This window comes from Burkholderia sp. Tr-20355 (genome assembly GCF_017104685.1).
In the GTDB taxonomy this organism is placed as follows: Bacteria; Pseudomonadota; Gammaproteobacteria; order Burkholderiales; family Burkholderiaceae; genus Burkholderia; species Burkholderia seminalis.
Genome location: NZ_JAAGPK010000062.1, coordinates 1 through 44,006, shown reverse-complemented (window position 1 = coordinate 44,006; position 44,006 = coordinate 1). Strand labels below are relative to the sequence as shown.

Genomic DNA, 44,006 nt, shown 5'->3' with positions numbered 1-44,006 from the left:
AGGTTGCGCGGGCTGTACCGGCGGTGGCGGGACGGGCGTCGACGGCGGCGCGGTTGCCGCACCGGCCGGCACCGTTTGCGCGACGTTTCCGGCGGTCGCCGCACCAGCCTTCGCGCCGGCCAGCTGGGCGCGCAGCGAGTCGAGTTCGCGCGTGAGCGTGTCGACGGTCGCCTCGAGGCGCGCGACGCGATCGGCGAGCGGCAAGGGCGCGGAGGGCGATGTCGCGGACAGCGCGAACGCATCCCGAGCGGCGGGCGTGTTCCTGGGATGGCGTTGCTGAAGTGCGCGACCGATGGCGAACCCGGCGGCGGCTCCGAGCAGCGCACCGCTCGCGGCCGAGAAATCCCCGATCAAGGCGGCGATGCCGCCCACGACGAAACCGATTACGGCGAATGCCCAGTTCAACGCCTTGCTCCCTCTCGCTATCGTTATCGTCCTTCGCTCGCGGATCGCACCGGATCGAGGCGGTTTCAGCACGGCCGGCAGGCGAACCGGCAGGCGCGTGCCGCGTGCGTGGCCTCTCGTGCGAAAGGCCCGCGGCGACGTCGCGCTCAACGTGCTTGCGGGGAATGTAACACAGCGGACCGTCGCGGATTTCCGGGGTGGGGGCGGTATCGCGGCGTGCGCCGTCCGGTGTCGTCGCGCGGCTTTTTGCACGGTCATGCTTTTTACCGGTGAATGCGATGGATGTTTTCGTCTGAACAGAGCGCCGCCGGATCGGACGCGGATTTGTCGCAAAGCGACGCGCGGCCGAGGCGCGTTGGCGCAAAAACTCATGCGATGCGTGCCGCGCTGCTGCGCACAAGTCCGGCGGGGGATGCCCGTCGTTGCTGGGTGTGCGCGTATTGCACCGCCGCAATCGGGTGCCGCCGCGCGGCGCGGCCCGCCAGGCGGGGCTGGAGGGTGTGTCGTATTTGCGCAAGCGTTTGTCGTAATTCGTCGGCAGGTCGGGGTTTTTTCTGGCAACTATGTAGGCACGCTATGACAAGCGCGAGTCCCCGCTACACGAGGAGAAGGTTTCGATGGATGCCCCCAAGGTCGTGGTCGAAGGTCTGTGCAAGGTGTTTGGAAGCAACCCGCAGCAGGCGCTCGACATGCTCGCCGCCGGCGCGACGAAAGACGATGTGCTCAAGCGCACCGGTCAGGTCGTCGGCGTGCACAACGTCTCCTTCGATGTGCAGGAAGGCGAAATTTTTGTGCTGATGGGCCTGTCCGGCTCCGGCAAGTCCACGTTGATCCGCCTCGTGAACCGGCTGGTCGATCCAAGCGCCGGCAAGGTGATGATCGACGGGCTCGACGTCGCATCGGCGCGCCGCTCGGCGCTGACCGCGCTGCGCCGCAAGGACATGAGCATGGTGTTCCAGTCGTTCGCGCTGATGCCGCATCGCACCGTGGTGTCGAATGCCGCATTCGGCCTGGAGGTCGCCGGCGTCGGCAAGAAGGAGCGTGAGCGCCGGGCGATGGAAGTGCTCGAGCAGGTCGGCCTCGCGCCGTTCTCGCACAAGCTGCCGTCCGAGCTGTCGGGCGGGATGCAGCAGCGCGTCGGCCTGGCCCGCGCGCTGGCCGTGAACCCGTCGCTGATGATCATGGACGAGGCGTTCTCCGCGCTCGATCCGCTCAAGCGCCGCGAAATGCAGGACGTGTTGCTGCAACTGCAGAAGGAACAGCGCCGCACGATCATGTTCGTGTCGCACGATCTGGAGGAAGCGCTGCGCATCGGCAACCGCATCGCGATCATGGAAGGCGGCCGGCTCGTGCAGGTCGGCACGCCGCAGGACATCATCGCGAACCCGGCCGACGATTACGTCCGCGCGTTCTTCGACGGCATCGACACGAGCCGCTACCTGACGGCCGGCGACCTGATGCAGACGGGCGCCGTGCCGATCGTGTCGAAGTGCGATGCCGCGAACGTCGCGGCGACGCTGAACGGCAGTGCCGACTATGCGTTCGTGCTCGACGCCCAGCGCAAGATCCGCGGCTTCGTCACGCGCGAAGCGATCGGCCAGGACACGCCGTCGGTGCGGCCGATCGAAAGCATCCGGCACGACGCGTCGCTCGAACATGTCGTCGCACGTGTGGTCGCGAGCCCGAATGCGCTGCCCGTCGTGGACGACGACGGCTGCTACTGCGGCTCGGTCGATCGTGCGCTCATCCTGAAAGCCATCACGCGTTCGCGAGGTTCCCATGTCTGAAATGATTCCGCTCGGTACCTGGGTCGACCAGTCCGTTCACTACCTGCTCGACCATGACGCGAAGACGTTCGACGCGATCGGTCAAGCGATCGAGGGGCTCGCCGCATTCGTCGAGCATGGCCTGCAGGCGATCCCGATGTGGCTGATGATGGCGATCTTCATCGGCGTCGGACTGTGGCGGGTGGGCTGGCGCTTCGCGCTGTTCACCACCGCGTCGCTGCTGCTGATCTTTGCCACCGGCTTCTGGGATCAGACCATCATCACGCTCGGCCTCACGCTGTCGTCGACGATCATCAGCCTCGTGCTCGGCATTCCGCTCGGCATCTGGGCCGCGAAGAGCAAGTGGGTCGCCGCGATCGTGCGCCCGATCCTCGACCTGATGCAGACGATGCCGGCCTTCGTCTACCTGATTCCGGCCGCGATGCTGTTCGGTCTCGGCCGCGTGCCGGGGATCCTGTCGACGGTGATCTTCGCGATGCCGCCGGCGGTGCGCCTGACGAGCCTCGGTATCCGCCACGTGAACCGCGAGATCGTCGAAGCCGGCCAGGCCTTCGGTTGCACGCCCTGGCAGCTGCTGTACAAGGTGCAGTTCCCGAACGCGCTGCCGTCGATCATGCAGGGCGTGAACCAGACGATCATGATGGCGCTGTCGATGGTGATCATTGCGTCGATGGTCGGCGCGGGCGGCCTCGGCAACGACGTGCTCGCGAGTATTCAGCGCCTCGACATCGGCCTCGGTTTCGAAAGCGGTCTGTCGGTCGTGCTGCTCGCGATCATTCTCGACCGCATCACCGAAAGCTTCGGCCGTGCGCCGGGCACGGTGAAGGCGCCGCTGTTCGCCGGTCTCAAGCAGCTCTTTCGCGTGAAGACCGCGCCCGCACAGGCCTGATCCCCGGCGGCCGGTACACCCGCCGGCCGCTTACCCTGAACAGATAACGGCTTCCGCGGCCCGAGCCGCGGGGCTGGCCCCCTGCAACCTCCTCGCCAGGAGACCGATGTGACGTCTGCCGTCGCTGTGGCGCCCGCCGCCTGCGTTTCACCGGTTTCGTCCCTCGCCCATTTCGGCTTCCTGACGCTGCCGAACTTCTCGATGATCGCGTTCTCGAGCGCGGTCGAGGTGCTTCGGATGGCGAACTACGTCGGGCGTGCCGACCATTACCAGTGGTCGATCTACTCGCTCGACGGCGCGCCCGCGCATGCCAGCAACGGCATCGCGGTGCGGCCCACGCAGGCGCTCGACTACGAGAACCTGCCCGACGTGATGATCGTGTGCGGCGGCATCCGTATTCGCGACGTGGTCGACGAGGGCGCGCGCGATACGCTCGCGGCGCTTGCCGAGCGCGGGCTGCCGCTCGGCGGCATCTGCACGGGCGCGTACGCGCTGATGTCGAGCGGGCTGCTCGACGGCTATCGCTGCACCGTGCACTGGGAGAACCTGTCCGCGCTGCATTCGGAGTTTCCGCAGGTCGGTTTCGCCGACGAGCTGTTCGTCGTCGACCGCGACCGGCTGACCTGCACGGGCGGCACCGCGCCGCTCGACCTGATGCTGAACCTCGTCGGCATGCGCTTCGGCCAGCAACTGGCCGCGCAGGTGTCCGAGCAGTTCATCCTGGAGCGCATCCGCAGTTCGACCGACACGCAGCCGATTCCGGTCGATGCGCGCGTCGGCTTCTCGCGCGCGGAGCTGATCGAGGTCGTGCGGCTGATGGAGGCGAACATCGAGGAGCCGCTGTCGCTCGAGGAACTCGCGCGGCTCGTGCGGCTGTCGCAGCGGCACCTGCAGCGGATGTTCAAGGTGTACCTGAACGTGTCGCCGACCCACTATTACCTGACGCTGCGCCTGAAGCGCGCGCGCGACCTGCTGCGCACGACCGACGCGTCGATCGCGCGCGTGACGACGGTCTGCGGCTTTCATTCGCCGTGTCATTTCAGCAAGGCCTACCGTGCGCAGTTCGGCCATGCGCCGAGCTACGAGCGACGGTTGCCGGGGCGCTGAACGGCGCCGCCACGCAACATTCGGTCCGCGACGTCGCCGGGATCGCGGCGCGCGGCTTCAATAAACGATCCCGCATTCAAGCAAACGACATCACTTTGAGGAGAAGCAAGATGAAGCGCCTATTGATCGCAGCGGTGTGCGGAATCGGGGTAACCGCGCCGATGTCGGCCGTTTATGCGGCCGATCCGCCCGTATGCAAGAACGTGCGCTTCGCGGATGTCGGCTGGTCCGACATCGCGGCGACCACGGGCCTCGCGTCGACGATGCTGCAGGGCCTCGGCTACAACCCGACGAAGACGATCGCCTCGGTGCCGATCACGTTCGCCGGGATCAAGAGCAAGCAGATCGACGTGTTCCTCGGCTACTGGTCGCCGACGATGGACCCGATCATCCAGCCGTTCACGAAGGCCGGCACGATCAAGGTGCTGTCGACGCCGAACCTGACCGGCGCGAAATACACGCTCGCGGTGCCCGACTACGTGTACCAGGGCGGCCTGAAGTCGTTCGCGGACATCCAGAAGTACGCGGACAAGCTCAACGGCAAGATCTACGGGATCGAGCCGGGCAACGACGGCAACCTGCTGATCAAGAAGATGATCGACGGTAACAAGTTCGGCCTCGGCAAGTTCAAGATGGTCGAGTCGAGCGAGGCCGGGATGCTGGTCGAGGTGAATCGTGCGATCCGCGACAAGCAGTGGATCGTGTTCCTCGGCTGGGAACCGCATCCGATGAACGTGCAGATGAAGATCGACTACCTGAGCGGCGGCGACGACGTGTTCGGCCCGAACTACGGCGAAGCGAAGGTGCTGACGGCCACGCCGCCCGACTATGCGCAGCGCTGCCCGAACGTCGCGAAGTTCGTGTCGAACCTCCAGTTCACGACGACGATCGAGAACCACGTGATGTTGCCGATCATGAACAAGGAAGACCCGAACAAGGCGGCCGCCGAGTACCTGAAGGCGAACCCGCAGGCGCTCGACAAGTGGCTCGCCGGCGTGACGACGCTCGACGGCAAGCCGGGTCTGCCGGCGGTGAAGGCGTATCTCGGCGTGCATTGAAGGTGGTTTGCAGGTTCGGGCTGCAAGCGCCCGCCTCCGGGAAACCGGGGCGGGCGTTTTTTCGCATGCGCGGCACCGTGACGATCCGGTCCCGCGGCGCCGCTTCCCGCGTCCAGTGACGTTTTGCGAAGCGTCCGGTTTACCGTTACCCGCGTCAAAAAATAAAACACGGCAATCCGCCGATCGACGCGTGTTCCGCCCGCGCACTTTGTCGCGATATTTCTGACTTGTCCGATTGGCTTCGACGTAGCCGGGCACGAGAATAACGCCTAGTTCAGAAGGCGGACGGCAACATGACTCGGTCGATGCTTGCGGGCGCCTTGTGCAACCGGCCATGTTCCTGTCGAGGATCGGGTAGCGATTTCGTTTGCAGTCGACCGACGAAGATCGGACGGGCCGCATCTTGTCGTGCGTCGGAAAAGACGCGAAACGACATCTCACGCTGGGCTGCGGCGAACGACATACATGGTCCCTGAATATCTTGGCGAGGCTGACGTGGCAGTGGCGTCGGCGGCTCGCGGAGTCGATCATGCATCGAAGGGGAATTGCAGTGAACGACGAAAGTCGTGGCAACACGCTGAAGCGTATGTCATTTGTCCCGGCGGCGTGCCGCTGCCTGCCCGGCTTCTGCGCCGGCGTGGCGCTGCTGGTGTTTGCATGCCTGCCGTCGCGAGCGATGGCCGCCTGCGAGCTCGGCACGGGCGGCGTCTATCGCGTATCGCTGTCGCTGCCGGCGAGCGTCACGGTGCCGCGCGATGCGCCAGCGGGTACCGTCATCACGAGCGCGCGATACACCTATTCGTTCAATCAGTCGAAGCCGGTCGGCGTCTACTGTACGACGGGGACAACCGTCGAAAACCAGAGCGGATCGGGGGTGCAATCGTCCAACGGCATCATTCCGACAGGTACCCGGGGCATCGGCTACCGGTTGCGCCTCGAAGCGGACGGCTATGCGCCGGACACCGGTTCTTACACCATACCGGTGTCGGTCTTCAATACCGCGTCGCGGTGCGGCTATCCGGCGAGCGGCAAGTGCTACGTCTATCTGGGCACGCCGGTCGTGCTGGAACTCGTCAAGACGGGCGACGTGCCGCCCAACGCGGTGATTGCCGGCGGGCTGCTCTTCACGCAGCGCATCGGCGGTCTGGCCGCGTCGACGGTCACGCTGTCGACGCCGCAAGTGAGCGTCGCATCTCAGAGCTGCACCGTGACGTCGAGCAAAGTGAACGTACGCTTCGGCCGGATCGGCGCGCACATGTTCGGCGGGGTCGGCAGTGCGGCGTCTGCGGTTCCGCTCGGTATCTCGATCGATTGCCGGGGCGTGTCGTCGAGGATTGCGGTGACCTTCACCGACGTCTCGTCGCCGAACAACCGTTCGAATGTGTTGTCGCTGACGAGCGATTCGACCGCGCGCGGCTTCGGCATCCAGATATTGTCCGACGCACGGCCGATCTCGTTCGGCCCCGATTCGTCCGTCGCCGGTAATCCGAACCAGGTCGTAATCGGCACGGTCAGCAACACGATTTACGAAGTGCCGTTCTCGGCGCGCTACATCCGCACGGCGTCGGACATCAAGGCCGGCACGGCCAACGGTCTCGCGACGTTCACGATGTCGTACCAGTGATGTGCAGCGCCCCGTGGCCGCGGCATGGTTGGCCAAATCGTTTTCAACCCAAGGAGCAGGGAAGATGAAAAAAATCGATCGCACGACGCTCGCGCAATCGCAACTGGCGGGAGGTTGCTGCAAGCGGCGGAGCACGCCGACAAAGAACACACGCTCGGCGCCGCAGCCTACCGCCACGCCGCCCACCACGACGCCGCCCACCGGCGGTGGCGGCGTGACGATTCGGCCGTAGCGCTGATTCCCGGCTGTCGCGAACCGGTCGACGGTTCGCGCAGTTCCGCTGCCACTCCGTCGCCGGCATCACGCCGGCGCGTTCATGCACGGCACGTATGCCGCGTGATGCGTCGCACCGGGTTCCGCCCTGCATGCGGCCTGTCGCCGCGAGTCGGTCGGCAGGCTGCCGGGCCGCGCGGGCGGCCCGACATCCGGAACATCGAAATTGGATTGGGAAGCTGGAAAACTGCCGCGCTTCGCGGATGTGTCGTGGCGCTGGATCGCATACTGCGCGTCGGCCATCGTCGGCGCGGGCATTGTCTTTGCATGTGTCCAGGAAATCGAACTCAAGCGGGACGTGCCGTGCGAAATCGTGTCGCCGTTCGATGTCAGGATTACAGGTCATGAGGGGCTCGTGACGGCTGTGTACGTGGCGTCGGCCACCCCGGTGCAAAAAGGGCAGCCGCTGTTCCGGCTGGCACGCGACCTGACGTTGTCCGCCGACGGCCGCCCAAGGCCGGTCTTCGACGAAGCGTCGCGCGACAGGCAGACGGCCGCGACGAACGCGCAATTCGACGATCGCATCGCCGCGCTGCAGGCTCGCATGCAGGCGGCCGGACGCACGGAGGCGGCGCGCATGCGCGAACTCGACGCACTCGGCGATCGGCAGCACCGCTTGCGGCAGATGGCCGACGACGCGCGGCGCAGGCTTGCCCGTGTCGAAGGCGCCGCCGACTACGTCATTGCCGATCGCATCGAGCAGGCACGCATCGAGGTCCGTCAGAACGAAGCGGAGATTGCCCAGGGAGATGCCCGGCATCAGGCGCTGCTTGCCGATCTCGAAACCTTGCGCGGTAGCCGCCGCGAACTCGACGCGCAGGTCCGGGAACTGCATGCGCAGCGCGATCGTGAAGTGCAGGACATTCTGGTGCGCTACGAGGCGGCGCGGCGGGACATCACCGTATCGGCGCCGAACGACGGCATCGTGACGTTTTCGGGCCTCGTGCCGGGGAATGCGCTCGCGTCCGACGACGTCGCGCTCGTGATCTCGACCAGCCCGAAACCGTCGCTGTCCGCCGCACTGCGCATTCCGTCGCGGCAACGCGGGTTTGTGCGAGAAGGGCAGACGGTCCGCATCAAGCTCGACGCGTTCCCCTATGCCCGCTTCGGCAGTGTCGCCGCGCGCATCGACTCGATTTCCGGCACGACGATGACCGCGGCCACGGCTTCGTCGCCGTCGTCGGCGCCCACCGGCGCGCGACCGACCGATTACATGGCGTGGGCGACGGTGCGCAGCGCGACGTTCGGCTCGCCCCGCGAGCCGCTGCGGATCCTTCCGGGCATGCATGGCACCGCGAGCGTCGTCGTCGAGCGCCGTTCGATCGCCGAGTGGGTATTCGAACCGCTGTTCCAGATGATCCGGAGTTGACGCGTGCGCGTGATTTACCAGAATGAAGTCGCGGACTGCGGATATGCATGCCTGGCGATGGTGCTGAGCCATCTCGGGCGTGCGACCGAAGTACGCGAGATTGCCGCGTATCGTCCGGTGTCGTCGCACGGGCTGACGCTGATGGACCTTTACGACGTCGCGACCGATTTCGGGCTGGCGGTGCAGGCGTATCGGTTCGACGCCGGCGATCTGGCCGACATCCGGCCCGGCTCGATCATCCATTTCGGCGGCGCGCATTTCGTCGTCTTCGAGCGCGTTCGCCGCGGCCATGTGCAGGTGATCGATCCGGCAGTCGGGCGACGCCGCGTCGCGCTCGACATGTTCCTGTCGAGCGTGTCCGGCTACTTGCTCGAATGTGCGCCGACGCCGGGCTTGCCGCGCATTCGCGCACGTTCGCGCGTGCCGGCCGCGCTCGAGCGCGTGAGGGCGCTGAACCCGCAGTTGCGCGGGCAAATCGGCAAACTGCTGTTCGTTGCGCTTGGAAGCCAGTGCGCGATCCTGGCCATGCCGTATTTCGGCAACCTGGTGCTCGACCAGATCGTGACCAGCGACAACCGGAATCTGCTGCGGATTCTCACGCTGACATTCGCGAGCATTTTCGCGATCGGGACGTTCAGCCGCTTCGTGGAGTCGTATCTGACCGCGCTGGTTCATACGCTCGTCAACGTGAACATGACCGAAGGGCTGATCGGGCAATTGCTGCGCCACCCGATTCCGTATTTCGAGAAGCGCAACGTCGGCGACCTGTTCGCGCGCGTCAAGTCACAGGATGAAATCAACGAATTCGCAGTGCGCACCGCGATCTCGCTGCGGATCGATCTCGCGGTCGGCGGCATCGCGGTGCTGCTGATGCTCGCGCAGAGCCCGCTGCTGGCCGGCGTCGCGCTTGGCATATTCGCAACGTATGTCGGCGCGGCATTCGCGCTGTATCGGCCGATGCGTGATGCGCACATGCTGGTGCTCGAACGGACGGCCGAATGCGAGGACTTGCTGTTCGAGACGATCCGGGGAGCTCCGGTGATCAAGCTCGCGTCGGGCGAAGTGCGGCGCACGGCGATTTACATGGCGAAATTCAAGGCGTGCGCGGCGACGATGCTGCAGAGCGCGAAGCTCACGGCCTGGCGCGACGCAGTGTTGAAATTCGTCGACTACGCGGACGTCGTCGCGATTACCTGGCTGTCGGCCGGACTGATGCTCGACGGCAAGATTTCGGTCGGCGTGTTCTATTCGTTCATGATCTACAAGTCGCTCGCGTCGGAGCGGCTCGCGCAGGCGATCAACGCGCTGTTCGCGCGCCTGATGCTGACGGTGCCGGTCGCCCGGGTCGCCGATATCGTCGACGGCGAGCCGGAGCGCTATACGCCGCTGGAGCAGATCGGCCGCGCGGCCGAGACGCAATGCTTCGAATCGATCGAGATGAGGGATGTGTCGTTTGCGTATGGGGCGTCGGACCGTCGCGTGTTGACTGGCGTGAGTCTCGATATCCGGCGCGGCGACCGCATCGCGATCGTGGGGCCGTCCGGATGCGGGAAGTCGACGGTCTTCAAGCTGCTGTGCGCGGCCGAACACGCGCAGCATGGGGACGTACGGCTGAACGGCGTGCGCTATGCGAATCTCGCGGTCGACGAAATCCGCCGGCACATGACGCAGATGCGGCAGGGCGACTTGATCCTGCGCGGATCGATCGCCGACAACGTGTCGCTGTTCAGCGCAAATGCCGACCCTGCGCGCATCAACCGTCTGCTCGACGAGGTCGGCCTGCTGGACGACGTGATGCGCTTGCCGATGCGCACGCGCACGATCATCAGCGATTCGATCGCGAACATCTCGGCGGGGCAGCGGCAGCGCCTGCTGCTCGCGCGCGCACTGTATCAGCCGGCCGAGCTGATGCTGCTCGACGAGCCGACGTCGAACCTCGACGCGGTGTCCGTTCAGCGTATCGCGGCGTTGTTGCAGCGTATCGATCGAACGGTCGTCGTGATCACCCACGATCGCTCGCTCGCCGCCACGTTCGAGCGCTGCTATGAACTCGTGGATGGTGTGCTAGTGCCGGGCGTGGCCAATCGCGCGGGGGCGGCATGACGATCGGACGGATCCTGCTCGCGGCGGCGCTCGCTTGCGTGTCGCAGCACGCGCTTGCGGATGACCTGATGTCGGTCGTGACCAGCGCGCTCGATTACGACGCGGAACTCGCCGGCGTGCGCTCGGATGTCGAAGTCGGCCGTCTCGGTGTGCCGCGCGCGCGCGCCGCGCTGTTGCCGCGGATCGATGCGGGCTGGGGACGCACGTACAACCGGATCGCGACGCGGGACGTTCCGTCGATGCATTACTGGCAGAACGGCTGGACGGTATCGTTGACGCAGCCGCTGTTCGACTGGGAACGCTGGATCGCCTATCGGCAGGCGGGAACGGCGGCCGCCAAGGCGGAACTGACCTATGCGCGTGCGCAGCAGGCGCTGATGCTGCGCGCCGGGCGTGCGTATTTCGACGTTCTGGCGGCGACCGACGAATTGATGCGCGCGACGGAGTATGTGGCGGCGGTTGCCGAACAGCACGAGATCACCGTGCACCGACGGGCGGCCGGAGAGGCGACGCTGATCGACGTACGCGAGGCGCAGGCGCAGCTCGATGCGGCGCGGCTGCAGCAGATCGACGCGCGGCAGGCCGTCGATTCGCGCCGCCGGATTGTCGAAACGCTGATTGGCCGGCCACTCGGCCCGTTCGCGCGCGTGCCGGACGAAACGCCAGCGCTGCGGCTCGATCCGGATGACGCCGGGTATTGGGTTGCCCAAGCGGAGCAGAAGGGCTATCCGGTCCAGATCGGCGAACTCGCCGTGCGCGACGCGCGGGATGAGGCTCGCCGAGTACGCGCGCAACGGTATCCCGTCGTGAATCTGACGGGCAGCCACACGCCGGCGGGTGCGGCATCGGGTTTCGCGCAGCCGACGACCACGACGACCGCGATGGTGACGATATCGATCCCGCTGCTGACGGGCGGTGACATCCAGGCGCGCCTCGGGCAAGCGTTGGCGGGTGAGGACAAGGCGCGCAGCGCGCTGCAGGCAGCCACCCGGCAGGCGGGGGCCGACACGCTCGACGCCTTCCAGCGGCTGCACTGGGCACGCGAGCGCGGCGAACTCCTTGGCCGCCTCGTGCGGGCCAACGAGCGAACGCTCGACGCGACGCGGATCGGCTACCGGGTCGGCAGTCGTTCCAACCTCGATGTGCTGCGAGCGAGCGAGGCACTTTTTGCGAGCCGCAAGGCGCGGCTGGGTGCGCACTACGACATGCTTGCCGCGTACCTCGCGTTGAAATCCGGTGTCGCGTCGCTGGATTTCGACGACGTCGCGCGGATCAACGGATGGTTGACCGGCGATGGCCGATAAGCGGCAGCGACGCCTCGGCTGGCGCGATCGATGGCTGCTGCGCCTGTCGGGCCGCGGGCTCGAGCGGTTGGCGCTGGCTGTGTGGGTCTTGCGGAGTCTCGGCAGCCCACGCACCCGCTGGGCGGGCCGGTTGCGCTACGAGTGGGGGCGCGACCACGTCGCGCTCACCCGTGCGCACATCTGGCGGACGATGGCGGCAGGAGAATTCGAGCGCCTGATGGATCGGCGCCTGCATGCCGAACGCGCTGCCGGCCGCGATGTCGAATGGCCGGGCCTCGAAGCGGCCACGCAAGCGCTGGCTCGAGCGATCGCCCGGATTCGCGACGAATCGGGCGGCCGTCCCGTGATCGTGTCGCCGTTTCATTACGTGTCGCAGTTTGCGAACGTGATCGTGATCGATGCGTTGCGCGACGCGCTGCAATTGTCCGAGATCGCAGTCGTATCGGGCATCGCGCGGGAAACGTATGGCGGTTTCGAGTCGACGCTGATGCCGAACGTGCGCGTGTTGCACACCTACGACGAAGTCAATCGCAATGCGCTCGGGCTGCGCGTCTTGCACGCGCTGCGACGAAACGGCGTTGCCGTGGTGTTCGCCGATGCGCCGCCGTACCTGATGCAGCGCTTTCCGATGGAGACGATCGAGGTCGCGATGTTTGGGCGGCCGGCGCGGATTCACCGTGGCGTGTTCAGGATCGGCGCGCGCGCCGGTGCGGTGCTGGTGCCGTTCCATCTCGAATTTGCGGCTGGCCGGTTCGACCACCGGATCTTCCCCCCGATTGATCTCGTGCAGGCCGACGCGCCGCAACGCGTGTCGGATTGCATCGAGCGCGCGTGTATCGATGCGTATCCGGACTGGATTCTGGCCGGGCATCCGTCGCAATACGGGTTCGCGCCGCTCAGGTAGGGCGTCGTCGCCGTCTACTCGAGCAAGGCCGCCGCCGCATGGCTGAAGGCGAACCCGCAAGCGCTCGGCAAGTGGCTCGCGGGCGTGACGGCGCTCGACGGCAAGCCGGGTCTGCCTGCCGAAGGCGTAGCTCGGCGTGCCTTGAGCATGACGCGTCGGGCTTTTTGCTGCCCGCGCCGCGAGCCGCCAGACGGTTGCCCGACGATGCGCTAGACTGCTCGATCCCCGATCGAGGAGACGGCAATGATCCGTACTGCGCCTGATGCATCCGGATGGCAATACGCGGCCGGCACGTGGCCGAACGGCGCGGCCGCTTCGGGCGACACACGCTGCAACCGGACGATGCAGCGCTTCGGCCATTCATTCGCATGAAGCGCATCGAGCACATCGTGCTCGCCGCCGACCTCGCGGGCACGGCGGTGTTTGCGATCGAGGGCGCCAATGCGGCGATCGGCGCGGGACTCGACCTGTTCGGCGTGATGGTGCTGTCGCTCGTCGTCGCGCTCGGCGGCGGCGTGATCCGCGACCTGCTGATCGGCGCACGGCCGCCCAGCGCCGTCAGCGACTGGCGTTATCCGGCCCTCGCGTTCGCGTCCGGGCTGGTCGCGTTCGTCTTTCATGCGCGGGTCGCCGCGTTCTCGCCGTCGCTGCTCACGACGCTCGATGCGGCCGGCCTGGCGTTGTTCGCGGTCGCGGGGGCGGTGAAGGCGCTCGAATTCCGCGTCCATCCGTTCATCGCGACGCTGATGGGCGCCGTGACCGGATGCGGGGGCGGTGTCGTACGCGATGTGCTGCTCGCGCGGATACCGGTCGTACTGGTTACGGATATCTATGCGAGCGCGGCGCTGCTCGGCGCGGTCGTCGTCGTGTCGTGCAGGCGACTCGGGTGTCCGCCCGTCGTGGCGGCCGTGCTCGGCGGCCTTGGCTGTTTCGCGCTGCGGATGGCGGCGGTGCGCTTCGGCTGGCAACTGCCGAAAATCGCGGCCGGTGCGTAAGCGTCCGGCTCACGACGCCTTCGTCGCCGCCGGCACGTCGAACACGCGATCGAACGCCCACTGGAACACGAACGCGTAGCAGAAGAAGAACGCGAACAACCCGATATCGACGACGAACGCGTCGAACCACGAGATGTCGAGCCACCACGACACGACCGGCACGAGCATGAAGATGAGCCCGCCTTCGAATCCGGTCGCATGCAGGAGCCGCCGCCCGAGCGTACGCGACGGCTGTCGGCGCGACGCTTCCCAGCGCTCGAACAGCGCATTGAAGATCATGTTCCACAGCAGCGCGATCGCCGACATCGTCGCCGACAGCGCGCCGGAATAGACGAGGTCCTGCCTGAAGATCGCCGCGATCGCGGGCGAGATGCAGGAGATGGCGATCGCTTCGTAGAGCACCGCCTGCGTGATTCTGCGCGGTAGGCCTTGCACGGTGTTTCTCCGGTTGGACGGTAATCGTCGGGGCGGTGTGCCGCGACGTCCCGCAAGGCTAGCCGCGTTGCACACCCGCTTCAATTCACCTAATCTCACCCGGATTGAATCGAATTCAACCCGGCCGTATCCGGCCCGCGAGGCCCCGTGTTCTCGAAAATCCCCCTGACCGCATTGCGTGTATTCGAGTCGTCGGCGCGGCTCGGCACGTTCAAGGCCGCCGCGGACGAACTGTCCGTGACGCCGGCCGCCGTGTCGCATCAGATCAAGTCGCTCGAAAGCCGGCTCGGCGTGCTGCTGTTCGAGCGCGGCGCGAGCGGCGTACGGCTGACGGAGGAAGGCGCGCAACTGTTTCGCGCGAGCCACGATGCGTTGCTCGCGCTCAGCCGCGGGCTGGATGCGTTGCGGCCCGATACCGCCGGCGAGCGCCCGCTCGTGCTGACCACCACGCCCGCCTTCGCGGCGATGTGGCTGATCCCGCGTCTCGGCGCGTTTCGCCGCATCGATCCGCACCTGCACATCAAGGTCGAGACCGGCAACACGCTCGTCGATCTCGAACGCGAGGCGCGGATCGATCTGGCGATTCGCGCGACGTCGCGCACGTTTCCCGCGCTGCACGAGATCGCGTTGATCGACGAGTATTTCGGCGCGTTTGCGGCCACCGGCTTCGATGCGCATCGCACCGACGAGCCGCTCGACTTGATCGAGACCGTGTGGGATACCCCGCTGCCCGTGTCGGTCGACTGGGCGTCGTGGTGTCGCGCGGCCGGCCGCGAAACGTGGCTCGAACGCGCGGTGTTTCGCCATTACGACGACGAGCATTACGCGTTGCAGGCCGTGCTGCACGGGCAGGGTGTCGCGTTGTTGAGTTCGGTGCTGGCCGCCGAGCACGTCGAGCGCGGTGCGCTGATGCCGATCGAGCCTTCGGTGCGGCTCGACGGCGCGCGTTTCGTCGCACTGTGCCGCCCCGGGCGCGAGCGCGAGCCGCAGATCGCCCGGTTTCTCGACTGGCTCGACGCGGAAATCGCGCAGACGCGCGCGGCGGTCGCGCGGATGGCGCCCGGCGACCGTCGCGTCGTTACCCGAAGCTGACGCAATAGACCGGCGGCAAATGCGCGGATACCTGGCGCCAGTGGTCGCCGCCGTCGGCGGAGGTCCATAACCCGCCGGTCGTCGACGCCATCGCGAGGCGCATGCCGGCATCGTCCACCGCGAGCCCGTGCCGGTACACGAGGTCGTAGGCCGGCGCGGCCGGCAATCCGTTCGACAGGCTTTCGAAACTTTGCCCGCCGTCGCGCGTGCGCGTGACGACGAGCCGGCCGTTCACCGGAATGCGGCAGGCATCCTTCACGGCCGGCACGAACCAGGCGGTGTCCGGTTCGCGCGGATGCACGGCCACCGCGAAGCCGAAGCTCGACGGTTGCGCGTCGATTCGCCGCCAGTGCTCGGCGCCGTCGGTCGAGCGGAAGATCGCGCAGTGGTGCTGTGTCCACAGCACGTCCGGATCGGCCGCGCATTGCACGACGCGGTGCGGATCCTGCGCGTTCGGCTCGCCGCGCCGCTCGGGCGGCATGTAGTCGGCTTCCATGCCTTGCGCGGTCACGCGCCACGTCGCGCCGCCGTCCGCGGTCTGCCAGACGCCGCCGCACGAGATGCCGACCGTCACGTGCCGGCTGTCGCGCGGATCGACCATCACCGAATGGATGCCCGGCGCATCGTACCCGCCGCCGCCCCATTCGGCGCGCTCGGGGCGATCCCACAGCGCGCGGTTGAGTACCCACGAATCGCCGTGGTCGTCGGAGCGGAACAGCCCGCCGGGAATCGTGCCGGCCCACAGCACGCCCGGCTCGTCCGCGCCGCCGGCTTCGAGCGACCAGATCTGCTGAAGCGTCCACGGCGGCTGCGGCGTGCCGGACGGCTCGTCGTCCGCGTCGCCGGTGCCGGTGGGCACGGCGTCGGCCGGTCGCGGCGGGTAGACGGGGACCGCGCATTCTTCCCAGTCGGCGGCGCCGGCGCGCAGCCGATGCAGCTTCACGCCGAAGTGGCCGAGGTTGAGCGCCGCATACAGCGTGCCGTCGCGCGGGTCGGCGAGCACCATGCTGACGGGTTCGCCGATGAAATGCGGTTCGCCGGGCGTCCAGCCGCCGCCCCCGTCGGGATGCAGGATGAACAGGCCCTTGCGGGTGGCGACGAGCAGTCGATCGTTCATGTGCGATGTCTCCTGAGCGGGCGGCCCGGCGTTCGGGCGCCGGGTCCGGTTCGATGCATCCGTCCCTTTATCCGCCCGTCAGCGCCTGGACGACATACACGCGGCTGGCGTCGTCGAGCACATCGGACAGGCGCTGCCGGTCGCGTATCGGCTGGCCGTCGATGAACACCGACAGATGCTTTCGCAGCGCACCCTGGTCGTCGAGGATGTAGCCGCGCAGCCGCGGCTGCTCGCTGAAAACGGTGTCGAACGCTTCGCCGACCGTGCGCGCGTCGAGGTCGCGTTCGGGCGTTTCGATATGCCGCTGGATCGACGCGGCGAAGAAGAGGTGCGCCATGGCGGTGGCTGTCAGGAGCCGTGCGGAAGGGACGGTCTGTAGTGTAGGCGATCCGCAGGAAGCCGAAAGTCGGGGGAGGGGGCGCTGCGCCGGCATGCGCGCGCCGCTTGCGCGCTGGAACTAGACCGGAATCGACCGCCCGCGGATCCGGATCCCGAGCCGCACGACGCCGATCACCGCATTCGACAGCCACGTGAGCAGGCGCGGCATGCCGCGCCGGCGGATGTCGAGCAGCAGCACGATGCGCACTGCCTCGCTGTCGTTCCACACCTCGTGCGTGAACGTGTCGTCCCACAGCAGGAAGCGGCCTTCGTCGAGCCGGTATTCGCGACCGTCGACCTTCAGCACCGCGGCCGGCGAGCCGTCCGCGCGCTTCGGCATCGACAGCACGAGATAGCCGCGCAGGATGCCGCGAAACGGCCCGCGATGCGGCGGGATGTGCTTGCCGGGCGCGAGGAACGACAGTGACGCCGACAGCACGTCCGGCGAGGCCGCGACGATCGATGCGATGGTCGGGCAGCGCGCCAGGTTGCGCGGGAATCGCTGGCCGTACGCCTGCATGATGAACATCCGCCAGTCGCGTGCATCGTTGGCCGAGATGTCGTACTGCTCGCGCATGATTTCGTGAAAGCGCGGGATGCGCGGCATGTCGCGCGCGACGGCGAGCGCTTCGGCCCGGATCGCGGGCCATGCGCGCACGAAACGTTCGGCGTCCGGGAACGTGGCCGTGTCGAGCACCGCGCCGCCATCGAGATGGCGGTCGTACAGGGTGCGCAGCAGGCCGGCTGCATAGTCGTAAGCGACGGACATGGTCGATCGGGGTGCGATCCGCAGAAGGTGACGTCAGTCTGCCCGATCCGCAACGGGCGCTGCGTTACGTCAGGTTACGCCGGCTGACGAATGAATGACAGTTTGACGGAGGCCCGTCGCGCGGATCGACCGGCAGGGAATAAACGCAGCCCGGCCGTCGTCATACGGGTGTAGCACGTCGTCTCGTTGACTTCTGAAGGAGTGAAACATGAATACGCTTTGGCTGGTGGCCGCCACGGTGGTGGCGATGTCCGTCGCGGGTGTCGCGACGCAAGCGTCGGCACAGGCGCTGACGCGCGCGCAGGTCACGCAACAACTGATCGACGCGGAACACAACGGGTTGCGCTTCGTGACCGATACGTCGTATCCGGACGTGAGCCCGCTGTTCCGGCAACAGGCCGAACGGATGCCGCAGCGCCAGGCGAGCACCGCGGTCGGCGGCGATCCGGCCGTGTCGTCCGAAGCCGGCAGGCCGGCGAGGATGCCGTCGCATCCGCGCGCGGCCGCATGCGTCGGCCCCGCGAGCTTCTGCACGATCTATTTCGGCAGCTGACTGACCGGCCTGCCTCCGCAGGTCACGCATTCCCCGCGGTTGATTGATACGCAACATCGAAGGAGTTCATGATGAGAACATATATCGCACTACTGACGATGATCGGTGCGATCGTCGGTCAGTCGGCATTCGCGCAAGCGGCCGCGCCGCTGACGCGCGCGCAGGTTCGCGACGAACTGATGCGTCTGGAAGCGGCCGGGTACGACCCGGCGAAGGGCGACGACGGCGAGTATCCGGCGGACATCCAGGCCGCGGAGGCGAAGCTCGCCGAGCAGGATCGCGCGCGAATGGCGGCGTCCGCCGCGCATGCGCCGGCTGCCGGCATGCCGGTGCAAACCAGCAACTAGGTGCCGACGTGATCGTGTGTGAGGTCCGGCCGTCGTGTTCACGGGGCGGCAAGCCGCATGCCCTTCTGCGCGCCACGCGACGTGGCCGAAGGGCGCCGGTTGTCGTGCCGCTGATTGCACGCCGCTTCGCGCGGCGTCGCGATCAGCGGGTCGACCGGCTCCGATGAGCCGGCAGGTCGATCACCAGGGCATCATGCGCTGCACGACCTGGTCGCGCAGCACGAAGCGGTGCAACAGCGCGGCCGCCACGTGCAGGCAGATGCCGGCGAACAATACCCACGCGAGGACGCCGTGCACGTCGCCCATCGCGTGCCCGAATCCGGAGCCGGCCGCCGACAGCGCCGGCAACGGAATGACGCCGACCAGCGTCACGGCCCACGCGCGCGACGACGCGTTGATCCAGCCGAGCAGCGGCACCGCGATCAGCAGCGCGTAGAGCGCGCCATGCGTGGCGCCCGACAGCACGCGCATCGCGGGCGACAGGTCGCTGGCAGGCGGTCGATGCGTCGCGCGCCACAGCACGCGGCACGCCATCGCCGCGAGCAGTGCCGTGCCGACGATCAGGTGCGCGGCGATCAGGCCGACCGGTTGCGTGTCGCGATGCACGTCGGGCATCGTCCAGCCGATCGCGTATTGCGCGACGATCAGCGCCACGATCAGCCAGTGAAGAAAACGGGCGACGGCGTCATAACGGGCGGGTGCGGACATGGAGACTCCGGACGGATGAAAGGGGACACGGTTTTGGGGGGATTCTACGGTCGAATCCTTAACGAAACGTTAAGCACGCGGCGTCGATCCGCCCGCATCCGCCGACGGCAGCGCGATCGCCACGCCGAGGCCCTGCCCGCCGATGCCGGACTCGAACTGCACGGTGCCGCCGAAATACTGCGCGATGCGGGTGACGATCGACAGCCCGAGCCCGCTGCCGGGCGACTGCGCACCGCTGCCGCGATAGAAACGGTCGCCAAGCCGTTCGTGCTCGCCGGGCGCGACACCGGGCCCGTCGTCGCGCACGACGATGCGTTGCCATGCGCCGTCGTCGTACACGCCGATGTCGATGCGCCCGCCACGGCGGCCGTACTTGACGGCGTTGTCGACGAGATTGTCGAGCAGGATGCCGATCAGGATCGGATCGGCACCGATTGCGCGCGTGGAGAGGCCGCCGGCCGCGATGGCGATGTCCTTGTCGGCGGCCTTCGCCAGATGGCGGTCGATGGCGGCGTCGACGAGTTCGCGCACGACGACCGCGCGCGTCGGAATGCGTTCGTACTCGTCGAGCCGGGCAAGCAGCAGCAACTGCTCGGCGAGCCGCGCGCTGCGGTCGACGCCTTGCACGACGCGCTGCATCGCCAGCTGCTTGTGCGCCGGATCGTCGGTCGCGATCGCCACCTGCGCCTGCACCTTGATCGCGGCGAGCGGCGTCTTCAGTTCGTGCGCGGCGTCGGACGTGAACGCGCGCTCGCGCACGATCGATTGTCGCAGCCTCGCCATCAGGCGGTCGATCGCGTCGACCAGCGTGCGCACTTCGTCCGGCACGGTCGCGATGCCGAGCGGTTCGAGCGAGCGCGCATCGCGCGCGCCGATCAGCGCGGACAGGGTCTTCAATGGCGCGAGGCTGCGGGCGATCGTGACCCAGAGCAGCAGCGCGAGCACCGGCAACGCGACGATCAACGGCAGGACGATGCCGCGCGCGATGCCGGTCGCCAGGTCGCTGCGCGTATTGACGGTCTCCATCACGCGCACGCGGCGCCCCGACGTGCTGTCGCGCAGTGCGTACGTGCGCCACGGCGTATCGCCGATGACGATCGTCCGCGGCGCACCGAGCGGGTCGCGCGCATCGGGCAACGCTGCCGCGGTCGCGGGCAGGCTCGACGCAACGACGTTGCCTTGCGCGTCGCGCACGTCGAACAGCACGTCGCGCGGCAAGCGATCGCCGTCGTTGGCGGCGCCGTGCGCCGACGCGCCGAACGCGAGTTCGACCCGTGCGTCGGGCGGCACGCGGGCGAGGCGGTCGAGGTCGGCCGGCGCGAGATTGACCAGCAGCGACGCGTATTCGGCGAGACGGGCGTCTTCCCATTCGCCGATCTCGCGCGTCGCGTAGTGGATGCTGCCGAACACGGCGACGAGCCAGACGACGGTCACGCAGCCGATCGCCATCAGCGACACGCGGCGTCGTATCGAGCGCGCGATCATCGGAGGTCGACGACGTAGCCGATGCCGCGGACGGTGCGGATCAGTTCCGCGCCGAGCTTCTTGCGCAGGTTCGAAACATGAACCTCGATCGCATTGCTTTCGATGCCTTCCTGCCAGCCGTACAGGCTGTCCTCGAGGTGCGCGCGCGACTGCGGAACGCCCGGGTGACTGACGAGCTGAACGAGGATCGCCCACTCGCGCGACGTGAGCGCGATGCGCGCCGCATCGCGCGTCACCGTATGCGCGGTCAGGTCGATCGTGATGTCGCGCCACACGATTTCATCGCCGGCCCGGCCCTGCGAGCGCCGCACGAGCGCGCGGCAGCGGGCGAGCACTTCGGACAGCTCGAACGGCTTCGCGAGATAGTCGTCCGCGCCGTCGTCGAGGCCGCGCACGCGGTCGGCCACGGTGCCGCGCGCGGTCAGCACCAGCACGGGGACCGTCTCGCCCGCCTCGCGCAGCGCGCGCAGCAGTTCCGTTCCCGATTTGCCGGGCAGGCCGAGATCGAGCACGACGAGCGCGAAGCGCGTCGTCGCGAGTGCGGTGGCGGCGGCATGACCGTCGCGCAACCAGTCGACGTGATAGCCGGCCTGGCTGAGGCTGATCTCGAGGCCGCTGCCGATCAGGTCGTCGTCTTCAACAAGGAGGAGTCGCATGGTCGATTCGTGTACGGACATGCGCGATTGTACGAGCCTGACCACGCGCGCCGTGCAATGGAATGTAATCGGACCCCGTGCGAATGTCTCGCGATTCTGAAGAACGCTTAAGGTTTGGCGCCGTTAATCCCGCTACCATCGGCCACGACATTTCTCGGGCGGTTCTCCGTTTCCCCAGATCCCGAACCGGGCGGGTGCGTGCGGCGTGAGCCGGACGCACCCGCCCGTCAATCCGCGATCCTTTCGATCGACCTACGGTCGATGCGTGTCGCCCGTACGGGAGGTTCAATCCTGATGGCATCCTCGACGATCGAGCGATGGCGTGCCTACCTGCTGATCGCCGCACTGGCCGGCATGTTCATCCAGTGTTTCGTGCTGGTCTCGTTGCTTGCATGGCGCGTACCGGAAGCGTTTTTTACCACGATGACGTTTCGCCTCTCGATCGTCGTGGCGCTCGCCGCCGCCATTCTTTCGGTTCGCAAGCTTGCCGGCGCGGCGTTCAGGTCCGCGCTGGCATGTGGCGATGTGCGCATGACCGGTATCGATCGCCGCACGGTAGTTGTGTCATCTGATTGCGCGTACCGTCGCTGGGTCGTCCTTCATATCCGGCTCAACGGGAACCGATACGGCGGCGTGCACGGGTGAGCCCGCGTGCGCGCCGCCGTTCCCGGGCGTCGCGGTCGTACGGGTCACCACTGGGGAGAAGCATGATTCTGCTGCATGTGCTGCACGCGCTGGCCGGGGCAATGTCGATCGTCTGCGGGCTGGGCGTGGTGCTGGGCATTGCGTATACGATCACGGCCAGCGTGCTGGTCGGCCGGTTCTTTTCCCGGGCGGCGGCGGAGCCGCGCGCGTATCCGGGCGTCACCGTCGCGAAGCCGCTGCACGGCGACGAATGGAATCTCGTCCAGCATCTCGAAAGCGGCTTCGTGCAGAATTATCCGGGGCCCATCCAGCACCTGTTCGGCGTGCACGATGCCGGCGACGCGGCACTCGCGGCCGTCGAAACGCTGCGCGCACGCTACCCGGACGCGAACATCAAGGTCGTCGCCGATGCGCGGCTGTACGGGCCGAACCGCAAGATCGCCAATCTCGTGAACATGCTCGAACATGCGGAGCATGCGGTGCTCTGTCTCGCCGATAGCGACGTGGTGGTCGAGCGCGATTATCTGCGCGCCGTCGTCGGCGCGCTACAGCAGCCGGATGTCGGCATCGTGACGAGCGTGTATCGCGGCGTCGCGTCGCCGGGCTTCTGGCCCGGCGTCGCCGTCGCGATGACGAACTACCATTTCCTGCCGGGCGTGATCACCGGGCTCGTCATCGGGCGCGCGCGGCCGTGCTTCGGGCAGACGATTGCGATCACGCGCGAGACGCTCGAACGCATCGGCGGGCTGGCGCGTTTCGCGCATCACCTGGCGGAAGATCACGCACTCGGCGAGGCCGTGCGGCAGGCGGGCGCGCAGGTCGTCATTCCGCCGTTCGTCGTCGGGCACGCGTGTGTCGAGGAGACGTTCGCGCGGTTGTACGCACACGAGTTGCGCTGGAGCTGCACGATTCGCGCGGCCGACCGGCTCGGTCATGCGGGGTCGGTGCTGATGCACCCGCTGCCGCTCGCGCTGCTGGCGCTGCTGTTCTCGGGCGGCGCGGCCGCCGCATGCGCGCTGACGATCGCGGCACTCGCCGCGCGGGTGCTGCTGATGGTGAAGACGAGCCGCGCGACCGGCGCGGGCCTGCGCGGCGCGTTCCAGCTGCCGTTCGTCGATCTGCTCCAGTTCGTCGTGTTCGTATCGAGCTTCTTTTCGTCGCATGTCGTGTGGCGTGGCACGCGCTTTCACGTCGACCGGGAAGGCCTGCTGTCGCCGGCCGCTGAATCGTGACCACCGGCACCAACACCGACGCCGCCCGTGCGGAACCGGGCGCCGCGCGCGGCGACGCCCGGCTGCGGCAGGCGGGGCGCGCGGCCGCGCTCGGCGGGCTGGCGCTCGCGGTGTGGCTGATCTGGCGCGAACATCCGCTCGATATCCTGCATCGCCTGCGGATCGCCGGCGCGGGGCTGCTGGTCGCCGCGCTCGCGCACATCCTGCCGATGCTCGCGAATGCGTGGGACTGGCGGATGCTGATCCGCGGCCCGCGCCGGCCGTCGTTCGTGACGATGCTGAAGCTCGTGTGGATCCGCGAATCGGTCAACGGGTTGCTGCCGGTCGCGCGCATCGGCGGCGAGATCGTGTCGTTCGGCCTGCTGCGGCAGGCCGGCGTGCGTCCGGCGACCGTCGTGGCGAGCCTCGTCGCCGACATGCAGCTGACGCTGATCAGTCAGCTGGTCTTCGCGCTGGTCGCGATCGGCTACGTGCTCGAACGCGTGTCGTCCGATGCCGCGCGGGTGGCCGCGCACCTCGCGATCGGGATGGCCGCGCTGGTGCCGGTGCTGCTGCTGTTCGCGCTGGTGCAGCATGCGCGGCCGTTCGAGCGCGCGATGCGCGTACTCAACCGTGTCACGAGCGGCAAGGTGGTGGCGCTGGTCGGCGAATCGGCGCGGACCGATCAGTCGATCCGGTTGATCTGGAGAAAGACGGGCGTCGTCGTGCGCTACCTGGCGATCTGGCAGACGCTGCAGTTCGCGGGTTACGCGCTGGAAATCTGGCTGGCGCTGTATTTCCTCGGCGCCGATCCGACGTTTGCGCAGGCGCTCGCGATCGAGGCGCTGATCCAGCTGGTGAGCAGCATCGCGTTCCTGATGCCGGGCGGCCTGGGGGTGCAGGAGGGCGGGTTCGTGTTGATCGGCGGGCTGCTCGGGTTCGACCCGCCGACCTGCCTGGCGCTGGCCGGCGCCCGCCGCGTGCGCGACTTGCTGTTCTATCTGCCGGGCCTGCTGGCGTGGCAATGGGCGGCCGGTTCGTCGAACCGGCCGGGCGGCACGACACCCGCGTCGTTGCCCGCCGGAGAATCCGCCCGGCCGCGCTGACCCGGCCGCATGAGGCGCGACGCGCGAGTCAGCGCTGCGCGTCGGCGATATGACCGCGGATCACGTCGGCGAACGACGTATCGCCCTTCAACCCGAGCGCTTCCGCGCGCGACGTGTCCCAGCGGCCCGGCCAACTGCCGACGATCTTCTCGATGCGTTCGTCGGGCGCATGACGGATCAGTTTCACGACCTCGTTGCCCGCGACCTCGCGCAGCGCTTCGATCATTTCGTCGACCGAGACCGACAGGCCCGGCAGGTTGATCACGCGCTTGTTGCCGAGCGTCGCGCCGTCGAGCTCGCAACCGGCGACGAGCGCGTCGATCGCGCCGCGCGGCGACAGCAGCCACAGCCGCGTCGAGCCGGGCACCGGGCAGACGCTTTCCTCGCCGTTCAGCGGTTCGCGGATGATGCCGCTCGCGAACGACGACGCGGCGGCGTTCGGCCGGCCCGGCCGCACGCTGATGGTCGGCAGCCGCAGCACGCGGCCGTCGACGAAGCCGCGCCGCGCGTAGTCGCACAGCAGCAGCTCGGCGATCGCCTTCTCGGCGCCGTACGACGATTGCGGGTTCAGCGCGGTATCGTCCTGCACGACGTCGGGCAGCGTGCCGCCATACACCGCGACGGAGCTCGTGAACACGACGCGCGGCCGGTGGCCGCGTGCGCGGCACACTTCGAGCAGCGCGCGCGATGCGTCGAGGTTGATCCGCATGCCGAGATCGAAATCGGCTTCGGCCTGCCCGCTGACGATCGCCGCGAGGTGGAAGATCGCGCCCGTCCGCGCGTCGATCGCGCTTTCGAGCACGGCGCGATCCGCGATGTCGCCGACGATCGACGTCACGCGCGCGTCGCCGAAATCGCTGCCCTTGACGACGTCGAGCAGCACCAGCTCGTCGATCTTGCCGGTCCGGCCGTCCGGGCCGGTCAGCTCGCCGCGCTCGAGCAGCTTGCGCGCGAGACGCTGGCCGAGAAAGCCGGCACCGCCGGTGATCAGTACTTTCATGTTCGTTGCCCTCTGAGGAATGCGTGAATTACAGGTACGGCCTGAGCCAGCCGAGGCCTTCCGACGTGCCGGCCTTCGGGCGGTATTCGCAGCCGATCCAGCCGTCGTAGCCGAGCGCGTCGATCAGCGCGAACAGGTACGGGTAGTTGAGTTCGCCGACATCCGGCTCGTGGCGCTCGGGCACGCCGGCGATCTGGATGTGGCCGATGCCCGCGAAATCGCGCTTGAGCTTCATCGCGAGATCGCCTTCGACGATCTGGCAGTGGTAGCAGTCGAACTGCACCTTCAGGTTCGGCGCGCCGATTTCCGCGCGGATCGCCTGCGCGTCGTCCTGGCGGCTCAGGAAATAGCCGGGCATGTCGCGCTGGTTGATCGGCTCGATCAGGACCGTGATGCCGTGTGCGGCGGCGGCTTGCGCCGCATGGCGCAGGTTCGCGAGGTAGGTGTCGCGATGGCGCGCGCGGTCGGCGCCCGGCGCGACCATGCCGGCCATCACGTGCAGTTTCTTGTTGCCGAGCACGCGCGCATAGTCGAGCGCCTGGTCGATGCCGCGCCGGAACTCGTCCTCGCGGCCCGGCAGCGACGCGATGCCGCGTTCGCCCGCGGCCCAGTCGCCCGGCGGCGCGTTGAACAGCGCCTGTTCGAGATGGTGCGCATCGAGACGCGCGCGGATGTCCTCGGCCGCGAAGTCGTACGGGAACAGGTACTCGACGGCCTTGAAGCCGTCGTACGCGGCAGCGGCGAAGCGTTCGAGGAACGCATGCTCGGTGTACATCATCGAGAGGTTGGCGGCGAAGCGTGGCATGGCAGCGGGTCCTGTGAATGATTGGGGCGGGGCGCCATGCGCCCCGCGTCGAATGAAGGCAGCCGGATCAGCGGTTCACGAGTTTCGCGGGCGTGAGCCACACGGCGAGCGCGCCGATCACGAGCATCGCGGCCAGCACGTACATGCCGGACGACGTGCTGTGCGTGACGTCCTTCAGGTAGCCGATGACGTACGGGCTCGCGAACCCGGCGAGGTTGCCGACCGAGTTGATGATCGCGATCCCGGCCGCGGCCGCGGAGCCCGCGAGGAACGCGGTCGGCAGCGACCAGAACAGCGGCGCGCAGGTCAGCACGCCGCCTGCCGCGAGCGACAGGAACACGATCGACACCGCCGTATTGTGCGAGTACGACGCGGCGACCGCAAACCCGACCGCGCCCATCAGCGCCGGCACGATCAGGTGCCAGCGGCGTTCGCGGCGCTTGTCCGCGCTGTGGCCGAACAGGTTCATCACGACGATCGCGACGACGAATGGAATCGCGGACAGCAGGCCGATCTGCAGCGTGTCGGTGATGCCGGTCGATTTCACGAGCGTCGGCATCCAGAACGTGAGGCCGTACTGGCCCGTGACGAACGCGAAATAGATCAGCGACATCCACCACATGCGCGGGTCCGAGAACACGGCCTTCAGCGAATGGCCGTGCTGCTGCCGTTCCTGCGGCTGCGCGGCGATTTCGTCCTCGAGGAGCTGCTTCTCGCGCTCGTCGAGCCACTTCGCGCCGCGGATGCTGTTGTCGAGATACAGGACCGTCGCGATGCCGACGAGCACGGCCGGCACGGCTTCGATCATGAACATCCATTGCCAGCCGTGGAAGCCCGAGCCGCCGTGGAAGCGCTCCATGATCCAGCCCGACAGCGGGTTGCCGAAGATGCCCGACACGGGAATCGCGGACATGAACACCGCGATGATCTTCGCGCGCCGGTGCGACGGGAACCAGTACGTGAGGTACAGGATCACGCCCGGATAGAAGCCGGCTTCCGCGAGGCCGAGCAGGAAGCGCAGCACGTAGAACTGCGTCGGCGTCTTCACGAACGCGAACAGCGCGGACAGCAGGCCCCACGTGATCATGATCCGCGCGATCCAGATGCGCGCGCCGATGCGGTGCATCAGCAGGTTGCTCGGCAGCTCGAACAGGAAGTAGCCGAGGAAGAAGATGCCCGCGCCGAGCCCGAACACGGTTTCGCTGAACGCGAGATCCTGCGACATCTGCAGCTTGGCGAAGCCGACGTTCACGCGGTCGAGATACGCGACCACGTAGCAGAGCATCAGGAACGGCACGATGCGCCAGAACACTTTCTTGTAGGTGCGGTCGAGTTCGGCCGCCTGGGCGGGCGCGGCGGGCGAGCGGCTTGCGGCCGCGTCGAGAGCAGTCATCGTCGTCTCCTTGAATATCGTGTGCCGGCGGCGCGTACGCCGCCGGATCGTGTGTGTGTGCTGACGGAAAGGCCCGCGCACACGGCGGGCATGGGAATCGGTGCGTGACGCGCGCGGTGCGCGGCGTTACCAGCGTGCGCCGAAGCTCCGGCGCAACGCGTCGAGCGCCGCGTCGGACAGCGGCTCGGGCTTCGGGTTCGTCATCAGCCACAGCCGCGCCGTTTCCTCGAGCTCCTCGAGCGCGTACGACGCTTGCGATACCGACGGCCCCCACATCACGGGGCCGAGGCGGTCGAGCAGCACGCCGCGCACTTGGTCGGCCAGCGCCGCGACCTCGGCCGCGACGGCCGGGTCGCCGGGGCGGCGGTAGCGGATCAGCGGAACGTGGCCGACCTTCATCACGTAGTACGGCGTGATCGGCGGCAGCACGTCGGTGTCGCTCCACACGCCCGCGAGCGTCAGGGCGACGAGGTGCGTCGAATGCGTGTGGACGACGCCGTTCGCTGCCGCGTTGCGCGCGTAGATGCCGCGATGCAGCGCGAGCGTCTTCGACGGCGTGCCGCCCGAGACGGGCTGGCCGTCCGGGCCGACCTTCGCGATGTCGTTCGGGTCGAGCCGGCCGAGGCAGGCGTCGGTCGGCGTGATCAGCCAGCCGTCGGGCAGGCGCGCGCTGATGTTGCCGGCGCTGCCGACCGCATGGCCGCGCGCATACAGGCTCGCACCGACCACGCAGATCTCTTCGCGCAGTTTCGCTTCGTCGCTCATCGTGCGGCTCCATCCAGCGCGCGCAGCGCCTTGTCGAAAAAGTCCGTCGTGCCGAAGTTGCCGGATTTCAGCGCGAGGCCGAGCGGCTCGGCGTCGATGGTGGCGGTGGCCGGCACGCCCGGATCGATCTGCGCGCCGATCTGCAGCGATTTCACGTCGAGCGCCTGCACGACCGCGCCGGACGTTTCGCCGCCGGCAACGACGAACTTGCGCACGCCGAGCGCGCGCAGGCCGCGTGCGATCGCCGCGAGCGTGCTTTCGACGAGATGGCCGGCGGCCTCGACGCCGAGTGCCTGCTGCACGGCCTTCACTTCGTCGGGCGTCGCCGTTGCGTAGATCAGCACGGGTTGCGGCAGGTGCGAGCGTGCAAAGGCGAGCGCCTGGTCGACGACGGGCTCGCCGCGCGCCGCCGCGAGCGGATCGATGCGGAAGCTCGGCCGCGTCGCGCGCCACGCGGCGACCTGCGCGTGGGTGGCTTTCGACGCGCTGCCGGCGAGCACGGCCGACAGCCCGTCGAGACGCGGCAGCGACGCCGCGTTGTCGCGCTCGGGCAATTGCTCCGCGCGGCGGAAATTCGCCGGCAGGCCGAGCGCGATGCCCGAGCCGCCGGTAACGAGCGGCAGGTCCGCGCACGCTTCGCCGAGCACGTAGAGGTCGCGGTCCGACAGCGCGTCGGCGATCGCGAAGCGGGCGCCTTCCGCGCGCAATTGCTCGATCCGCGTGCGCACGGCGGCCGCGCCGAGCGCGATCGTGTCGTAGCGGATCAGGCCGACCGCCGACTTCGTCTGCCGCTGCAGCACGCGCACGAGGTTCGCGTCCTTCATCGGCGTGAGCGGGTGGTTCTCCATCCCCGATTCGTTCAGCAGCACGTCGCCGACGAACAGGTGACCGCGGTAGATCGTGCGGCCGTTCTCGGGGAACGCCGGGCACGCGATCGTGAAGCCGCCGCCGGCCGCGTCGAGCAGCGCGTCGGCCACCGGCCCGATGTTGCCCGTGTCGGTCGAGTCGAACGTCGAGCAGTACTTGAAGAAAAACTGGCGGCAGCCCTGCGCGCGCAGCCACGCGTACGCGTCGAGCGATTGCGCGACGGCGTCGGCCGCGGGGATCGTGCGCGACTTCAGCGCGACGACGATCGCATCGGCGTCGAGCGTGGCACCGCCGGCGGGCACGCCGATCGTCTGCACGGTGCGCATGCCGCTCTTGACGAGCATGTTCGCGAGATCGGTCGCGCCGGTGAAATCGTCGGCGATGCAGCCGAGCAGGGGACGGGAAGCGGAAGCGGTCATGGCAGGAACGTCGTTCGAATCAGCGGGCGGGCGGCAGCGTGATGCCGGGGAAGGTCTTGATCACGGCGGAATCGTCCTCGCCGCCGTGGCCGGCGCTCGACGCGCTCATGAACATCTGGTGCGCGGTGGCCGACAGCGGCAGCGGGAACTTGCTGCGGCGCGCCGTATCGAGCACGAGGCCGAGATCCTTCACGAAGATGTCGACGGCCGACAGCGGCGTGTAGTCGCCGTTCAGGATGTGCGGCACGCGGTTCTCGAACATCCATGAATTGCCGGCGCTGTGCGTGATCACGTCGTACAGCGCGTCGGCGTCCACGCCTTCGCGCAGGCCGAGCGCCATCGCCTCGGCCGCCGCCGCGATGTGCACGCCGGCCAGCAGCTGGTTGATGATCTTCACTTTCGAGCCGATGCCGTGCGCGTCGCCGAGGCGGTAGACCTTGCCGGCGATCGCGGCCAGCACGTCTTCGCAGGCCGCGTACGCGGCGGCCGGGCCCGACGTCATCATCGTCATTTCGCCGGAGGCCGCGCGTGCGGCGCCGCCCGACACGGGCGCGTCGAGCATCTGCAGGCCGGCGGCCTCGATGCGTGCGCCGAGCGCGACGGCGAACTCGGGCGCGACGGTCGCGCTCGCGATCACGACGCCGCCCGGCTTCATCGCCGCGACCGCGCCGTGTTCGCCGAACAGCACCGTTTCCGTTTGCGCGGCATTGACGACGAGCGTGACGACGACGTCGCACTGCGCGCCGAGTTCGGCCGGCGTCGCGCAGGCCACGCCGCCTTCGGCGGCGAACGCCTGCAGCACGGTGTCGCGCACGTCGCATGCATGCACGCGCAGGCCGGCGCGCAGCAGCGAGCGTGCGACGCCGAGGCCCATCGCGCCGAGGCCGATGACTCCAACATTTCGTGACATGGTCAACCTTGATCGATTCGGGAGAGGTTCGTGACGGCGGCGGCGCCCGTGCGGGCAGCGGCCGCCGGCTTCAGCAGATGCCGGCTTCCGCGAGACGGCGGGCGGCGTTGTACATGTGCGTGCGCGCCGCGTTGCGCGCGGCCATCGGGTCGCGTGCGCGGATCGCGTCGGCAATCGCCGCATGCTCGTCGCGCACCTGGCGCGAGAAGTCCTCGCGCGTCGCTTCGTTGCGCCGCGTGACCTTCACGCCGGCTTCGAGGTACTGGTTCAGGAACTGCAGCGTCTTCAGGAAATACGGGTTGCCGGTGACGGCCGCGATCGTGCGGTGGAACGCGACGTCTTCCGCGACGCCGTCGCGACCAACGGCTACCGCATCGTCGATCTTGCGCAGCGCGTCGTCGATGTCGGCCATGTCTTCATCGCTGTGGCGCAGCGCCGCTTCGGCCGCGACTTCGGCCTCGATCGCGCGGCGCACCGCGAGCAGGTGCGGCAGCGACGTGGCTTCGACCGCTTCCGCGTAGTCGATCCGCAGCGGCCGGATCGCGCCGTGCTGGTTCACGAACACGCCGCTGCCCTGGCGCGGCTCGACCACGCCTTCGTTCTTCAGCCGCGAAATCGCCTCGCGGATCACCGTGCGGCTCACGCCGAACTCCTGCGCGAGCACGGCTTCCGTCGGCAGCTTGCCGGTGGCCGAGAAACTGCCGACTTCGATCTGCTTGAGCAGTTGCTGCGCGACGTGGTCGCTCATCGCACGGGCGGGAATTTTCTCGAACATGACGCTCTGGTTTGTAAGGTGATGTGGTCATCATACAAATTTGAGTGAGTATCAGCATCCGGGATAACCCTCGATTTTGGGCGGCCAACTTCGGCTAAGTTGACTGAAACCGGTTCCAACACCGTCTAAACCGACCCGAACGTGTGGGGTTGCGTGGTCGATTGGAAAGAGGGGCGGTGTGCGTCGCCGTCAGTCGGCGACGTCTTCGACCGGATCGGCCGCAGCCAGCTCGCCGGCTTCGACCCCTTCGCCGCCGCGCTCGCGATAGGCCGCCGGCGGCACGCCGAACTGCTTGCGGAATTCGCGCCCGAGGTGCGATGCGTCGGCGAATCCGCAGCTCGACGCGATATCGGCGACCGTGCGGTCCGAACTCGTCAGCAGCCACGCGGCGGTGCGCAGCCGCACCTGCTTCGCGAACGCCTGCGGGCTTTTGCCGGTCTCGGCCTTGAACAGCCGCTCGAGCTGCCGTGTCGACAGGTCGAGCTTGCACGCGAGTTCCTCGAGCGGCAGTGCGCGTCCCACGTGTTGTTCCATCAGGAGAATCGCGCGCTTGACCTTCGGGTGCGTCGCCGGTTCGAGGCCCGGCGGGTGCGGCTGCGGCGCGTTGCCTTTCTGCATCTCGCCGACGAGCAGGATGCGCAGCGCCTTCTGCACGGTGGCGTGATCGAAATGGCGCAGCAGGATCGCCGCCGCGACATCGATCGACGCGCGGCCGCCCGAACAGGTGATCCGGCGCCGGTCGATCACGAACAGGCGGTCCGCGATCAGCAGGTCGGGATCGGCCGCGGGGAACCGCTCGATGAAATCCCAGTAATGGAACCAGCTCACGCAGGTCCGGTAGCCGTCGAGCACGCCGGCGCGCATCAGCGTGAACACACCGGTGCAGATGCCGACGACCGTCGCGCCGCCGGCCGCCGCGCGGCGGATGAAGTCGAGCGTTTCAGGGCCGGCCTGCGGCCCCGAATGCAGCAGCCCGCCGACCACCACCACGTAATCGAACGGCTCGGCCGCGTCGAACGTCTCCCACGGCGTGATCTGGATCCCGCAGCTCGCGCGCACCGGCGCGAGCGTCTCGCCGATCACGCTCCACGCGCAGCGCACGGGCTTGCTGTAGTCGCCGTCGTCGGCCGACAGACGCAGCATGTCGACGAAGCCCGAGAAGGCCGTCAGCGTGAAGTTCGGCAGCAGCACGATGCCGAAGCGGATGCGCCGCGGCGCGGGTTCTGCGAGGGGGGAAGCGGGTACGTCGGGGGTCATCGCGGCCAATCTCGTCACGCCGGGCGGGCGGTCTCACTCGTTTCACACTGTTTGCGGGTTGCGGCTGCCGGAGGCGACGCGGATGCAGCCAGCGTCGCCGATCGGCCGCGGCCGGACTTGTGGTTTTTCGTCGCCAACCATCGCCAAAACGCACTTTCGGGGTAGCCGGCGCGGCGCTTGGCGGCGGTATCCCACGCCGATGCCGTTTTTGTTCTATCGGCCGATTTTACGCTTTGATGTACTGAGGCCCAACGACATTTCACGACCGCCCATCCAGAGGAAGCCAGATGAACGTCAGCGCGTTCGACCTGTTCAAGATCGGCATCGGCCCGTCCAGTTCGCATACGGTCGGCCCGATGATCGCCGCGTGCCGCTTCGCGTCGCACGTCGAGGACGCGAACCTGCTCGGCTTCGTGCGCCGCGTGCGGGTCGAGCTGTACGGCTCGCTCGGCGCGACCGGCAAGGGCCACGGCACCGACAAGGCCGTGCTGCTCGGCCTCGAGGGCCACCTGCCCGACACGATCGATCCCGACCTGATCGAGCCGCGCCTCGCCGTGATCCGCGCGGAGAAGACGCTGTCGCTGCTCGGCAGGCAGACGGTGCGCTTCGACGAAAAGGAGCACATCGGCTTCTATCGCAAGCTGATGAGCGGCACGAGCATCGTGCACCCGAATGGGATGCGCTTCCAGGCGTTCGACGAGCACGGCCAGCTGCTCGTCGAGAAAGAGTATTACTCGGTCGGCGGCGGCTTCGTCGTGAACCGCGACGGCGATCGCGTGAACGGCGTGCGCGCGGCGGTCGAGGTGCCGTACCCGTTCCGCACCGGCGACGACCTGATGCGCCAGTGCCGCGAGCACGGCCTGTCGATCGCCGAGCTGATGATGCGCAACGAATGCGCGCTGCGCCCCGCCGACGAAGTGCGCGCCGGGCTGCTCGCGATCTGGCGCACGATGGCCGCCTGCGTCGAGCGCGGCTGCAAGGTCGAGGGCGACCTGCCGGGCCCGATGCGCGTGAAGCGCCGCGCGGCCGAGCTGAACGGCCGCCTGCGGGCGCGTTCGGAAGAGTCGCTGCGCGACCCGCTGTCGATGCTCGACTGGGTCAACCTGTATGCGATGGCCGTGAACGAAGAGAACGCGGCCGGCGGCCGCGTGGTCACCGCGCCGACCAACGGCGCGGCCGGCGTGATCCCCGCGGTACTGCACTACTACGTGAAATTCGTGCCGGGCTCGAACGAAGCCGGCATCGTCGAATTCCTGCTGACGGCCGCGGCGATCGGGATCATCTACAAGGAAACCGCGTCGATTTCCGGCGCGGAAGTCGGGTGCCAGGGCGAAGTGGGCGTCGCCTGCTCGATGGCCGCCGCCGCGCTCGCCGCCGTGATGGGCGGTACGCCCGACCAGGTCGAGAACGCGGCCGAGATCGGCATGGAGCACAACCTCGGCATGACCTGCGATCCGGTGGGCGGGCTCGTGCAGATCCCGTGCATCGAGCGCAACGCGATGGGCGCGATCAAGGCGCTGAACGCATCGCGCATGGCGCTCAAGGGCAACGGCCAGCACTACGTGTCGCTCGACTCCGTGATCAAGACGATGCGCGAGACCGGCGCCGACATGAAGACGAAATACAAGGAAACGTCGCGCGGCGGTCTCGCCGTGAACGTCATCGAATGCTAACGAAGGACCACAACATGAGCCGCTACTCGATATTCAGCCTGTTCCGCAACGGTCTCTCGTATCACGAGAACTGGGAAAAGCAGTGGAAGAGCCCGGAACCGAAGAAGGAATACGACGTCGTGATCGTCGGCGGCGGCGGCCACGGCCTCGCGACCGCGTACTACCTCGCGAAGGAACACGGCATCACGAACGTCGCGATCCTCGAGAAGGGCTGGATCGGCGGCGGCAACACCGCGCGCAACACGACGATCGTGCGCTCGAACTATCTGTGGGACGAGTCGGCCGCGCTGTACGAGAAGGCGATGAAGCTGTGGGAAGGGCTGTCGCAGGACCTGAACTACAACGTGATGTTCAGCCAGCGCGGCGTGATGAACCTGGCCCACACGCTGCAGGACGTGCGCGACACCGAGCGCCGCGTGAATGCGAACCGGCTGAACGGCGTCGACGCCGAATTCCTGACGCCCGCGCAGATCAAGGAAATCGAGCCGACGATCAACCTGAACAGCCGCTACCCGGTGCTCGGCGCATCGATCCAGCGCCGTGCGGGCGTCGCGCGCCACGATGCGGTGGCGTGGGGCTTCGCACGCGGCGCCGACCGCGCCGGCGTCGACATCATCCAGAACTGCCAGGTGACGGGCATTCGCCGCGAGGGCGGCGCGGTGGTCGGCGTCGATACGGTGAAGGGCTTCATCAAGGCGAAGAAGGTCGCGGTGGTCGCGGCCGGCAACACGACGACGCTCGCCGACATGGCCGGCGTGCGCTTGCCGATCGAAAGCCACCCGCTGCAGGCGCTGGTGTCCGAGCCGATCAAGCCGGTCGTCAACTCGGTGATCATGTCGAACGCGGTGCACGCGTACATCAGCCAGTCCGACAAGGGCGACCTCGTGATCGGCGCGGGTATCGACCAGTACACGGGCTTCGGCCAGCGCGGCAGCTTCCACATCATCGAAAGCACGCTGCAGGCGATCGTCGAGATGTTCCCGGTGTTCTCGCGCGTGCGGATGAACCGCCAGTGGGGCGGCATCGTCGACGTGTCGCCGGACGCGTGCCCGATCATCACCAAGACCGACGTGAAGGGCCTCTATTTCAACTGCGGCTGGGGCACCGGCGGCTTCAAGGCGACGCCCGGCTCGGGCTGGGTGTTCGCGCACACGATCGCGCGCGACGAACCGCATCCGCTGAACGCGCCGTTCGCGCTCGACCGCTTCTACACGGGCCACCTGATCGACGAGCACGGCGCTGCCGCCGTCGCGCACTGAACGAGGAGAAACAACATGTTGCTGATCGAATGTCCGTGGTGCGGGCCGCGCGCCGAATCCGAATTCTCGTGCGGCGGTGAAGCCGACATCGTGCGCCCCGTCAACAACGAGAACATGACCGACCGCGAATGGGGCGAGTACGTGTTCATGCGCGAGAACAAGCGCGGGCTGCACAAGGAGCAATGGCTGCACACGCAGGGTTGCCGCCGCTGGTTCAAGGTCACGCGCGACACGGTGACCTACGATATCAAGGGCTACGAAAAATTCGGTGGGGCTGCCATCAGCGGCGCCGCTGCCGGCAACGCACACGAAGAGGGCACGAGCAAATGAGCCAGAAAGACCGCCTCGGCACCGGTGGCCGCATCAATCGCGCGATTCCGTTGACGTTCACGTTCAACGGCCGCACGTACCAGGGCTTCCAGGGCGACACGCTCGCGTCCGCGCTGCTCGCGAACGGCGTGCACTTCGTCGCGCGCAGTTTCAAGTACCACCGTCCGCGCGGCATCGTGACGGCGGACGTGGCCGAACCGAACGCCGTCGTGCAACTGGAGTCCGGCCCGTATACCGTGCCGAACGCGCGCGCGACCGAGATCGAGCTGTATCAGGGCCTCGTCGCGACGAGCGTGAACGCCGAGCCGACGCTCGAGAACGACAAGTACGCGATCAACCAGAAGTTCTCGCGCTTCATGCCGGCCGGCTTCTACTACAAGACGTTCATGTGGCCGCGCAACATGTGGCCGAAATACGAAGAGAAGATCCGTGAAGCGGCCGGCCTCGGCAAGGCGCCCGACGTGCTCGACGCCGATCGCTACGACAAGTGCTACGCGCACTGCGACGTGCTCGTGGTCGGCGGTGGCCCGTCGGGCCTCGCCGCCGCGCATGCGGCCGCGACGGCCGGCGCGCGCGTGATTCTCGTCGACGACCAGCGCGAATTGGGCGGCAGCCTGCTGTCGTGCCGCGCGGAGATCGACGCGAAGCCCGCGCTGCAGTGGGTCGAGAAAATCGAGGCCGAGCTGCGCAAGCTGCCCGACGTGACGATCCTGTCGCGCAGCACCGCGTTCGGCTACCAGGACCACAACCTCGTGACGGTCACGCAGCGCCTGACCGATCACCTGCCGGTGTCGATGCGCAAGGGCACGCGCGAGCTGCTGTGGAAGGTCCGCGCGAAGCGCGTGATCCTCGCGACCGGCGCGCACGAGCGTCCGATCGTGTTCGGCAACAACGACCTGCCGGGCGTGATGCTGGCGGGCGCGGTGTCCGCCTACGTGCATCGTTTCGGCGTGCTGCCGGGCCGCAACGCGATCGTGTTCACGAACAACGACCGCGCATACCAGACCGCGCTCGACCTGAAGGCGTGCGGCGCGAAGGTGACGGTCGTCGATTCGCGCGCGTCGTCGAACGGCGCGCTGCCGGCCGCCGCGAAGCGGCAGGGCGTGACGGTGATGAGCGGGGCGGTCGTCACGGCCGCGTCGGGCAAGTGGCGCGTATCGTCGGTCGACGTCGCGTCCCTCACGAACGGCCAGGTGGGCGGCAAGCTGCAGACGATCCCGTGCGACCTGGTCGCGATGTCGGGCGGCTTCAGCCCGGTGCTGCACCTGTTCGCGCAGTCGGGCGGCAAGGCTTGCTGGAACGACGAGAAGGCCTGCTTCCTGCCGGGCAAGCCCGTGCAGGCGGAAGCGAGCATCGGCGCGGCGGCCGGCGAATTCGGGCTGGCGCGCGCATTGCGGCTCGCGGTCGATGCGGGCGTGGAAGCGGCGAAGGCCGCGGGCTTCACGGCCGCGCAGCGCCCGGTCGCGCCGCAGGTCGCGGAAACCGTCGAAGGCGCACTGCAGCCGCTGTGGCTCGTCGGCAGCCGCGAGGCAGCCGCACGCGGGCCGAAGCAGTTCGTCGACTTCCAGAACGACGTGGCGGCCGCCGACATCCTGCTCGCCGCGCGCGAAGGCTTCGAGTCGGTCGAGCACGTGAAGCGCTATACGGCGATGGGCTTCGGCACCGACCAGGGCAAGCTCGGCAACATCAACGGGATGGCGATCCTCGCGGGCGCGCTCGGCAAGACGATTCCCGAAACGGGCACGACGACGTTCCGCCCGAACTACACGCCCGTGTCGTTCGGCACGTTCGCGGGGCGCGAAACGGGCGATTTCCTCGACCCGATCCGCAAGACCTGCGTGCACGAATGGCACGTCGAGCACGGCGCGCTGTTCGAGGACGTCGGCAACTGGAAGCGGCCGTGGTATTTCCCGAAGAACGGCGAGGACCTGCATGCGGCCGTGAAGCGCGAATGCCTCGCGGTGCGCAACAGCGTCGGCATCCTCGACGCATCGACGCTCGGCAAGATCGACATCCAGGGCCCCGACGCGGTGAAGCTGCTGAACTGGATGTACACGAACCCGTGGAACAAGCTCGAAGTGGGCAAGTGCCGCTACGGGCTGATGCTCGACGAAAACGGGATGGTGTTCGACGACGGCGTGACCGTGCGCCTCGCCGACCAGCATTTCATGATGACCACCACCACCGGCGGCGCGGCGCGCGTGCTCACGTGGCTCGAGCGCTGGCTGCAGACCGAATGGCCCGACATGAAGGTGCGGCTCGCGTCCGTCACCGACCACTGGGCGACGTTCGCGGTGGTCGGCCCGAAGAGCCGCAAGGTCGTGCAGAAGGTGTGCCAGGACATCGACTTCGGCAACGAGGCATTCCCGTTCATGAGCTACCGGAACGGTACCGTCGCGGGCGCGAAGGCGCGCGTGATGCGGATCAGCTTCTCGGGCGAGCTGGCCTATGAAGTGAACGTGCCGGCGAACGCGGGCCGCGCGGTGTGGGAAGCGCTGATGGCGGCCGGTGCCGAGTTCGACATCACGCCGTACGGCACCGAGACGATGCACGTGCTGCGCGCGGAGAAGGGCTACATCATCGTCGGCCAGGACACCGACGGGTCGATCACGCCGTACGACCTCGGGATGGGCGGGGTCGTCGCGAAGTCGAAGGACTTCCTCGGCAAGCGCTCGCTCGCGCGGTCGGACACCGCGAAGGAAGGCCGCAAGCAGTTCGTCGGCCTGCTGACCGAAGACGAACAGTTCGTGCTGCCGGAAGGCGCGCAGATCATCGCGAAGGACACGCAGGTGTCGGCGGTCGATCCGACGCCGATGATCGGTCACGTGACGTCGAGCTACTACAGCCCGATCCTGAAGCGCTCGATCGCGCTCGCGGTGGTGAAGGGCGGCCTGAACAAGATGGGCGAGAGCGTCGTGATTCCGCTGGCCAACGGCAAGCGCATCACCGCGACGATCTCGAGCCCGGTTTTCTACGATACCGAAGGGGTGCGCCAGCATGTGGAATGAAACGAGAAACCAGACGCAGGTGGCGGGCGCGGGCGGCGTGACGCTTGAATCGCCGTTCGTCGGCGCGGCCGATGTGCTCAAGCCGCATCAGGCGCGCGCATCGAAGAAGTTCACGCTGCGCGAGCGGCCCTTCCTCGATCTCGTCAACGTGCGCGGCGAGTTGAGCGATCCGGCGTTCGTTGCAGCGTTCGAGCGCGTGGTCGGCTGCCGGCCGCCCGCGGAGCCGAACACGGTTGCGCGCGGCGCCGAGTACGACGTGCTGTGGCTCGGCCCCGACGAGTGGCTCGTGCGCTCGAACGGGCCCGTGCCGGCCGGCGTGCTCGAGGCGAAGCTCGCGGAAGCCGTGCAGGGTTCGTATGCGGCGGCCGTCGATGTCGGCAGCGGTTATACGGTCGTCGAGATCAGCGGCGAGCGCGTGCGCGACGTGATCGCGCGCGGCTGTCCGCTCGATCTGCATCCGCGCGTGTTCAAGCCGGGCCAGTGCGCGCAGTCGCACTACTTCAAGTCGCCGATCACGCTGATCCCGACCGGCGACGACACGTTCGAGATCGTCTTGCGTCGCAGCTTCGCGGACTATTTCGTGCGCATCATGCTCGACGCCGCGGCGCCGCTCGTGTCATGAAGCCGTTCGACGAACCGTTCGTGGCGATCGACGCGCCGCGCCTGCGCGGGCGCGGCTGGAGCGTGTTCGTCGACGAACTGAAGGTGCCCGCGCGGATCGGCATTCATGCGCACGAGCATGAAGCGCCGCAGCCGATCGTGATCGACGCGCGGCTCGGGTATCGCTGCGAGCCGAGCGAGCAGGGCGAGTGGATCGATTACGACGGTTATTGCGCGCGTGTCGCGTCGTTCCTGTCGCACAAGCCGCATACGCGGCTGCTGGAGACGCTCGTCGCCGATATCGCGGTGCTGTCGTTCCGCGAGTGGCCGGCGCTGGAGTCGCTCACGCTGTCGGTGTACAAGCCGAAGATCCGGCCGGGGACGAAACGCGTCGGCGTGTCGCTCGACTGGACGCGGGGGGATTACTTGCGGTGGACCGGGGCGGCCGGGCAGCTTTGATCAAAGGGGGCTGGATCAAGGCACGAGGGAGGTGATCCGGAGACTCCACGGGGCGGCGGCGCGAATGCGCCGCCGCACGCGTTTATCGTTCCTGAAATATGCGAAGAATGTGACGTTGCCGCCCATTGGCGCTTGTGTTCCTGAAATACCGGAACAATTGATGGTTCGGCCTGTGAATCGCAATATGTCGGATCGTCGACGCGCGAACGCGGGTGCGCATTGCTTACTTCGCGTTGCGGTTCGCGGCGGGCGCAGGGCCGGACGGATCGCTGACCGGCACCATCTGCGCCTTCCCGTCGTTCGCGGTATTCGCGGCTTTCGCATCGTCATCGGGTTCGAGCACGAACCGGAACGAATCGACCCGTTGCATGACCTTCGCCGCATACGCGCTGGATCCGCCGCTGTAGCTCTTCAGCCCGGCCTGGACGTTGCCGCCGGCCGCTTTCACGTAGCCGGAGAGAATCCGGGAGCCGGCCTCGACGTTCGCATTCGGTTCGGTCAGGTCCTTCACGTTGCGCAGCATGCCGCGGTGCGCGGACGGCACGACCTGCATCAGCCCGGTCGCGCCGTGCTGGCCGCGCGCCTTTTCCTGGAAGCGCGATTCGATCGAGATGATGGCGTAAACGAGGGCGGGAGGCAGCGAATATTTCGTCGCGGTGACGCTCACGATATCGGCGAGCTTCGCGGCCTTTTCTCTTGCGACGCCGAATTTCTTCGTCAGGTAGGACGTGATGCGGCGGTTTGCTTCGTTCGGCTGATCGTTGGCGTTCGCGAGCGGCGCGGAGGCGACAGCCGGCGCCGATGCCAGCACGTCGGGCGCGGAGGCGGGCATAGCGGGCGTTTGCTCGGCCGATACCTGTTGCGCAATGCCGAGCGAGAGCACGATCAGCCAGAAAAACCGTCGTCGCATGGTCGAGTGCGGGGAAATGGGAGGCGCACAGTATATCGGCCAATCGCGCCAGACGGTCGAGCGCCGGCTCGAATGAAAGCGATGTGTAGGCTTGTGACGTTCGCAACGATCGACGCGGCGATCGTTGCGCGGACACGCATCGGAGTCCGGATGACCGCTAGTTGATGATCTCGCCGATGCCGGTTTCGATGCGGATTCTCAGCTGCTGAATGAACGCCGGATCGTACGGTTCCCAGTGATCGAGTTCGCCAACGATCTTCAAAGGCGATGTGCTTCGATACGAGCGCGTCGGATTGCCCGGGAATTTCTTGTCCGTGACGTTCGGGTCGTTTTCGAATGCCCCGGTGGGCTCGACGATATAGACCCGCGGCTTGCCGTCGCCTTTGGCCATTTCCGCAGCCAGGCCAGCGCCCTTGGGCAGGGCCGTGAAATAAACGTGATTCATCACGACGTCATCCCGATAATTCGATCTGAAGCCCGCCGTCAGCAAGTCGCCGATCCGCAAATCCGCTTTCGTGCCATGAAAAAACGGGCCGGTGTCCAGGACGCCCATGGCTTCTCCTTCGAAAAATGTCGCCGTGTTTTCTAGGCGCGCCGCGCGCTCGCCACTCGCGCAATCGACCCGATCGCATCGCTGACGAGCACCGCGAGCAGCCCGACGATCACGCCACCTTGCAGCACGAACGCGGTGTTCGACGTCTGCAGGCCCGCGATGATCACGTCGCCGAGCCCGCGCGCGGCGACCGTCGAGCCGATCGTCGCGGTGCCGAGATTGATCACGACCGCGAGCCGGATCCCGTTGACGATCACCGGAAACGCGAGTGGCAGTTCGACCGACACGAGTTGCTGCCAGCCGCTCATCCCCATCCCGCGCGCCGCGTCGACGACGTCGCGCGGCACGTCCTCGAGCCCTGCGATCGTGCTTTCGAAAATCGGCAGGAGCCCGTACAGCACGAGCGCGATCAGTACGGGCTTCAGGCCGAAGCCGACGGCCGGCACGGCCAGCGCGAGCACCGCGACCGGCGGGAAGGTCTGGCCGATATCGACGACGCTGCGCGCGACCGGCAGGAAATCCGCGCCGGCCGGCCGCGTGACCGCGATGCCGGCCGCGACCGCGACGATCGTGCCGATCAGGCTCGACAGCGCGACCGTGCCGAGATGCGCGAGCGTGAGATCGAGCAGGCTCGCGCGATCGTAGATGACCGGCGCGCCGTTGTCCGCGAACGGCGCGAATACCCCCTGCAGCCACGCGGGGCGCAACAGCAGCACGAGCAGCAGCGCGAGCGCGGCCGCGCGGGCGACGTACGCGGGAAGCGCCGAACGCGTCGGCCGCACGCTGCCATGCGCCGTCATGCGGGCTTCCTCGCATGCGCGCGGATCGCATCGAGCGTGATGCGGCGCGCATTGCGCTCGCCGCCGTCGTCGACAGGCAGCGCGTCGACGCCGCGCCACAGCAGCTCGGACACCGCATCGCGCAGCGTGCGCGTCGCGGCGATCGGCTCGCCGTCGGCGTGGCCGGGTTCGGCCACCGTATCGATCGGCGTCAGCGCGAGCAGGCGCAGCGGCCGGTCGACCCCCGCGACGAGCTGCTCGACGACACCGGCCGCCGGCTTGCCGAGAATCTCGGCCGGCGGCGCGACCTGCAGCAGCCTGCCGCCGTCCATCACCGCGATCGTATCGCCGAGCTTCAGCGCTTCCTCGATGTCGTGCGTGACGATCACGACCGTGATGCCGAGGCGGCGCTGCAGCGCGAACAGGTCGTCCTGCGCCTTGCCGCGAATGATCGGGTCGAGCGCGCCGAACGGTTCGTCCATCAGCAGCATCGCGGGCTCGGCCGCGAGCGCGCGCGCGACGCCGACGCGCTGTTGCTGGCCGCCCGACAGTTCATGCGGCAGCTTGCCGGCGAATTCGGCCGGCGCGAGATGGAACAGGTCGAGCAGTTCGTTCACGCGCGCGTCGATGCGCCCGGGTGGCCAGCCGAGCAGGCGCGGCACGGTCGCGATGTTGCGCGCGACGCTCCAGTGCGGAAACAGCCCATGCCCCTGGATCGCGTAGCCGATGCCGCGCCGCAGTTGCTCGGGCGCGACGGTCGCCGTATCGACGCCATCGATGCGGATCGTGCCGGTGGTCGGCGCGATCAGCCGATTGATCATGCGCAGGAGCGTCGACTTGCCGCTGCCCGACGCACCGACGAGCGCGGTGATCGTGCCGCGCTGCATCGTCAGCGACACGTCGTCGACGGCGATCACGTCGCCGAAGCGTTTGCCGACCCGTTCGATCTCGATCATCCTGCACGCCCCTTCGCGAGCGATGTCGCGGCTTCGAACACGACGGCGGCCGCCAGTGCGAGCGCGATCGTCGGGATCGCGCCGAGCAGCACGAGATCGGCGGCCGATTGCCCGATCCCCTGGAAGATGAAGGTGCCGAACCCGCCGCCGCCGATCAGCGCGGCCACCGCGGTCAGGCCGATGTTCTGCACGAGCACGATGCGCACGCCGCTCAGGATCACCGGCAGCGCGAGCACGAGATCGACGCGCAGCAGCCGCTGCGCGCGCGTCATGCCCATCGCGCGTGCCGCTTCGGTTACGTGCGGCGGCACCTGCCCGAGCCCGACCACGACGCTCGAGGCGATCGGCAGCAGCGAATAGAGGAACAGCGCGAGCACGGCCGGCGCGACGCCGATCCCGCGGATGCCGAGCGCGGCCGCGAGTGGCACGTGCGCGGCGAGCAGGCCGAGCGGGGCCATCATCAGCCCGTACATCGCGATGCTGGGGATCGTCTGCACGACGTTGAGCACGGGCATGGCGAGGGTCCGCACGGACGCGACGCGCGCGCATGCGATGCCCAGCGGCAGGCCCGCGACGAGCGCGGCGGCCACCGAGCCGCCCGCGAGCGATACGTGACGGATCGCCTCGCGCCAGAAATCGTCGCTGCGCACCGCGTATTCGCGCATCACCGAGAGGCTGTCCCACCAGCCGCTGGCGAGCGGCACCGAAATCGCCGCTATCGCGACGACGAGCGCGACGAGGCGCCGCCACGGGCCGAACGCGAGTCGTGCGAGCGCGTCGGCGACGAGCACGGCCCACGCGAACAGCAGCAGCCAGACGCCCGCGTCGGGCGACACGCGGGCCAGCATGTCGTCGGGCGCGACGACATGCCGCGCGGCCGCGCCGACCGCATACGCGAGCGTCGCGAGCCCCGCGCAGCCAGATCGGAAGCGCGTCGGGTAGGGGAAGAGGGTTAAGGTCAGGTGAGA

At 67.9% G+C, this 44,006-nt stretch carries 42 protein-coding genes and 3 pseudogenes; 24 read left to right on the top strand and 21 right to left on the bottom strand.

Annotation, left to right across the window (positions count from 1 at the left end):
• A pseudogene (locus G3N62_RS17955) lies at window positions 1-405 on the bottom strand (DUF2339 domain-containing protein); the annotation flags it as partial.
• A 495-nt stretch (window positions 406-900) separates the two neighbouring features.
• Between G3N62_RS17955 and G3N62_RS17950 the strand changes: the two are divergent.
• From G3N62_RS17950 to G3N62_RS17895, 12 genes and pseudogenes are all read left to right on the top strand, one after another.
• Window positions 901-2,192 (top strand): annotated as a pseudogene (locus G3N62_RS17950) (glycine betaine/L-proline ABC transporter ATP-binding protein); the annotation flags it as partial.
• Window positions 2,185-3,081 carry a choline ABC transporter permease subunit gene (choW, locus tag G3N62_RS17945; RefSeq protein ID WP_034186004.1) on the top strand — a complete coding sequence of 299 codons (897 nt, stop codon included), beginning with the start codon at window positions 2,185-2,187 and terminating at the stop codon, window positions 3,079-3,081. The pseudogene G3N62_RS17950 and the gene choW, both read left to right, overlap by 8 nt.
• A gap of 108 nt (window positions 3,082-3,189) precedes the next feature.
• Window positions 3,190-4,188, top strand: coding sequence for a GlxA family transcriptional regulator (locus G3N62_RS17940; protein ID WP_034186005.1), 999 nt, complete (start codon window positions 3,190-3,192; stop codon window positions 4,186-4,188).
• Between the two features lie 110 nt (window positions 4,189-4,298).
• A complete protein-coding gene (locus tag G3N62_RS17935; RefSeq protein WP_034186006.1) occupies window positions 4,299-5,246 on the top strand; it encodes a choline ABC transporter substrate-binding protein in 948 nt (315 codons plus the stop codon).
• A 586-nt stretch (window positions 5,247-5,832) separates the two neighbouring features.
• Entirely contained in the window at window positions 5,833-6,870 is a 1,038-nt protein-coding gene (locus G3N62_RS17930) for a fimbrial protein (RefSeq protein ID WP_167361906.1), read from the top strand.
• 64 nt (window positions 6,871-6,934) lie between these two features.
• Window positions 6,935-7,102: a hypothetical protein gene (locus G3N62_RS17925; protein WP_185733058.1), complete on the top strand. Its 168-nt coding sequence runs from the start codon at window positions 6,935-6,937 to the stop codon at window positions 7,100-7,102.
• 207 nt (window positions 7,103-7,309) lie between these two features.
• Window positions 7,310-8,512, top strand: a complete 1,203-nt coding sequence (locus G3N62_RS17920) for an HlyD family efflux transporter periplasmic adaptor subunit (RefSeq protein ID WP_241013133.1) — start codon at window positions 7,310-7,312, stop codon at window positions 8,510-8,512.
• Window positions 8,513-8,515: 3 nt separating this feature from the next.
• Window positions 8,516-10,615: a peptidase domain-containing ABC transporter gene (locus G3N62_RS17915; protein ID WP_124669581.1), complete on the top strand. Its 2,100-nt coding sequence runs from the start codon at window positions 8,516-8,518 to the stop codon at window positions 10,613-10,615.
• Window positions 10,612-11,919 (top strand): TolC family outer membrane protein, encoded by a 1,308-nt coding sequence (locus G3N62_RS17910; protein ID WP_124669582.1) that lies wholly within the window; start codon window positions 10,612-10,614, stop codon window positions 11,917-11,919. The genes G3N62_RS17915 and G3N62_RS17910 overlap by 4 nt, the downstream gene beginning before the upstream one ends.
• Window positions 11,909-12,823 carry a hypothetical protein gene (locus tag G3N62_RS17905; RefSeq protein WP_226103930.1) on the top strand — a complete coding sequence of 305 codons (915 nt, stop codon included), beginning with the start codon at window positions 11,909-11,911 and terminating at the stop codon, window positions 12,821-12,823. Before G3N62_RS17910 ends, G3N62_RS17905 begins: the two co-directional genes overlap by 11 nt.
• Before the next feature lie 21 nt (window positions 12,824-12,844).
• Window positions 12,845-12,943: pseudogene (locus G3N62_RS17900) on the top strand (glycine/betaine ABC transporter substrate-binding protein); the annotation flags it as partial.
• A 248-nt stretch (window positions 12,944-13,191) separates the two neighbouring features.
• Window positions 13,192-13,818, top strand: coding sequence for a trimeric intracellular cation channel family protein (locus tag G3N62_RS17895; RefSeq protein ID WP_069705524.1), 627 nt, complete (start codon window positions 13,192-13,194; stop codon window positions 13,816-13,818).
• A 9-nt stretch (window positions 13,819-13,827) separates the two neighbouring features.
• On the opposite strand, the gene G3N62_RS17890 is transcribed toward G3N62_RS17895, so the two are convergent.
• On the bottom strand, window positions 13,828-14,253 hold the full coding sequence (locus tag G3N62_RS17890) for a PACE efflux transporter (RefSeq protein WP_049035329.1): 426 nt from the start codon (window positions 14,251-14,253) through the stop codon (window positions 13,828-13,830).
• Between the two features lie 147 nt (window positions 14,254-14,400).
• Between G3N62_RS17890 and G3N62_RS17885 the strand changes: the two genes are divergently transcribed.
• Complete coding sequence (locus G3N62_RS17885) at window positions 14,401-15,345, top strand: LysR substrate-binding domain-containing protein (RefSeq protein ID WP_069705523.1); 945 nt, start codon at window positions 14,401-14,403, stop codon at window positions 15,343-15,345.
• On the opposite strand, the gene G3N62_RS17880 is transcribed toward G3N62_RS17885, so the two are convergent.
• The 3 genes from G3N62_RS17880 to G3N62_RS17870 form a co-directional block, all read right to left on the bottom strand.
• Window positions 15,332-16,462 carry a hypothetical protein gene (locus G3N62_RS17880; protein ID WP_049035331.1) on the bottom strand — a complete coding sequence of 377 codons (1,131 nt, stop codon included), beginning with the start codon at window positions 16,460-16,462 and terminating at the stop codon, window positions 15,332-15,334. The two genes, G3N62_RS17885 and G3N62_RS17880, sit on opposite strands and share 14 nt — an antisense overlap.
• A 67-nt stretch (window positions 16,463-16,529) precedes the next feature.
• Complete coding sequence (locus G3N62_RS17875) at window positions 16,530-16,799, bottom strand: MoaD/ThiS family protein (RefSeq protein WP_049035332.1); 270 nt, start codon at window positions 16,797-16,799, stop codon at window positions 16,530-16,532.
• A 120-nt stretch (window positions 16,800-16,919) separates the two neighbouring features.
• Window positions 16,920-17,609, bottom strand: coding sequence for an aspartyl/asparaginyl beta-hydroxylase domain-containing protein (locus G3N62_RS17870; RefSeq protein WP_034186014.1), 690 nt, complete (start codon window positions 17,607-17,609; stop codon window positions 16,920-16,922).
• A 208-nt stretch (window positions 17,610-17,817) separates the two neighbouring features.
• On the opposite strand from G3N62_RS17870, the gene G3N62_RS17865 reads away from it, so the two are divergent.
• Entirely contained in the window at window positions 17,818-18,162 is a 345-nt protein-coding gene (locus tag G3N62_RS17865) for a DUF4148 domain-containing protein (RefSeq protein WP_124669583.1), read from the top strand.
• A 71-nt stretch (window positions 18,163-18,233) separates the two neighbouring features.
• Complete coding sequence (locus tag G3N62_RS17860; RefSeq protein WP_034186202.1) at window positions 18,234-18,509, top strand: DUF4148 domain-containing protein; 276 nt, start codon at window positions 18,234-18,236, stop codon at window positions 18,507-18,509.
• A 180-nt stretch (window positions 18,510-18,689) separates the two neighbouring features.
• Here the strand turns inward: G3N62_RS17860 and G3N62_RS17855 are convergent, their stop codons facing one another.
• The 3 genes from G3N62_RS17855 to G3N62_RS17845 form a co-directional block, all read right to left on the bottom strand.
• On the bottom strand, window positions 18,690-19,217 hold the full coding sequence (locus G3N62_RS17855) for a cytochrome b (RefSeq protein WP_034186016.1): 528 nt from the start codon (window positions 19,215-19,217) through the stop codon (window positions 18,690-18,692).
• Between the two features lie 69 nt (window positions 19,218-19,286).
• The gene (locus G3N62_RS17850) at window positions 19,287-20,702 is read right to left on the bottom strand and encodes an ATP-binding protein (RefSeq protein ID WP_124669584.1); all 1,416 of its coding nucleotides are present in this window, start codon (window positions 20,700-20,702) and stop codon (window positions 19,287-19,289) included.
• Window positions 20,699-21,358 (bottom strand): response regulator, encoded by a 660-nt coding sequence (locus G3N62_RS17845; protein WP_034186018.1) that lies wholly within the window; start codon window positions 21,356-21,358, stop codon window positions 20,699-20,701. The genes G3N62_RS17850 and G3N62_RS17845 overlap by 4 nt, the downstream gene beginning before the upstream one ends.
• A gap of 294 nt (window positions 21,359-21,652) precedes the next feature.
• Between G3N62_RS17845 and G3N62_RS17840 the strand changes: the two genes are divergently transcribed.
• The 3 genes from G3N62_RS17840 to G3N62_RS17830 all read left to right on the top strand — a co-directional run bounded on the left by G3N62_RS17840 (window position 21,653) and on the right by G3N62_RS17830 (window position 24,320).
• Window positions 21,653-22,003, top strand: coding sequence for a hypothetical protein (locus tag G3N62_RS17840; RefSeq protein ID WP_049029880.1), 351 nt, complete (start codon window positions 21,653-21,655; stop codon window positions 22,001-22,003).
• A 62-nt stretch (window positions 22,004-22,065) separates the two neighbouring features.
• The gene (gene hpnI, locus G3N62_RS17835; protein ID WP_083286538.1) at window positions 22,066-23,235 is read left to right on the top strand and encodes a bacteriohopanetetrol glucosamine biosynthesis glycosyltransferase HpnI; all 1,170 of its coding nucleotides are present in this window, start codon (window positions 22,066-22,068) and stop codon (window positions 23,233-23,235) included.
• Window positions 23,236-23,297: 62 nt separating this feature from the next.
• Window positions 23,298-24,320: a lysylphosphatidylglycerol synthase domain-containing protein gene (locus G3N62_RS17830; protein ID WP_241013134.1), complete on the top strand. Its 1,023-nt coding sequence runs from the start codon at window positions 23,298-23,300 to the stop codon at window positions 24,318-24,320.
• Window positions 24,321-24,348: 28 nt separating this feature from the next.
• Here G3N62_RS17830 and denD read toward each other — a convergent pair whose 3' ends face one another.
• From denD to G3N62_RS17790, 8 genes are all read right to left on the bottom strand, one after another.
• Window positions 24,349-25,320 carry a D-erythronate dehydrogenase gene (gene denD, locus G3N62_RS17825; protein WP_124607563.1) on the bottom strand — a complete coding sequence of 324 codons (972 nt, stop codon included), beginning with the start codon at window positions 25,318-25,320 and terminating at the stop codon, window positions 24,349-24,351.
• 28 nt (window positions 25,321-25,348) lie between these two features.
• Window positions 25,349-26,125 (bottom strand): 2-oxo-tetronate isomerase, encoded by a 777-nt coding sequence (gene otnI / locus G3N62_RS17820; protein WP_034186022.1) that lies wholly within the window; start codon window positions 26,123-26,125, stop codon window positions 25,349-25,351.
• A 67-nt stretch (window positions 26,126-26,192) separates the two neighbouring features.
• On the bottom strand, window positions 26,193-27,518 hold the full coding sequence (locus G3N62_RS17815; protein WP_069705519.1) for an MFS transporter: 1,326 nt from the start codon (window positions 27,516-27,518) through the stop codon (window positions 26,193-26,195).
• 126 nt (window positions 27,519-27,644) lie between these two features.
• The gene (locus tag G3N62_RS17810) at window positions 27,645-28,283 is read right to left on the bottom strand and encodes an aldolase (protein WP_124669586.1); all 639 of its coding nucleotides are present in this window, start codon (window positions 28,281-28,283) and stop codon (window positions 27,645-27,647) included.
• Window positions 28,280-29,569: a 3-oxo-tetronate kinase gene (gene otnK, locus G3N62_RS17805; protein WP_124669587.1), complete on the bottom strand. Its 1,290-nt coding sequence runs from the start codon at window positions 29,567-29,569 to the stop codon at window positions 28,280-28,282. Before otnK ends, G3N62_RS17810 begins: the two co-directional genes overlap by 4 nt.
• Before the next feature lie 19 nt (window positions 29,570-29,588).
• Window positions 29,589-30,479, bottom strand: a complete 891-nt coding sequence (gene ltnD, locus G3N62_RS17800; protein WP_049029526.1) for an L-threonate dehydrogenase — start codon at window positions 30,477-30,479, stop codon at window positions 29,589-29,591.
• Between the two features lie 70 nt (window positions 30,480-30,549).
• Window positions 30,550-31,254, bottom strand: coding sequence for a FadR/GntR family transcriptional regulator (locus G3N62_RS17795; RefSeq protein ID WP_034186027.1), 705 nt, complete (start codon window positions 31,252-31,254; stop codon window positions 30,550-30,552).
• A gap of 189 nt (window positions 31,255-31,443) precedes the next feature.
• Entirely contained in the window at window positions 31,444-32,511 is a 1,068-nt protein-coding gene (locus G3N62_RS17790) for a GlxA family transcriptional regulator (RefSeq protein ID WP_034186204.1), read from the bottom strand.
• Between the two features lie 287 nt (window positions 32,512-32,798).
• Here G3N62_RS17790 and G3N62_RS17785 point away from each other — a divergent pair, with 287 nt between their 5' ends.
• From G3N62_RS17785 to G3N62_RS17760, 6 genes are read left to right on the top strand one after another with little or no spacing between them, the layout of a single operon-like run.
• Window positions 32,799-34,184 carry an L-serine ammonia-lyase gene (locus G3N62_RS17785; RefSeq protein WP_034186028.1) on the top strand — a complete coding sequence of 462 codons (1,386 nt, stop codon included), beginning with the start codon at window positions 32,799-32,801 and terminating at the stop codon, window positions 34,182-34,184.
• Between the two features lie 14 nt (window positions 34,185-34,198).
• Window positions 34,199-35,443 (top strand): sarcosine oxidase subunit beta family protein, encoded by a 1,245-nt coding sequence (locus tag G3N62_RS17780; RefSeq protein ID WP_006480591.1) that lies wholly within the window; start codon window positions 34,199-34,201, stop codon window positions 35,441-35,443.
• 15 nt (window positions 35,444-35,458) lie between these two features.
• Complete coding sequence (locus tag G3N62_RS17775; protein WP_034186029.1) at window positions 35,459-35,773, top strand: sarcosine oxidase subunit delta; 315 nt, start codon at window positions 35,459-35,461, stop codon at window positions 35,771-35,773.
• Entirely contained in the window at window positions 35,770-38,781 is a 3,012-nt protein-coding gene (locus tag G3N62_RS17770; RefSeq protein WP_124669588.1) for a sarcosine oxidase subunit alpha family protein, read from the top strand. Before G3N62_RS17775 ends, G3N62_RS17770 begins: the two co-directional genes overlap by 4 nt.
• Window positions 38,771-39,403 (top strand): sarcosine oxidase subunit gamma, encoded by a 633-nt coding sequence (locus G3N62_RS17765; RefSeq protein WP_049036441.1) that lies wholly within the window; start codon window positions 38,771-38,773, stop codon window positions 39,401-39,403. Before G3N62_RS17770 ends, G3N62_RS17765 begins: the two co-directional genes overlap by 11 nt.
• Window positions 39,400-39,840, top strand: coding sequence for a dihydroneopterin aldolase (locus tag G3N62_RS17760; RefSeq protein WP_034186032.1), 441 nt, complete (start codon window positions 39,400-39,402; stop codon window positions 39,838-39,840). Before G3N62_RS17765 ends, G3N62_RS17760 begins: the two co-directional genes overlap by 4 nt.
• A 223-nt stretch (window positions 39,841-40,063) precedes the next feature.
• Here G3N62_RS17760 and G3N62_RS17755 read toward each other — a convergent pair whose 3' ends face one another.
• From G3N62_RS17755 to G3N62_RS17735, 5 genes are all read right to left on the bottom strand, one after another.
• The gene (locus G3N62_RS17755; protein WP_034186033.1) at window positions 40,064-40,750 is read right to left on the bottom strand and encodes a lytic transglycosylase domain-containing protein; all 687 of its coding nucleotides are present in this window, start codon (window positions 40,748-40,750) and stop codon (window positions 40,064-40,066) included.
• Window positions 40,751-40,907: 157 nt separating this feature from the next.
• Window positions 40,908-41,303, bottom strand: a complete 396-nt coding sequence (gene arr / locus G3N62_RS17750; protein WP_049036444.1) for an NAD(+)--rifampin ADP-ribosyltransferase — start codon at window positions 41,301-41,303, stop codon at window positions 40,908-40,910.
• 32 nt (window positions 41,304-41,335) lie between these two features.
• Window positions 41,336-42,103 (bottom strand): ABC transporter permease, encoded by a 768-nt coding sequence (locus G3N62_RS17745; protein WP_034186035.1) that lies wholly within the window; start codon window positions 42,101-42,103, stop codon window positions 41,336-41,338.
• Window positions 42,100-43,038 carry an ABC transporter ATP-binding protein gene (locus G3N62_RS17740; protein WP_059556932.1) on the bottom strand — a complete coding sequence of 313 codons (939 nt, stop codon included), beginning with the start codon at window positions 43,036-43,038 and terminating at the stop codon, window positions 42,100-42,102. The genes G3N62_RS17745 and G3N62_RS17740 overlap by 4 nt, the downstream gene beginning before the upstream one ends.
• On the bottom strand, window positions 43,035-44,006 hold a 972-nt coding region (locus tag G3N62_RS17735; RefSeq protein ID WP_206141270.1), incomplete at its 5' end, for an ABC transporter permease. The genes G3N62_RS17735 and G3N62_RS17740, both read right to left, overlap by 4 nt.

Excerpts from the sequence above, each read along its gene's own strand:
- choW (WP_034186004.1), top strand. The coding sequence starts at position 2,185 with ATGTCTGAAATGATTCCGCTCGGTACCTGGGTCGACCAGTCCGTTCAC.
- G3N62_RS17880 (WP_049035331.1), bottom strand. The coding sequence starts at position 16,462 with ATGAACGATCGACTGCTCGTCGCCACCCGCAAGGGCCTGTTCATCCTG.
- G3N62_RS17810 (WP_124669586.1), bottom strand. The coding sequence starts at position 28,283 with ATGAGCGACGAAGCGAAACTGCGCGAAGAGATCTGCGTGGTCGGTGCG.
- G3N62_RS17775 (WP_034186029.1), top strand. The coding sequence starts at position 35,459 with ATGTTGCTGATCGAATGTCCGTGGTGCGGGCCGCGCGCCGAATCCGAA.
- G3N62_RS17870 (WP_034186014.1), bottom strand. The coding sequence starts at position 17,609 with ATGTCCGTCGCTTACGACTATGCAGCCGGCCTGCTGCGCACCCTGTAC.
- G3N62_RS17790 (WP_034186204.1), bottom strand. The coding sequence starts at position 32,511 with ATGACCCCCGACGTACCCGCTTCCCCCCTCGCAGAACCCGCGCCGCGG.
- G3N62_RS17860 (WP_034186202.1), top strand. The coding sequence starts at position 18,234 with ATGAGAACATATATCGCACTACTGACGATGATCGGTGCGATCGTCGGT.
- G3N62_RS17845 (WP_034186018.1), bottom strand. The coding sequence starts at position 21,358 with ATGCGACTCCTCCTTGTTGAAGACGACGACCTGATCGGCAGCGGCCTC.
- G3N62_RS17935 (WP_034186006.1), top strand. The coding sequence starts at position 4,299 with ATGAAGCGCCTATTGATCGCAGCGGTGTGCGGAATCGGGGTAACCGCG.
- G3N62_RS17875 (WP_049035332.1), bottom strand. The coding sequence starts at position 16,799 with ATGGCGCACCTCTTCTTCGCCGCGTCGATCCAGCGGCATATCGAAACG.
- ltnD (WP_049029526.1), bottom strand. The coding sequence starts at position 30,479 with ATGTCACGAAATGTTGGAGTCATCGGCCTCGGCGCGATGGGCCTCGGC.
- otnK (WP_124669587.1), bottom strand. The coding sequence starts at position 29,569 with ATGACCGCTTCCGCTTCCCGTCCCCTGCTCGGCTGCATCGCCGACGAT.
- G3N62_RS17765 (WP_049036441.1), top strand. The coding sequence starts at position 38,771 with ATGTGGAATGAAACGAGAAACCAGACGCAGGTGGCGGGCGCGGGCGGC.
- G3N62_RS17745 (WP_034186035.1), bottom strand. The coding sequence starts at position 42,103 with ATGACGGCGCATGGCAGCGTGCGGCCGACGCGTTCGGCGCTTCCCGCG.
- G3N62_RS17855 (WP_034186016.1), bottom strand. The coding sequence starts at position 19,217 with ATGTCCGCACCCGCCCGTTATGACGCCGTCGCCCGTTTTCTTCACTGG.
- G3N62_RS17840 (WP_049029880.1), top strand. The coding sequence starts at position 21,653 with ATGGCATCCTCGACGATCGAGCGATGGCGTGCCTACCTGCTGATCGCC.
- G3N62_RS17930 (WP_167361906.1), top strand. The coding sequence starts at position 5,833 with ATGTCATTTGTCCCGGCGGCGTGCCGCTGCCTGCCCGGCTTCTGCGCC.
- G3N62_RS17910 (WP_124669582.1), top strand. The coding sequence starts at position 10,612 with ATGACGATCGGACGGATCCTGCTCGCGGCGGCGCTCGCTTGCGTGTCG.
- G3N62_RS17760 (WP_034186032.1), top strand. The coding sequence starts at position 39,400 with ATGAAGCCGTTCGACGAACCGTTCGTGGCGATCGACGCGCCGCGCCTG.
- G3N62_RS17815 (WP_069705519.1), bottom strand. The coding sequence starts at position 27,518 with ATGACTGCTCTCGACGCGGCCGCAAGCCGCTCGCCCGCCGCGCCCGCC.
- G3N62_RS17850 (WP_124669584.1), bottom strand. The coding sequence starts at position 20,702 with ATGATCGCGCGCTCGATACGACGCCGCGTGTCGCTGATGGCGATCGGC.
- denD (WP_124607563.1), bottom strand. The coding sequence starts at position 25,320 with ATGAAAGTACTGATCACCGGCGGTGCCGGCTTTCTCGGCCAGCGTCTC.
- G3N62_RS17795 (WP_034186027.1), bottom strand. The coding sequence starts at position 31,254 with ATGTTCGAGAAAATTCCCGCCCGTGCGATGAGCGACCACGTCGCGCAG.
- G3N62_RS17740 (WP_059556932.1), bottom strand. The coding sequence starts at position 43,038 with ATGATCGAGATCGAACGGGTCGGCAAACGCTTCGGCGACGTGATCGCC.
- G3N62_RS17865 (WP_124669583.1), top strand. The coding sequence starts at position 17,818 with ATGAATACGCTTTGGCTGGTGGCCGCCACGGTGGTGGCGATGTCCGTC.
- otnI (WP_034186022.1), bottom strand. The coding sequence starts at position 26,125 with ATGCCACGCTTCGCCGCCAACCTCTCGATGATGTACACCGAGCATGCG.
- G3N62_RS17925 (WP_185733058.1), top strand. The coding sequence starts at position 6,935 with ATGAAAAAAATCGATCGCACGACGCTCGCGCAATCGCAACTGGCGGGA.
- G3N62_RS17755 (WP_034186033.1), bottom strand. The coding sequence starts at position 40,750 with ATGCGACGACGGTTTTTCTGGCTGATCGTGCTCTCGCTCGGCATTGCG.
- hpnI (WP_083286538.1), top strand. The coding sequence starts at position 22,066 with ATGATTCTGCTGCATGTGCTGCACGCGCTGGCCGGGGCAATGTCGATC.
- G3N62_RS17770 (WP_124669588.1), top strand. The coding sequence starts at position 35,770 with ATGAGCCAGAAAGACCGCCTCGGCACCGGTGGCCGCATCAATCGCGCG.
- G3N62_RS17895 (WP_069705524.1), top strand. The coding sequence starts at position 13,192 with ATGAAGCGCATCGAGCACATCGTGCTCGCCGCCGACCTCGCGGGCACG.
- G3N62_RS17905 (WP_226103930.1), top strand. The coding sequence starts at position 11,909 with ATGGCCGATAAGCGGCAGCGACGCCTCGGCTGGCGCGATCGATGGCTG.
- G3N62_RS17785 (WP_034186028.1), top strand. The coding sequence starts at position 32,799 with ATGAACGTCAGCGCGTTCGACCTGTTCAAGATCGGCATCGGCCCGTCC.
- G3N62_RS17780 (WP_006480591.1), top strand. The coding sequence starts at position 34,199 with ATGAGCCGCTACTCGATATTCAGCCTGTTCCGCAACGGTCTCTCGTAT.
- arr (WP_049036444.1), bottom strand. The coding sequence starts at position 41,303 with ATGGGCGTCCTGGACACCGGCCCGTTTTTTCATGGCACGAAAGCGGAT.